The 56,144-nt window shown below is 67.7% G+C and carries 55 protein-coding genes and 4 pseudogenes (1 of these 59 running past the window's edge); 29 read left to right on the top strand and 30 right to left on the bottom strand.

What is annotated here, in order from left to right; translation table 11 throughout:
* Window positions 1-220: 220 nt before the first annotated feature.
* The 4 genes from ABZ893_RS32910 to ABZ893_RS32925 all read right to left on the bottom strand — a co-directional run bounded on the left by ABZ893_RS32910 (window position 221) and on the right by ABZ893_RS32925 (window position 4,919).
* Window positions 221-850, bottom strand: a complete 630-nt coding sequence (locus ABZ893_RS32910; RefSeq protein WP_361411399.1) for an HAD-IA family hydrolase — start codon at window positions 848-850, stop codon at window positions 221-223.
* 266 nt (window positions 851-1,116) lie between these two features.
* On the bottom strand, window positions 1,117-2,340 hold the full coding sequence (locus tag ABZ893_RS32915; protein WP_361411401.1) for an MAB_1171c family putative transporter: 1,224 nt from the start codon (window positions 2,338-2,340) through the stop codon (window positions 1,117-1,119).
* Between the two features lie 125 nt (window positions 2,341-2,465).
* Window positions 2,466-3,041, bottom strand: a complete 576-nt coding sequence (locus tag ABZ893_RS32920) for a hypothetical protein (protein ID WP_361411403.1) — start codon at window positions 3,039-3,041, stop codon at window positions 2,466-2,468.
* Between the two features lie 537 nt (window positions 3,042-3,578).
* Window positions 3,579-4,919, bottom strand: coding sequence for a tetratricopeptide repeat protein (locus tag ABZ893_RS32925; protein WP_361411405.1), 1,341 nt, complete (start codon window positions 4,917-4,919; stop codon window positions 3,579-3,581).
* Between the two features lie 211 nt (window positions 4,920-5,130).
* On the opposite strand from ABZ893_RS32925, the gene ABZ893_RS32930 reads away from it, so the two are divergent.
* From ABZ893_RS32930 to ABZ893_RS32950, 5 genes are all read left to right on the top strand, one after another.
* Window positions 5,131-5,571, top strand: a complete 441-nt coding sequence (locus tag ABZ893_RS32930; protein WP_361411560.1) for an ATP-binding protein — start codon at window positions 5,131-5,133, stop codon at window positions 5,569-5,571.
* 70 nt (window positions 5,572-5,641) lie between these two features.
* Entirely contained in the window at window positions 5,642-6,766 is a 1,125-nt protein-coding gene (locus tag ABZ893_RS32935) for a radical SAM protein (protein ID WP_361411407.1), read from the top strand.
* A complete protein-coding gene (locus ABZ893_RS32940) occupies window positions 6,763-6,966 on the top strand; it encodes a hypothetical protein (protein WP_361411409.1) in 204 nt (67 codons plus the stop codon). The genes ABZ893_RS32935 and ABZ893_RS32940 overlap by 4 nt, the downstream gene beginning before the upstream one ends.
* A 95-nt stretch (window positions 6,967-7,061) precedes the next feature.
* Window positions 7,062-7,943 (top strand): GNAT family N-acetyltransferase, encoded by an 882-nt coding sequence (locus tag ABZ893_RS32945; RefSeq protein ID WP_361411411.1) that lies wholly within the window; start codon window positions 7,062-7,064, stop codon window positions 7,941-7,943.
* 249 nt (window positions 7,944-8,192) lie between these two features.
* The gene (locus tag ABZ893_RS32950; RefSeq protein ID WP_361411413.1) at window positions 8,193-8,798 is read left to right on the top strand and encodes a hypothetical protein; all 606 of its coding nucleotides are present in this window, start codon (window positions 8,193-8,195) and stop codon (window positions 8,796-8,798) included.
* A gap of 31 nt (window positions 8,799-8,829) precedes the next feature.
* Here the strand turns inward: ABZ893_RS32950 and ABZ893_RS32955 are convergent, their stop codons facing one another.
* Both ABZ893_RS32955 and ABZ893_RS32960 read right to left on the bottom strand, forming a co-directional pair.
* Window positions 8,830-9,711, bottom strand: coding sequence for an IS5 family transposase (locus tag ABZ893_RS32955; RefSeq protein WP_361411562.1), 882 nt, complete (start codon window positions 9,709-9,711; stop codon window positions 8,830-8,832).
* Between the two features lie 53 nt (window positions 9,712-9,764).
* On the bottom strand, window positions 9,765-10,229 hold the full coding sequence (locus ABZ893_RS32960; protein WP_361411415.1) for a GNAT family N-acetyltransferase: 465 nt from the start codon (window positions 10,227-10,229) through the stop codon (window positions 9,765-9,767).
* Between the two features lie 300 nt (window positions 10,230-10,529).
* On the opposite strand from ABZ893_RS32960, the gene ABZ893_RS32965 reads away from it, so the two are divergent.
* Window positions 10,530-11,168: a LysE family translocator gene (locus ABZ893_RS32965; protein WP_361411417.1), complete on the top strand. Its 639-nt coding sequence runs from the start codon at window positions 10,530-10,532 to the stop codon at window positions 11,166-11,168.
* A 174-nt stretch (window positions 11,169-11,342) separates the two neighbouring features.
* On the opposite strand, the gene ABZ893_RS32970 is transcribed toward ABZ893_RS32965, so the two are convergent.
* The 16 genes and pseudogenes from ABZ893_RS32970 to ABZ893_RS33045 form a co-directional block, all read right to left on the bottom strand.
* The gene (locus tag ABZ893_RS32970; RefSeq protein ID WP_361411419.1) at window positions 11,343-12,170 is read right to left on the bottom strand and encodes a M55 family metallopeptidase; all 828 of its coding nucleotides are present in this window, start codon (window positions 12,168-12,170) and stop codon (window positions 11,343-11,345) included.
* Window positions 12,171-12,328: 158 nt separating this feature from the next.
* Window positions 12,329-12,694 (bottom strand): hypothetical protein, encoded by a 366-nt coding sequence (locus tag ABZ893_RS32975; protein ID WP_361411421.1) that lies wholly within the window; start codon window positions 12,692-12,694, stop codon window positions 12,329-12,331.
* Between the two features lie 556 nt (window positions 12,695-13,250).
* Entirely contained in the window at window positions 13,251-13,475 is a 225-nt protein-coding gene (locus ABZ893_RS32980; RefSeq protein ID WP_361411423.1) for a helix-turn-helix domain-containing protein, read from the bottom strand.
* A gap of 213 nt (window positions 13,476-13,688) precedes the next feature.
* Window positions 13,689-14,528: an endonuclease/exonuclease/phosphatase family protein gene (locus ABZ893_RS32985; protein ID WP_361411425.1), complete on the bottom strand. Its 840-nt coding sequence runs from the start codon at window positions 14,526-14,528 to the stop codon at window positions 13,689-13,691.
* Window positions 14,529-14,551: 23 nt separating this feature from the next.
* Window positions 14,552-14,653: pseudogene (locus ABZ893_RS32990) on the bottom strand (DUF5999 family protein); the annotation flags it as partial.
* A gap of 271 nt (window positions 14,654-14,924) precedes the next feature.
* The gene (locus tag ABZ893_RS32995; RefSeq protein WP_361411427.1) at window positions 14,925-16,139 is read right to left on the bottom strand and encodes a GntR family transcriptional regulator; all 1,215 of its coding nucleotides are present in this window, start codon (window positions 16,137-16,139) and stop codon (window positions 14,925-14,927) included.
* 194 nt (window positions 16,140-16,333) lie between these two features.
* Window positions 16,334-16,621: a hypothetical protein gene (locus ABZ893_RS33000; protein WP_361411429.1), complete on the bottom strand. Its 288-nt coding sequence runs from the start codon at window positions 16,619-16,621 to the stop codon at window positions 16,334-16,336.
* Between the two features lie 29 nt (window positions 16,622-16,650).
* Complete coding sequence (locus ABZ893_RS33005; RefSeq protein ID WP_361411431.1) at window positions 16,651-17,886, bottom strand: cytochrome P450; 1,236 nt, start codon at window positions 17,884-17,886, stop codon at window positions 16,651-16,653.
* A 13-nt stretch (window positions 17,887-17,899) separates the two neighbouring features.
* Window positions 17,900-19,072 carry a cytochrome P450 gene (locus ABZ893_RS33010; RefSeq protein WP_361411433.1) on the bottom strand — a complete coding sequence of 391 codons (1,173 nt, stop codon included), beginning with the start codon at window positions 19,070-19,072 and terminating at the stop codon, window positions 17,900-17,902.
* Window positions 19,069-19,656, bottom strand: coding sequence for an ATP/GTP-binding protein (locus ABZ893_RS33015; RefSeq protein ID WP_361411435.1), 588 nt, complete (start codon window positions 19,654-19,656; stop codon window positions 19,069-19,071). Before ABZ893_RS33015 ends, ABZ893_RS33010 begins: the two co-directional genes overlap by 4 nt.
* Window positions 19,637-19,990, bottom strand: coding sequence for a DUF742 domain-containing protein (locus tag ABZ893_RS33020; RefSeq protein WP_361411437.1), 354 nt, complete (start codon window positions 19,988-19,990; stop codon window positions 19,637-19,639). Before ABZ893_RS33020 ends, ABZ893_RS33015 begins: the two co-directional genes overlap by 20 nt.
* Window positions 19,987-20,397: a roadblock/LC7 domain-containing protein gene (locus tag ABZ893_RS33025; RefSeq protein WP_361411439.1), complete on the bottom strand. Its 411-nt coding sequence runs from the start codon at window positions 20,395-20,397 to the stop codon at window positions 19,987-19,989. The genes ABZ893_RS33020 and ABZ893_RS33025 overlap by 4 nt, the downstream gene beginning before the upstream one ends.
* On the bottom strand, window positions 20,394-21,845 hold the full coding sequence (locus ABZ893_RS33030) for an ATP-binding protein (RefSeq protein WP_361411441.1): 1,452 nt from the start codon (window positions 21,843-21,845) through the stop codon (window positions 20,394-20,396). Before ABZ893_RS33030 ends, ABZ893_RS33025 begins: the two co-directional genes overlap by 4 nt.
* Entirely contained in the window at window positions 21,842-22,018 is a 177-nt protein-coding gene (locus ABZ893_RS33035) for a hypothetical protein (RefSeq protein WP_361411568.1), read from the bottom strand. Before ABZ893_RS33035 ends, ABZ893_RS33030 begins: the two co-directional genes overlap by 4 nt.
* A gap of 229 nt (window positions 22,019-22,247) precedes the next feature.
* The gene (locus ABZ893_RS33040; protein WP_361411564.1) at window positions 22,248-22,661 is read right to left on the bottom strand and encodes a DUF6415 family natural product biosynthesis protein; all 414 of its coding nucleotides are present in this window, start codon (window positions 22,659-22,661) and stop codon (window positions 22,248-22,250) included.
* Between the two features lie 168 nt (window positions 22,662-22,829).
* The gene (locus ABZ893_RS33045; RefSeq protein ID WP_361411443.1) at window positions 22,830-23,288 is read right to left on the bottom strand and encodes an ATP-binding protein; all 459 of its coding nucleotides are present in this window, start codon (window positions 23,286-23,288) and stop codon (window positions 22,830-22,832) included.
* Between the two features lie 193 nt (window positions 23,289-23,481).
* Here ABZ893_RS33045 and ABZ893_RS33050 point away from each other — a divergent pair, with 193 nt between their 5' ends.
* Window positions 23,482-24,852, top strand: a complete 1,371-nt coding sequence (locus ABZ893_RS33050) for a helix-turn-helix transcriptional regulator (protein WP_361411445.1) — start codon at window positions 23,482-23,484, stop codon at window positions 24,850-24,852.
* On the top strand, window positions 24,849-25,733 hold the full coding sequence (locus ABZ893_RS33055) for an aminoglycoside phosphotransferase family protein (protein WP_361411447.1): 885 nt from the start codon (window positions 24,849-24,851) through the stop codon (window positions 25,731-25,733). Before ABZ893_RS33050 ends, ABZ893_RS33055 begins: the two co-directional genes overlap by 4 nt.
* Before the next feature lie 38 nt (window positions 25,734-25,771).
* Here the strand turns inward: ABZ893_RS33055 and ABZ893_RS33060 are convergent, their stop codons facing one another.
* Window positions 25,772-26,143 (bottom strand): hypothetical protein, encoded by a 372-nt coding sequence (locus ABZ893_RS33060; protein WP_361411449.1) that lies wholly within the window; start codon window positions 26,141-26,143, stop codon window positions 25,772-25,774.
* Between the two features lie 597 nt (window positions 26,144-26,740).
* Between ABZ893_RS33060 and ABZ893_RS33065 the strand changes: the two genes are divergently transcribed.
* The 6 genes and pseudogenes from ABZ893_RS33065 to ABZ893_RS33090 form a co-directional block, all read left to right on the top strand.
* Window positions 26,741-26,992 carry a hypothetical protein gene (locus ABZ893_RS33065; RefSeq protein ID WP_361411451.1) on the top strand — a complete coding sequence of 84 codons (252 nt, stop codon included), beginning with the start codon at window positions 26,741-26,743 and terminating at the stop codon, window positions 26,990-26,992.
* A 79-nt stretch (window positions 26,993-27,071) separates the two neighbouring features.
* Window positions 27,072-27,914, top strand: coding sequence for a helix-turn-helix transcriptional regulator (locus ABZ893_RS33070; protein WP_361411453.1), 843 nt, complete (start codon window positions 27,072-27,074; stop codon window positions 27,912-27,914).
* A gap of 62 nt (window positions 27,915-27,976) precedes the next feature.
* Window positions 27,977-28,534, top strand: coding sequence for a hypothetical protein (locus ABZ893_RS33075; RefSeq protein ID WP_361411455.1), 558 nt, complete (start codon window positions 27,977-27,979; stop codon window positions 28,532-28,534).
* Between the two features lie 122 nt (window positions 28,535-28,656).
* Window positions 28,657-29,763, top strand: a complete 1,107-nt coding sequence (locus ABZ893_RS33080) for a nitrilase-related carbon-nitrogen hydrolase (protein WP_361411457.1) — start codon at window positions 28,657-28,659, stop codon at window positions 29,761-29,763.
* Window positions 29,764-30,357: 594 nt separating this feature from the next.
* Window positions 30,358-31,911 carry a glycosyl hydrolase family 18 protein gene (locus ABZ893_RS33085; protein WP_361411459.1) on the top strand — a complete coding sequence of 518 codons (1,554 nt, stop codon included), beginning with the start codon at window positions 30,358-30,360 and terminating at the stop codon, window positions 31,909-31,911.
* 147 nt (window positions 31,912-32,058) lie between these two features.
* Window positions 32,059-32,280 (top strand): annotated as a pseudogene (locus ABZ893_RS33090) (transposase); the annotation flags it as partial.
* A 128-nt stretch (window positions 32,281-32,408) separates the two neighbouring features.
* On the opposite strand, the gene ABZ893_RS33095 reads toward ABZ893_RS33090, so the two are convergent.
* The 5 genes and pseudogenes from ABZ893_RS33095 to ABZ893_RS33115 form a co-directional block, all read right to left on the bottom strand.
* Window positions 32,409-33,263, bottom strand: a complete 855-nt coding sequence (locus ABZ893_RS33095; protein ID WP_361411461.1) for a SigB/SigF/SigG family RNA polymerase sigma factor — start codon at window positions 33,261-33,263, stop codon at window positions 32,409-32,411.
* Between the two features lie 409 nt (window positions 33,264-33,672).
* Window positions 33,673-33,816, bottom strand: a pseudogene (locus tag ABZ893_RS33100) (glutathione-dependent formaldehyde dehydrogenase); the annotation flags it as partial.
* A 168-nt stretch (window positions 33,817-33,984) separates the two neighbouring features.
* Window positions 33,985-34,455, bottom strand: coding sequence for a VOC family protein (locus ABZ893_RS33105; RefSeq protein ID WP_361411463.1), 471 nt, complete (start codon window positions 34,453-34,455; stop codon window positions 33,985-33,987).
* 424 nt (window positions 34,456-34,879) lie between these two features.
* Window positions 34,880-35,419 (bottom strand): hypothetical protein, encoded by a 540-nt coding sequence (locus ABZ893_RS33110; RefSeq protein ID WP_361411465.1) that lies wholly within the window; start codon window positions 35,417-35,419, stop codon window positions 34,880-34,882.
* 28 nt (window positions 35,420-35,447) lie between these two features.
* Window positions 35,448-36,161, bottom strand: coding sequence for an SDR family oxidoreductase (locus ABZ893_RS33115; RefSeq protein WP_361411467.1), 714 nt, complete (start codon window positions 36,159-36,161; stop codon window positions 35,448-35,450).
* A 195-nt stretch (window positions 36,162-36,356) separates the two neighbouring features.
* Here ABZ893_RS33115 and ABZ893_RS33120 point away from each other — a divergent pair, with 195 nt between their 5' ends.
* The 5 genes and pseudogenes from ABZ893_RS33120 (at window position 36,357) to ABZ893_RS33140 (ending at window position 39,341) form a co-directional block, all read left to right on the top strand.
* Window positions 36,357-36,869 (top strand): MOSC domain-containing protein, encoded by a 513-nt coding sequence (locus ABZ893_RS33120; RefSeq protein WP_361411469.1) that lies wholly within the window; start codon window positions 36,357-36,359, stop codon window positions 36,867-36,869.
* A complete protein-coding gene (locus ABZ893_RS33125; RefSeq protein WP_361411471.1) occupies window positions 36,866-37,006 on the top strand; it encodes a hypothetical protein in 141 nt (46 codons plus the stop codon). Before ABZ893_RS33120 ends, ABZ893_RS33125 begins: the two co-directional genes overlap by 4 nt.
* Window positions 37,007-37,210: 204 nt before the next feature.
* Window positions 37,211-37,906 carry a type 1 glutamine amidotransferase domain-containing protein gene (locus tag ABZ893_RS33130; RefSeq protein WP_361411473.1) on the top strand — a complete coding sequence of 232 codons (696 nt, stop codon included), beginning with the start codon at window positions 37,211-37,213 and terminating at the stop codon, window positions 37,904-37,906.
* Window positions 37,907-38,112: 206 nt separating this feature from the next.
* Window positions 38,113-38,923: pseudogene (locus ABZ893_RS33135) on the top strand (PAS domain-containing protein); the annotation flags it as partial.
* 232 nt (window positions 38,924-39,155) lie between these two features.
* A complete protein-coding gene (locus ABZ893_RS33140) occupies window positions 39,156-39,341 on the top strand; it encodes a helix-turn-helix domain-containing protein (RefSeq protein WP_361411475.1) in 186 nt (61 codons plus the stop codon).
* 219 nt (window positions 39,342-39,560) lie between these two features.
* On the opposite strand, the gene ABZ893_RS33145 is transcribed toward ABZ893_RS33140, so the two are convergent.
* Window positions 39,561-40,718, bottom strand: a complete 1,158-nt coding sequence (locus ABZ893_RS33145) for a tyrosine-type recombinase/integrase (RefSeq protein WP_361411477.1) — start codon at window positions 40,716-40,718, stop codon at window positions 39,561-39,563.
* 183 nt (window positions 40,719-40,901) lie between these two features.
* Between ABZ893_RS33145 and ABZ893_RS33150 the strand changes: the two genes are divergently transcribed.
* The 10 genes from ABZ893_RS33150 (at window position 40,902) to ABZ893_RS33195 (ending at window position 56,042) form a co-directional block, all read left to right on the top strand.
* Window positions 40,902-42,185: an MFS transporter gene (locus tag ABZ893_RS33150; protein WP_361411479.1), complete on the top strand. Its 1,284-nt coding sequence runs from the start codon at window positions 40,902-40,904 to the stop codon at window positions 42,183-42,185.
* 119 nt (window positions 42,186-42,304) lie between these two features.
* Complete coding sequence (locus ABZ893_RS33155) at window positions 42,305-42,961, top strand: transcriptional regulator (RefSeq protein ID WP_361411481.1); 657 nt, start codon at window positions 42,305-42,307, stop codon at window positions 42,959-42,961.
* A 26-nt stretch (window positions 42,962-42,987) separates the two neighbouring features.
* Window positions 42,988-43,665: a methyltransferase domain-containing protein gene (locus ABZ893_RS33160; RefSeq protein WP_361411483.1), complete on the top strand. Its 678-nt coding sequence runs from the start codon at window positions 42,988-42,990 to the stop codon at window positions 43,663-43,665.
* A gap of 418 nt (window positions 43,666-44,083) precedes the next feature.
* A complete protein-coding gene (locus ABZ893_RS33165; protein ID WP_361411485.1) occupies window positions 44,084-44,308 on the top strand; it encodes a type A2 lantipeptide in 225 nt (74 codons plus the stop codon).
* A gap of 137 nt (window positions 44,309-44,445) precedes the next feature.
* Complete coding sequence (locus ABZ893_RS33170; RefSeq protein WP_361411487.1) at window positions 44,446-45,252, top strand: HlyD family efflux transporter periplasmic adaptor subunit; 807 nt, start codon at window positions 44,446-44,448, stop codon at window positions 45,250-45,252.
* Window positions 45,249-47,492 (top strand): NHLP family bacteriocin export ABC transporter peptidase/permease/ATPase subunit, encoded by a 2,244-nt coding sequence (locus ABZ893_RS33175; protein ID WP_361411489.1) that lies wholly within the window; start codon window positions 45,249-45,251, stop codon window positions 47,490-47,492. The genes ABZ893_RS33170 and ABZ893_RS33175 overlap by 4 nt, the downstream gene beginning before the upstream one ends.
* Before the next feature lies 1 nt (window position 47,493).
* On the top strand, window positions 47,494-50,349 hold the full coding sequence (locus ABZ893_RS33180) for an NHLP bacteriocin export ABC transporter permease/ATPase subunit (RefSeq protein ID WP_361411491.1): 2,856 nt from the start codon (window positions 47,494-47,496) through the stop codon (window positions 50,347-50,349).
* Window positions 50,350-50,559: 210 nt separating this feature from the next.
* Window positions 50,560-53,289, top strand: a complete 2,730-nt coding sequence (locus ABZ893_RS33185; RefSeq protein ID WP_361411493.1) for a TIM-barrel domain-containing protein — start codon at window positions 50,560-50,562, stop codon at window positions 53,287-53,289.
* 94 nt (window positions 53,290-53,383) lie between these two features.
* Window positions 53,384-54,028 carry a hypothetical protein gene (locus ABZ893_RS33190; protein ID WP_361411495.1) on the top strand — a complete coding sequence of 215 codons (645 nt, stop codon included), beginning with the start codon at window positions 53,384-53,386 and terminating at the stop codon, window positions 54,026-54,028.
* 151 nt (window positions 54,029-54,179) lie between these two features.
* Window positions 54,180-56,042 carry a hypothetical protein gene (locus ABZ893_RS33195; RefSeq protein ID WP_361411497.1) on the top strand — a complete coding sequence of 621 codons (1,863 nt, stop codon included), beginning with the start codon at window positions 54,180-54,182 and terminating at the stop codon, window positions 56,040-56,042.
* Between the two features lie 14 nt (window positions 56,043-56,056).
* Here ABZ893_RS33195 and ABZ893_RS33200 read toward each other — a convergent pair whose 3' ends face one another.
* On the bottom strand, window positions 56,057-56,144 hold the end of the coding sequence (locus ABZ893_RS33200) for a MaoC family dehydratase N-terminal domain-containing protein (RefSeq protein ID WP_361411499.1). Its footprint extends 770 nt past the window's final position; the window shows 88 of its 858 coding nt (coding positions 771-858); its start codon lies beyond the right edge, outside the window — the gene reads right to left on this strand; it ends in the stop codon at window positions 56,057-56,059.

Below are 56,144 nucleotides of genomic sequence, written 5' to 3' on the forward strand. Positions count from 1 at the left end.
TAACCACCTCCCCCCCCCCCCCGCTCTCCCTACCTCTGCTTGCCGCGGGGCGGGGGCAAACCGCCGCGCCGGCTGTGCGGCGTCACCCGAGTCCGGGTGACGCCGCACTGCCGTCGCGTCGTTGGATTGAGCTTGCTGTGCCGAGGTAGGGGCCGACGAGGCTCCGACATCGTGACGTAGACCGGCCGGACCTCTGTATTCCCTGCACGCAGGCGCCGGGCTAAGACGTCGCGAGGTCCGCGCCGAGCAGCTCGGAGAGCGTGGCTACCGTCTGCTTCGGGTCCTCGTTGTGCACCCCCGCGAGACCGAGCTGCTCGGCCGCCCGGACATACGCTTCGGTGTCGTCGACGAAGACGCAATCATCGGCCGGCAGATCCATAAGCTTGAGTGTGATCTCGAAAAGCTCGGGGTCGGGCTTGCGCATCAGGTGCAGCTCGGAGATCACCACGACGTCGTACAGCCGTTCAAGGTCGTACCCGTCGTACAGGTCCCACGGGGCCAGGCCGACACTGTTCGACAGGATGCCGACCTTGATGCCGGCGCGACGCGCTGCGGCGGCTGCGTTGATCAGCAGCGGCTCGGGGCGAAGGTCGCCGAAGATCCGGCCCATGAGGTTGTCGGCCGGCACTCCCAGCATCTTGCCCGCAAACTCGTTCCACTCGTCCTGGGAGACCACCCCGCGCTCAAGGTCGCTGGTGATCCGGACGCCCTCCTCGTCCTTGTACAAGGCCGTGAGACAGGCTCCCTTGGGAAGCCCTTCGCGCTCCTCGAAGGCGAGTACTGCGGGCAGCAGCGGGGTGGTGAGAACGCCTCCGAAATCGAGAATGAGGCCGGTGCGGCGGTTGGACATGCAGGAACTCCATTGCTGAGATTTCGGACGCTCGCCCAGACTGGGCGACGTCACAGCCCCGGCTGCATAGGGCGACGGAAGTATGTGGCGTCGCTGGCCGGAGTGCACTGAACGGGGCGGGATCAAGACCTATCGACCCGCATAAACCACGGTACCAGCCAGGTTCATTAACAAGATGGTGCTAAATCTCACCCGGCAGATCGCCGTTCAAGTGAATATGCCATACGACTATGCGCCACGCACGCTCGGGAGTGGGGCCTGAACTGCTAGATATCCATTTCGGCTTCCACCCGAAGAAGCTCCCGCGCCTGTTCTGGAGTGATACGCGAGTAGGCCCTACTGACTCGCTCCAGCCACGCCGCTTCACTGGCCGTGTCCACGAATGGCTTCTCCCTTAGAGGGACAGCCGAATGAGGACCGACAGGTGTCGTATCCGTGAATTGGAGGGCAGCCTTGACCCAGTACGCTTCTGCGGCTGCGTCGGGGTCGGAGTGCGTCGCGGAAATATCCTCTGCAGCGAACATCAGGCAATGCGGAGCGTAATAGCGCAGCTTCTCGTAGGCGTCAGCAATATCCTGCGTCCACCGGTCCAGGCGAACATCGATGGGGACGCTTAGCTGCATAAGCTCTGAAAAGCGTCGTCGAGGTGGATACAGGCTCGTCCCAGGGAAAGCCTTCATCAGATCGAACCAGAGTGGATAGATCCTGTACAAAGTATCCCCGGCCTTCCAGCGCGCCACAGCCGCGCGAGTGGTGGGAATGCTTGCTCCTGCAGCAACAATCAGGAAAAGCAAGTCCATCCATATCGAGGTGGCGTCAACGAGGAACAGCACCCTGGAGGCGCCCACAGGGAAGGCGACCGCCACCCAAAGAATGGTGATACGTGCCACCGTGTGGATCAGCCCCATCCACATCGCAATCCCCATCAAGGCCAACCCGATGCGCATGCTCGTGCTCTCGGCCTGCCGGGCCGCCCGCGTCCACTGATACCCGCAGACCGTAGTAGTTACGAGCGGGGCGAAATAGAAAGCGGTCATATAGACCGCGGCTCCCCACTGTCCGGCGTGGTCGACGAGGAAATCCTCGCTCGGATTGCTACGGTCCACCACAGTGAAAAACAGGACCGTAAGTAGAGCGACTCCTATCGCTCCTGCCTTATAGGACGCGCGGGCGATCCAGCGGGAGACTGCCACGTGTCGGGGTACAACACCCCCCACCCCTGTCCCATAGCTGGCAGCGACATAAGTCAGAGCCGCGACGATCGCCGCAGTACTGGCAAAGTGCCTCAGCAAGGCACTCAGGTCCACCACGGGCACGTGATCCACCACACTCTTTACTGCTGGCGTATAAAGCCACAGAGCTACGGCGAATCCGGAATAGCCACCCCAGAGCGCCCTACGGTGAGAGTCGCCGTATCTAACTGCCGGAAGCCGCCATAAGGCGATGACGGTCATCACCGCCGCAGTGAGGTACTTAAAGTAATCGAACACGTAACCAGTGGAGTTCTGTGCGGGCTGCTCACCTCGCCGACTCGGAAGGTCGGCCGACTGCAGCCTTAGTTGCCAGTAGATGGAATGCGTGACTTGACAGGATTCGCGAGGCCAGAAAACCTGCCTCAGAAATCTCTGTTGATTCGCAGCGAGCGGCGGCGCCCTGGAGGAGCGACCGGATGGGAAAGCGAGTTCTCCAGAAGGCTGACCATGTCATCCCCCAGGAGCGACTGGCGGTACGCCGTCCGCTTTACCAGCGAGGCCGAAACCTCGACCTGCTTCTCCTCGCGCTTATTGAAGTTAACGCGCCCTTGAATCGAAACCCATGGGAAGCGCGCAAGGACCTTCTCGCGAACTTCTTCGGGGACATACTCGCCGATCTCGGCAGCAGTCAGAGACGTTCCATGATCAAGCCACTCATGCATGGCCTCATGGAGGATGACGTGGACCGTCTGATTACGAGTCGGACGGCGCTGATAGAGGATCATTGTGGCATCCTGCGTCTTCACCCGAAGGCCGCAGGCCGTCCCCAAACCCCCATCGAAATCCATGGGAATCAAGGTGATCCGGCGCCCTAGTGCGCCCTCCATATTCCGAATCAACGCCTCGACGCTAAACGGGGACGGGATCGGGAGGTCGGCGATCAGGATTTCGCACTCCCTGACGAGGGTGCGCAGCGGAGAACCTCTATGCCAACGCATCGTCGCCCCCTTGAAGTAATGCCGAGTTGTTCACTGTTAGCGCCATCCTGATTACTCATACGCGAGGCGCTAGCAGCCAGGAGATTGTGGTATAGCGGTACTTCGGTCGCCCGGCGCGCCCTTTCGCTCCACGGTACAAGGAGGAATGCGTGATCCAATAGGGAAGGCATGTTGTAAAGGTCACCAAGCGCAAGTTGCTTGGAATCTGGACGTCAAGATCAAATTGAGTTCGGGTGCATTAATTGGTACGCCCGTCCGTGTCTCCGTGCGGTCCGACAGCCAGCGCAGCCGACAACGGGGCCACGAACGCTCGCAGCCAGAGCAGGCGTCCACAGATCGTTGGCGGGCATATCGAGCGTGCTCGACGAGGCGCGCCGCTGGAGCCATTCGAGGGACACCACCCGGGTCCCTCCAGACGTGCGGGTGTGCACCAAGCCGTCGCCATCGAGGCGGGCCTGAAGGCCGTACACGCTGGCATCGGTCCAGCTCGTCGAGTCCGTGGCGTCCATGATGCCCGCCGGACCCGGCGCGTCCGAACTACGCGGCGGCTGGCGCCATAGGCCGTGCACGCTCGTACAGCTCCCGGGCATGGCTGTTGCGTAGGTAGGGGCGGATGGACGCCATCATGATCCGGAACCGGTCGTCACAGCGGCCAGACTGCATGTGGCCGTAGTCGTCCAGCACGCTGTGCCAGCGCTTACACGCCTCTTCCAGGCGGCCGATCTTGAGCATTCGTTCCGCCAACATACCGTTGTAGCGCACTCGGGTTCGCCGGTAGACAGGCTCCCGGAGCCGGTCAGCTTCCTCCAGAGACTCGACCGACCCGGCGACGTCACCGAGTTCGTAACGGACCTGTCCGACGTGGTAGGCAAGCGACGACGGATCGTAGGAGCCGAACGCCTGCGCCCGGGACTCCGCTCGCTCCATCGCGGACTCGGCTTCCTTGATCCACAGCAGCGCCCCCGAGCGGTCGCCGGTCTGGGCGGCGGCGTGTGCCTGCTGACCGGCGAGGAACGCCCGCATACGAGGCCCGGCCTTCGGGGACGCCGCAGCGGCGGAGTTGGCGAGTCTGACGGCCTGGTGGCCGTGCCCGAGGTCGACGGCGTGCACGCTCATGCCGCGCAGCGTCGTGCAATAGGTCAGGTGATCGCGTGCGGCGCCAGCGAGCTCCAGGGCCTTCACGTAGTAGCGCTGGGCGAGTCCGTCGGCCCGCTCGTCCATCGCCATGTAGCCGGTGAGGTACAGGTGATCGGATGCGGCCGAGAGCATCTGTTCGCGCACGTCGTCGGACGCGGTGGCCTTCAGGTACGGGGCGATGGTGTTGACGAGGAACGCGGCGGCCAGGGGGCGGGCCATCCGGCCGCCGAACTGGTCGTCAAGATCGCTTATGTGCTCGGTCATCGCGCGGACCGCGGCGACCTCACTAGGCCCGATTGAGGTGTGCGGGTCCTTGATGACGCGTTCGAACCTCTCGCCGGCGTCGGGCCATCCGGGGACGGCTAGGGCGGCAGAGTAGAGCCCAGCGGATAGAACGCCGCGGCGGGACGGGTCCATGTCGGCACTCCCCAGGTCGATCAGTCCGGACACGGTATCCGGCGCCTCCTGCGACACGTCAGGCGCCGGACCCATGCCCACGTCTTGCAGGGTGACCGGACGTTTGAGGCGGCGGGCGAACGCCTCGGCTACTGCCGTGCGTGCGGCCTTCCGCGGCATGGTCCCGTCACGTTTCCAGTGGGTCACCGCCGAAGAGTCGTAGCGGAACTGGTGGCCCAGCTCGCGCCCAACCCTGCCGACGCTCCGCGCTAAGTCCTCGTTGCTCCACCCAGCCTCTTCCAGCAGTGCTGCAAGACGCTCGTTGGGTTCCCTGACCTGTGCCATCCCTGTGTTACCCCCGAGTATTCAGCACGTTCAGTGTGTGACTCAGTGTTGCCCGTTCCGCCGCGGACCGTAAGGGAGTTCCCTGATTCACGGCCGCCGAAGACGTCGACGGGTCGGCCGGTTGACGGCTGTACCGGTCCACCTCCCACCCCCGAGAAGGACCGGCACAGCACTCCTCCCCGCCCCCTGACCAAGGCGTGAGCCCGTGACGATGACACCGATCAGACCGCACACGACAGGACACCCCGGCTACTCAATGGGCCTGGCGTGCTGGCCCTCAAGCGTCCCCCTCGCGAGGGCGTCCGCACTCCTCACCCTGCGGTGCTGGGGCCTGCCCAAGGCCACGGCCGACGACGTGGCCCTGATCGCCACCGAACTGGTCACCAACGCCGTACGCCACGCCACGCCGGCCACCGGGGACCCGGAAGCGCCGGCCCGGTGCCGCCTGACGGTCGAGCGTCCGACCCCGGACACGGTCCGGGTGACGGTCTCCGACTCCAGCCCCCGGCGCCCGGTCCTGGCCGAGGCGGGCGAGGACGACGAGGCCGGCCGCGGCCTGCTCCTCATCCAGGCCCTCTCCGCCGACTGGGGCACGAGCGACCACACCGCCGGGAAATCCGTGTGGGCGCTCGTGAAGGTCCCGGCGCTGTGAGCGGCACGCACACCCGCCCATGGCCCCTCGACAAACTCCACCGGCCGGAACACCCCAACAGGAGGTCCTTATGCACGACTTGATCGCAAGCCCGTTCCTGGAACAGCATCTGCTTGTACGTCCCGGGACCCGAGGCGGCCTGCTCCTGCCCGAGCCCCGCTACGAGGAACTGCGCCACCTGGACCGGGCCGCGCCCGTCCCGTCGTGGCTCGCCGACTCGACGCGCGAGCAGTGGCCGGACCTGGACCTGGCCGGCCGTCAGGCCGCGGAAGTCCTCCTGGTCCGCGAGCCCTCCGCCTGGGGCTACTCGCGGGCAAGTTGGGAGATCAACCTCGGCTGCAACCTCGCCTGCAAGCAGTGCTACCTAGGCCTCAAGGTCAACTCCGGGATGCCGCTCGGCGACAAGCTGAACTGCCTCAAGATCATGGCTGAGGCCGGCGTCCTGTGGCTCCAGATCACGGGTGGCGAACCCACCATCGACAGGGACTTCATGAAGTCCTACGCCGCCGCGTTCGACCTCGGAATGATGCTCACGATCTCCACCAACGGCACCCTGCTGTGGCGCGAGAACCTACTGAACCTCTTCCGCGAGCGCCCCCCGTACCGCGTCACCGTGTCCATGTACGGTGCCTCGAAGGCGAGCTACGACGAGCTGACGCAACGCGACGGCGCCTGGGATCTCTTCGTCCAAGGCATGAACGCCGCCCGCCGGGCCCGCCTGCCGCTGCGGATGAGCATCATCGTCACCGAGGACAACGCCCACGAGGAACAGGCGATGATCGCCCTGTGCGAGTCGTGGGACGTCGAGTACAACGTCTTCACGAACATGACCCCGACGATCTACGGGGGCGGCGAAGTCCTCACCGCGCAGTCCAAAGAACACCTGCGTATGCGCAAGCAGTTCACGGGCTGCAACGCCGGACACACCTTCTTCCACACCGACCCCCACGGGCTGGTGTCCATCTGCAAGATCGGCCGCGACGACCAGATCAGCCTCCCCAACGAGGGAATCCAGGGCCTCGCCCGGCTCGGAGCGATCGCGGACCGCCTCATGCTTCGCACCGGAGGCTGCTCAGGCTGCCAGCTCTCCGGCGCTTGCACCGTATGCAGGCCCCTGGCCAAGCACTACCAGGAGGCGAAGGCTCCGCTGGCGAGCTACTGCCAGCACGGACAGAAAGCGAAGGTGAACGCATGACCGCAGTGGCCGTAGAGATCACGCCCAGGCGTCCGCTCCCCGACGACGGGCCCACCCGCGCCGACGGACCCGCGTACTTCACCCGGCCTACCGAGCCCGCTGCCCCGCCCGTCACCACCATCACCACCGTCGCGGACCTTGACGAGGTCATGGACTCCGTCAAGTGCTCCTGCAACGCCGGTGACGACAACCCCCACTGACCCGATCCGCACCTGATCCGGTCATGAACAAGCAGGCCCCGGCGCGTTCCGCGCCGGGGCCTGCGCCGTATGCGGCTGGCGAGTAGCGTGCGGCCATGCGCTTTCACTGGGGCTGGATCGAGCCCGTGATGCCCGTGCCGTACGTACCGACTCTCGGCCCCCTCCACCCCAAGGCGCCGCTGCCCGCGCTCTTCGACGCCGTGGCCGACATCGCCGGTACGGGCCAATTCCTCTCACACGACAAAGACCAGCGCTGGTCGGACCGCAAGGCCGAGCAGATGCTCACCGACGACGTCCAGCACGACGAGCGGCAGACCCTCGTCCCCACCCTGACCGACCGCGGCGGCGGAACGGTCAAGGTCTACGTCTACGGTTCGCAGCCCGGCAGTCTCACCGCCGGCGCGGACCTCGCCCGCAAGCTCGCCGCCACCCACAGCGCGGCCACGGCCCGCATCGTGTGGTTCCTCGCCCCCGAAAACCCAGACGAGTACGCGACCGACGCCGGTACACGGGTCCAGCTGAAGGACTTCATCACCACGAGAGCGGAAGACCGAATGCACCCCGACGTACAGCCCTACGACCAGCAGCCGCCCACCGTGCAGGCGTCCTTCGCCGACTTCGCCGAAACTCTGAAGACCGATGGCTTCGCCTTCCTCCACGACCAGATGCAGGCCGAGAAGGTGGGGCCCGTCCTCACCATCACCCATGACGGCCAACTGGCCGGAGCCATCGGCCCCATGGAAACCATGACCGACCCCGCCGGCCAGACACAGCTCCTCCCGCAATACTTCGGCGTCCTCCCGGAGCACCGCGGCCACGGCCACGGTCGCGCCCTGTGGCGTGCGGCTATGTCCTGGGGCCGCGACCACGGCGCCGCCTACCAGCTTCTCCAGACCGAAGTCGGCGGGGCCTCCGACCGACTGTGCCAGGCGGAAGGACTCACGTCCCTCGGATACGTGTGCACACGCGCCGTCTGAGGATCTCTGACCAACCCGTAGGCCGCTCGAACCGCCAACCTGCCGAGGAGGGTCAGTGACGACGCGACCCGACGCCCACAAGTCCCATGACCGACGACGCGATGCCTCCTCCCGTGCCGCCCACCGAACTGCTCGCTGGGGCTAGGGCCTGTCCGGCGGATCATGGCGTGGGTGAGGTTCCCCACCTTGTCTCTGGAGCCAGTCCAACAGGCCGGCGACGTGATCCACGGGACGCCGTAGGGTGATCGTGTGGACGTATCTGAGGTGTTGGGGGAGCAGGATGCGCTGCGAGCCGAAGCGGAGGGCGTGTTTCGAGAGCTCCGGCTGGACAAGTTGCTGGCCGATGTCGGCACTCCGACCATCGTCGGGAGTGCGGCGCTGGGCCTGATGGTTCGTCGGGATCTGGATCTGGACGTGGTGTGCGAGCGTCTGGACGATGCTGCCGTGGCGGCCGTCGCCGCGGTCGGTGCTCGGCTCGCGACTCACCCACACGTCCGTCTTGTGACCTTTCGCAATGACTGCGGGGCGTGGAACCGGGAGCCGGACGCCTACCCTGACGGCCTGTACCTTGGTGTGGAGTGTGTATCGTCCGGGGCCGCTTGGAACCTCGACGTCTGGTTTCTCGACGAGCCCGAGCGTCAGCCCTCGACCGCCCACCTGACTACCCTGCGCCCGCGTCTGACGGACGAGAGCCGCGCGGTCATTATCGAAATCAAGCGGGCTTGGGCCGACCGTCCCGAGTACGGCACGACTGTCAGGAGCTTCGACGTCTACCGCGCGGTCCTCGATGACGGCATCCGCGATTCCGCACGGTTTGAGACCTGGGTCGGGCAACGGAAGAAGCCGCAGCCCTGAGTACTACGCCGTGCAGGCTTCGAGCGGCGGATCACATGCGGAGCCAGAGCCGGACCGCGGCAACGGTGACAGTGCCGTGAAAGATGAAGGCGCGTTTCTCGAATCTCGTGGCCACGGCCCGGAAGTTCTTCAGTGTGTTGATCGTCCGCTCTACTTCGTTGCGGCGCTTGTAGATCGTTTTGTCGAAGCCGGTGGGTCGACCACCGTGGCTGCCGCGCCTTTTGCAATGGGCCCGTTGGTCCTTCGGTTCGGGGATGGTGTGTTTGATCTGGCGTCTGCGCAGGTAGCGGCGGTTGCGTCGGGAGCTGTACGCCTTATCGCCGCCGAGATGGTCCGGCCGGGTCCTGGGGTGCCCGCCACCGCGGCGGCCGACGCGAATGCCTTCCATGACCGCGATGAACTGCGGGGCATCGCCCCACTGGCCTGGTGTGATCAGCAGGGACAGCGGGCAGCGACCGCCCTCCCCAGCGAGGTGGATCTTGCAGGTCAGTCCGCCCCGGGAGCGTCCGAGTCCCTCGTCGGGGCGGTGCTGCCGGGGCGTGCTTCTTTTTCCCGGCACCCGCGGAGGTTGCTTCCGCGCTCCGGCAGAGTGCTGGTGGGCCCGGCAGGACGTCGAGTCCACGCTCACCATCGACCAGTCGATGCGACCTTCAGCATCGGCGTCGGCCAGGACAGCTGCAAAGATCTTGTCCCACGTACCGTCCGCCGACCAGCGTCTGTGCCGCTCGTACGCGGTCTTCCACGGGCCGAAACGCGCAGGTAGATCCCTCCAAGGCACTCCCGTGCGCTGCCGGAAGAGGATCCCGTTGATCACCCTGCGGTGGCTCGCCCAACTACCTCCACGCTGACCGGACTTCGGCAGATGCGGTTTCAGCCGTGTCCACTCGTAGTTCGTCAGATCTCCCCGCCCCATGTCCATGCCAACGAATCGGGAGCGGAGTGGTCACATGATCCGCCGGACAGGCTCTAGGTGAGGTTCTCGTCGAGCACCAACATGATGTGCTCATACTCGCCGTACCAGACCGTCTCGGCACGCCGGAAGCCGTGTTTCTCTAGCAGTCGCACCGAACCGGCATTCCCGATGTAGGGATCGGCGTGCAGGGGGCGGGCTTTCTCCCACTCCAGGAAGAGCGTCAGTGCCCGCGTGCCGAGTCCTCGGCCCCAGTACTGCCTGCCGAGCCAGTACCCGATGAAGCGCCGCCCCTCGTCCCACCAAGCCATCACGTTGCCCGCGAGTTCCCCGTCGACGGTGACGGCCTGCACGAAGACGGTGGGATCCCCAAGAACCTTCGTCGCCCAGTGGGCCATGAAGGCCTCCCGTTCCCGGGGCGAGAACTTCGACCGCTGCACGGCCTCAGGATCGTGCTCCTGTGCGAAGAACTCCTCCAAGTCGGCAGGCCCAACGTCTCTCAAGCGCACCTGATCACTCATGCCGACGGAGTCTGTCACCAGCCACTGACACTTCCGCGAGGTCGACGGCTCGGTCCGCCGTTCAAGCAGCCGTGCCCCATCCGTGCCCGATAGACCGGGAACTCACGGGAATTCGCGGTCACCAGTAGGCAGCTCGCAAGACGAAGGCCCCCGACCGATGTTGCTGGTCAGGGGCCTTCAACGTGCGCGGTGGGTGTCGGAGATTGGGTCGATCGGCCGTATGGGCGGGCCGCCGTGCCACCCTGCGGCTGGACGCCGGGGCCCTGGTGGCCGAAACGGCTGCCGAGTACAGTCTCACGGGTGATATCAGCGGATCAGCTTCTCGCCTTTGCGTTGGCATCTGCCGTTCTCATCGTTATTCCGGGGCCTGGCGTGCTTTTCGTGGTGGGGCGGGCCCTGGCGCACGGCCGCCGTACGGCGCTGGCGACGGTCTTCGGGCACGCTGCGGGCAACTTCGTAGTCGCGGCCTGCGTGGCCCTCGGGCTTGGCATGCTGTTGGAGCGGTCGGCGGCGGTATTCCTGGCGCTCAAGGCAGTCGGCGCCGCCTACCTGATCTGGCTAGGTATCCATGCGATCCGGCAACGCCGGGTGCTGGCAGACGCTTTCGACGTCGCGGCAGCTCCCCGCAGCGCGCGACGGGCACTTCGCGAGGGGTTCGTCGTCGGCGTCACCAACCCGAAGGCGCTCATCCTCTTCGGAGCCGTGCTGCCGCAGTTCGTCGACCGGGCCAGCGGTCACGCGCCTGCACAGATGCTCTTGCTCAGCGTGGTGCCCGTCGGGATCGGCCTGGCCTCCGACAGTGTGTGGGGCGTGGCCGCGTGCGGCGTACGGACGTGGTTCGCCCGCTCTCCCCGCCGGTACGAACTCGTGGGCGGTGCCGGCGGGCTGGCGATGATCGGGGTGGGCGTGACCGTCGCCATGACGGGACGCAGCGACTGACCGGGCAAGGCGTCTTGGCATCCAACTCGCAGCCATGCTTCAGCCATCAGTCGGTCGAGTGACTGGCTATCTTCCCTCAGCCATGCGAAACTCGCAGCCCTCCATGGATTCACAAATGCACAATTGGCTCTCGATCTGGCTGCCGGGATGGCTCCCGTTCATTTTGTACAGCGGTCAGCAGTACGGTGGCTGATTGGTCGTGGAAGCTGCCACCCGCATCCACACTCCAAACTGACGGTAGAGACTGGGCAGAGCGCCCTGCGCCTGAACGGTTCGGAAGCCCGCCGCAGTGACCCCGGGAATTCCCTGAAGCACGGAGGCGACCGAAGCCGATTGCCATCGGACGGTGAGGGTAGCCGGTTCCGAAGCCGTCGAAGGGACCCTCGGCTCAACACAACCTGAGGCAACGGCCTTTTCGATTGCCGTACGTGCCTCGTCCGCAGGGCGCAGTTCGGCCGCGAAACGGTCTCGGGCGTACTTCACGGCCACGGTGATGACCGAGGCGTCCCACTCCATCATTTCTTCGCAGGCGCGGTCGTCGCCGGTGAGGACCGCCACGGGAACACCGAGAGCTACTGCGGTTGCTTGAGCCAGGCCGATCTCCCCCACCGGCCGGTCGTTCAGCCGCATGTCCTCGATTTCATGTCCCATGAAACTATGGCTCAGCACACCGAGCGTGCCGGCTCGGGAGTGGTACCCGACGCAGATCACGGCGTCGTGGTCAGCAGCGAGACCGTCCAGCATGCCCATGTTCTTGGGTTGGCCGCGGATGAGGCGGGCCGCCGGGTGCAGGGCCTCGGGCAGAAGGTTGCGCATGGGGCCGTGTGCGTCGTTCACGGTGATGTGGGTGGCGCCTGCTGCGACCGCTCCTCGGATAGCCGCGTTGACGTCCTCGGCCATCATTTGACGTCCGCGCTCGTAGTCCCGGCCGCCGGGCTGGACATCGTCGGCGTCAACGAGCCCCGTAATGCCTTCCATGTCCACACTGATGTAGATCCGCATTGGGCCAAGTCCTCCAAAACTGTGATCACATGGACGATGTCAGCCACACCATCAACGGTTCCCCTATCTGCAGGACTTTCTGACTCGCCTCCGGGGCAACTTCCCGAGCCATCCAGTAGATAACTTTGATCGAACTCCTAAAGCGGGTGTCACCAAGGTCAGCGGGGAATCTTCTGCCCAGCTTCGGTGAGGACGAGCGTGAGGCGACCCAACCACTCGCCGTCGTCTGGATACTTCCAGTTGTCAGCATCTGCCAGCAAGGCAGGGAGTTCACGTCGCGGGATGGAAGGACCAGGCTGGAGCCCGGGATTTCCATCGGGGGCGGTCCAGGGAACGAGCCGAGAGACTTCAATCCAGCCCCTGTCGATGAGCGGCACGAGGACTGCGGCAAGCTCGGTGGGCCCGGCGGAGACCAACGGTTCGTCCAGGTCTCCCCGGACGCCGGGCGGGATATCGATCTCCGTCGCATTGATCATGAATGCGCGCTCTGCTGAAGACAGCTCGTCCGTATCGGGATACCTCACCAGGAGATCATCGCAGAGCGACAGAAGCCGTTCACCCTCTGTGTCGAATACGTGTCGAGGGCATCGAACATTCGCCCTCAGCGTTCGGGGAACGCCAGGTCAGAGCAGGTACGCGCAGAATTTCACCAGGCGCCTTCTAAGCGCTTGGCCGCTTCAGAACCTGCCACAGCCGTGCCACATCGTGCGGTCAATCACGGTCAACGACGGCTCGCCACAGTCGAGATGCGCCGTTCACCTGGGAAGCGGCTACAGCCGGAGCGACCTGGGGTACTCCGCTGCCGACCACGACCGCCCTTACAAAGCGGCGGCGTTCGGTAGGCGGCTAGGGCCTGTCCGGCGGATCTTGTCGCGGACGCGGGGTCTGGCACGCCGACCTGATCCGCCGGACAAGCCCTAGCCGCCAGGCTGGACGAAGTGGACGATGACGACTTCGGGGCCGCGGCCGGCACGATCGCCTCATTTCAAGGACTCCAGACGTCATAACGTGATGGGGCGGTGTTATCGGAGGCTCGTCAGACGACCAGGGCCCAGGGGCTCAAGGCCGCTCTAGAGCCCATCAGAGCGGGGTCGGCCCGCTCTCAGGACGGCGCCGCGAGGCGGCCGTGTTGCCGCCCCGAGACCGGAACACCACACCGGCCGCGGCCAGGCGCGTGTGTACGTAACCGTAAGAACGTCCAGACTCCTCAACGAGAACGCGGATCGACGCGCCGGCGTTGTACCGCTTCTTCAGCTCCTCGCCGATGAGGTTCTGCTGCTCGTCCTTGACTCGCTTACCGGGCATGGGCCAGGAAAAAGCGTCGGGTTCGGACAAGGGCCTTCCTCTTTTCTTGAGTTGATGACAGTGCTGGAGCTCGCGTGGTTCGGGGCCGAGAGTGTTCACCGAGGCGGCTTCCTCACGGCGACCGGTGATAGCGGTGGGAGACCTGGGCTTACCCGGCGCCCCGACTTCACGCCTGAAGCTTCGAGAGGGGACGATGCGGGCTGATCACCATCGTCATGCGCGTGGGCCCACTTCCATATCGAGCACCACCGGCAAGTGGTCCGAGGCTGACCTCGCCGCATCATGGGTGCGGTAGGAGATCACCTTCAGGCCGGAGACCAGGCCGTAGTCGAGAGACCACGGGACGGGTTCGTTCGGGTAGAAGTAGCCGACGATCGCGGCCCTCTTCTCGCCGGTCAGTAGTTCCGGGTCCTTCCAGCCGGATTTGATCAGCACCTGAACGGCACGCCGATCCGCGTCGCCGAACTCCCCGTTGGGCAGAACGATCCGGTACCGCGACTGGAGGTTCTTCGGAATGAGCGACCAGTCCTCCGACTCCCGGTCCGGCATGTTCAGGTCACCCAGAAGTACCGCCCGCGGTGGAACGCCGGGGAACTCGCCGCCGTAGTCGGTCAACCAGCGGGCTTCCCTCAGTCGCGTGTCGCCGTCGACGTAGCTGAGATGCGTGCCGAAGGCCAGGAAGTCATGCGGGCTGTCGTCGCCGGCTGCGACAGGCCGCAGCCGTGCCCGGATCAGGGCGTGGTGGAACACCCCGCGGCCCAGGGTCCGCCGGCCGAGCAGTTGAAGACGGGACGGCCGGTACAGCAGGGTGGTGAAGTTTCGCCCATCGCCTACGTGTGAGGGCGCCATTCTTACGGGCGCCATGCCCAGCAGATGCGCCGTCTGCCACAGGCGCCGCTCGTCTTCCTCGTCCCACCAACTGCACTCAGGAAGACACGCGATGTCAGGGGCCAGGTCGGCCAGGGTCTCAGTCTGTACGCGAAGGCGGCTCTCATCCGCACCGCCGTCCACGCCGCCGCAGTACAGATTCCAGGTCACAGCACGCAGCTTCATGTTGAACCACCGGTCCGCACAGTGCAGTTCACACGCCAGCCCTGTTCCGGGTGGTGCGCTACAGGGTGTGCAGCCTCCCGGTCGGCTGCGTTGGCTGACGGGCAGGTGGGTTGGTGCTTGCACATTCTTTGTCCTTGTCGGGTGGGCCTCCCTCGTCTGCCAGTTGTTGGGGGCAACTCGGCGTGATGAAAGGGGAGTTCTGATGTGCGGGAAGGCTGAGGGAAAGGGCGAAAGGGGCGGCTGTTGCAGGCAGGCAGCGGCGCGGTTACCCAGTGGTCTGCAGTCCGCGTCCCTTACAGTCGCGGCAGAGGATGACGACGCCCTTCCCCCGCTGCATCGTCCTGATCTTTTTCAGCCCCTTGCAGGTGGGGCAGGTTTTGACGGTCTGTCCCCGGCTCATGCCTTTCCCCTCCATACGAAGTCGGGGACCAGTTCGAGGATCTCGACGACGGCGGCACCCAGGCACGCAGCCCGCCAGACTCGACGGTCGAAGTCCTTCGGCAGCTCGGCAAGCGCCGTGATGGCCGCCGTTCGCAGCAGCGTCCGGACGCGCTGATCATCCGGATACTGCTGGTCGGCGAGTGGGATCAGGTATGCGGTTGTCGCTGCCAGGGAGCGGAAGGTGTGCGTCAGCGCCTCGGGGTGGGGCGTGAAGCGTTTGTGCCACCAGTTGCGGGCCTGCTGACGCATTGCGCTGATGTTGTCAGGAGACAGGTCGGCGTCGGGCAGTGCCACTGCGTCCAGCCGCGCGAGAAGCGTGCTCAGATCGGGTGGCTCGGCTGCCTCGAAGGGCAGCTCTGCGCAGACGCGCGTGGGCGTCCCGGTGTAGGCGATGACCGTCTTCTCCTCGTGCAGCACGCGCATGGCCTGAGTGAGGACGGTGGTGGGCGTGACGAGGAGCCGGGCGAGATCGCGCCGTGTGGGGATGATTGTCCGCGGGGGGTAGACGCCGTTCTGGATCAGAAGTCGTATCCAGTCCGTCGTCTGGCTGACCTGGTCGAGCTGCTCCGTCTCGCCGGCTACTCTCACGCGGTTTTGCTGGGGAATGGTGATCAGGCCCTCGCCCTCAAGGTCGGTGAGGGCGCGCTGTACCCGGACGAGGAGGGCGGGCTCGCACCCTAGCTCGGTGTTGAGGCGCCCGGCCGAGAGGTAACTGCCCGGTGGGTAGGTGCCGGTGGTGATGGAAGCACGGATGCGGTTTGCGATGTCCTGCACGTTCGGCCCTGGCCGCCATGCCTCCTGTAGGGCGGTCAGCAGCTCCTGCGCGGCCATGGACAGGCTCAGTACGTCGGCGTCGGGCCGGCGCATGTCGGCGATGATCTTGGCCCAGCGGGCGTCGTCCGTGGGTGAGCCGCTGGCTTGCCGGTGCCGTTCTTCAGCCGCAGGCAGTCGAGGTTCGATGAATTCCCTGATCGCCTCGCGGTCGGCCCGCACGTTGAGGTCCATCTTGAAGTTGCGGGTCAGATGGGCGAGTTCCTTGCTCTCGCCTCGGAGTTCTGCGCGGGCGTACTCGGCACGCTCTATGTCCTCGGTGGGCGCGGAGGCGCTCGCAGGGGATTCGTCTGTGGTGCTCAGCAGTGCCGGCGTGATGGTGAGCGGGGCGTGGGTCACTGGCTTGCTCCGTTGCGCATTGTGGGGGCCTGCTCGGCCGGGAGCAGGTGCCAGCTGTGTGCCAAGACCACCAGCTCGGTGGTGTCCTGTGCTCCGGTGTCGGCGAGGAGCTGGTCGAGCGCGGTGCTCAGGTCTGCCGGGTCCAGACCGGCGGCACGCGCGACGGCGCGGGGCAGGCTGTTTACGGCAACGGCCTAGAGGAGGAGGAGGTCCTGCTCGGCGCTGAGATCCGGAGCGGGCCGCTGTGGTGCCGGTGCGGCGATTTCGCCGGCGGCGAGGAGGTGGTGCGCGACGACGGCGAGGGGACAGCGGGCGGGGCAGTTCATCTTCCAGCGCACGGTGCGCAGGGTGGCGTAGATGGTGGTCGGCTTGAGCCCGGCGACGTTTGCGATCTCGCGAGCGTTCAGGCTCTCCACCACGTGCTGGGCGAGGCGTTGTTCGGACGGGGTGAGGTGCTGTGTCGTGGCCGTGGGGGCGGTCATAGCTGAGTTCAGTTCCTCGTCGACGGTGGTCAGTTGGTCGTCGTCGGGCGCAGGCGTACAGGGACGCTGTCGTGTCCGTTGCTGATCAGGCTCGGCAGCCTCCGCAGCTCCTCGCGTCCGGTGGCGAGTTGGGCGTCGGGGAAGCGCTCGAAGAACAGGTGCAGGGCAGTGGCGACTTCGAGGCGGGCCAGAGGGGCGCCGAGGCAGAAGTGGACGCCGTGCCCGAAGGCGAGGTGTTCCTTGGTGGTGCGGGTGGCGTCGAACCGGTCGGCGTCCTGGTGGTGCAGGTCGGGGTGCCGGTTGGCGGCGGCGTAGGAGGCGAGGATGGCGTCGCCGGAGCGGATGGTCTGCCCGCCGGGGAGCGTGAAGTCGGTGAGGGCGTAGCGCAGCGGAAGGTGCTTGACCGCGGGTTCGTACCGCAGGGTCTCCTCGACGATGTCCTGCCAGGTGCACCGCCCGTCCCGCACGTGGGCGAGCTGGGCCGGGTCAGACAGCAGGGTGGTGAGGGCCTGGTCGATGACGTTGACGGTGGTCTCGTAGCCGGCGCTGATCATCAGCAGGAGCGTGTCGCGCAGCTCGGCGTCGCTGAGCGTGGAGCCGTCGCCCTCGTCGTCGCGGGTGGCGATCAGCAGCGAGGTCATGTCATCGCCGGGCGCGGTGCGCTTGGTCTCGATGAGGTCGTCCAGCAGACCGTAGAGGCAGGCGGTGTTGGCGGCCTGTTCCTCGGCGGTGAGGTGGGTGGCAAACACGTTGTCGACCACGGTGCGGAACTCGACACGCTGGTCGGCCGGGACGCCCATGAGCTGGCCGATGACGGCGATCGGCAGGGGGTAGGCGAGGTGCTCGCGCAGGTCGACGACCGTGTCGGCGGGGAGCGTGTCGAGGTCGTCGAGGATGCTGGTGACGAAGCGTTCGATGTCTGCCTGGAGCGCGGCGGTGCGGCGGGCGGAGAGGGCGGGGGCGACCATGCGGCGCAGGCGGGTGTGGTCGGCGCCGTACGCGGTGAACATGTTCTCCACGGCAACCCATAGGGCCAGGGGCCAGGTGGGGACGGTCTCGGCGAAGGCCGGCCAGTGGGCGCGGCCGTCCTTGGAGACGTCCTTGCTGGTGAGCAGTTGTTTGAGGAGGGCCGGGTCGGAGACGGACCAGGCGTGCACGCCGAGGATGTCCACGCGCGTGGCGGGGCCGCGCTCGCGCAGGGCCTGGTGTTCGGCGTCCGGGTCGCTGCCGGTGGGGTCGAGGACGAGTATCTGGTGTTCGGACACGTCAGGGCCTCTTTCAGACAAGCGGGAAGATGACGGGCAGGTTGGTCAGCGAGCGGTGGAAGGGGCCGGGGCGCCAGATGAGGTCTTCGCGGCGCACGGAGAGATCCATTTCGGGCAGGGCGTCGAGGACGTGGCGGATGGCGGCCTCGGCGATGAGGTACGCGTGCGAGCTGGCCGGGCAGCCGTGCGGGCCAGCGCCCCAGGCCAGGTGGGCGCGGTTGCCCAGCGACTGGGTCCCCAGATCGGGGTCGTTGTTGCAGGCTGCGTAGCTGATGACCACCGGTTGGTCGGCCGGGAGCAGGTAGCCGCCGACGTCGGCCGGCCGGGGCGGGTAGCTCATGGAGAAGTTCGCGAGCGGAGGGTCCCGGTACAGGACCGTGTCCAGGGCCTCGCGGACGGATGCCTCGCCAGCGTGCAGGTTTCCGGAGAAGTCGGCGTTCGCGAGCATCTCCAGGAGTGTGTTGGCGATCAGGTTGGTCAGCGGCTCGATTCCGGCTCCGTAGAGCGTGATGAGCTGGTGGCTCATCTCGGCGTCGTCGAGCCCGGCGCCGTGGGCGATCAGTCTGCTGGTCACGTCGTCGCCGGGACGTGCGCGGCGAAGGGTGACGAGGTCGGCGGCGGCCTGGGCAAGGATCTGGTTGCCGATGGAGGCGTTGATCCCGTCGAAGATCTTGGACATGCCGTCCGCGATCCGGTTGCCGACTTCGTCGGGACAGCCGAGCAGATGACTGAGCGTCTGGAAGGCAATGGGCCAGGCGTACTGAGACAGCAGGTCGGCCTTCCCAGTGGCCTGGAAAGCATCGATCGTCTGAGCGGCGACGGCCTCGACGTGGTCACGCAGCGCGTGCTGGTCGACTGCCTGGAGTGCAGCGACGTTCGCGGCCCGGTAGCGGGCGTGCTCGGCACCGGCAGAACGCAGGGCGTTGGGCCGGTACTCCATCATCGGCCGGATGGGGCAGGTGTCCGGGACGGTGCTCTGCCACCGGCGCGGATCTGCGGGGAAACGCTGCGGGTCACTGAGAATACGGCGGGCCGGCTCATAGCTGACGACCAGCGTCGCGGGCACACCCGGGGCCAGATCCACCGGGACCAGCGGCCCGAACTGCGCGCGCATACGCCGGTAGGAGGCGTGCGGGTCCTGGGCGAAGTCCGGCTCGTACAGAGGGACACGGGTCAGGGTGCTCACGGTCGCTGCTCCAGACGGACGAGGTATTCGACGAGCTCGATCAGGGCGTGCTTGCAGGACGTTTGCTCGCGGGCATCGCACACGGTCAGCGGCGTGTGTCCCTCCAGGGCGAGCGCCTGGTGGATCTCGCCGAGCGGGTGACGGGGCGCGCCGTCGAATTCGTTGACCGCGACCGCGTACGGGACGAGGTTCTCTTCGAGGAGAGTGAGGACCTCGTGGGAGGCGTCCAGTTTGCGGGGGTCGACGAGGACCAGGGCGCCGAGAGCGCCGGCGATCAGCTCCTCCCACAGGAACCGGAACCGGGCCTGGCCGGGGGTGCCGAACAGGTACAGCACCAGGTCGCTGCCCAGGTGTTTGCGGCCGAAGTCGATGCCGACGGTGGTGGTGCACTTCTCCGGGGCGTGGGTGAGGTCGTCGACCTGGGCGCTCGCCCCGGTGATGGTCTCCTCCATGTGGACCGGCTCCACTTCGGAGACGCTGCCGACGAAGGTGGTCTTACCGACGCCGAAGGCGCCGGCGATCACGATCTTCGCGGTGTCCGTCACCGTCGGCGCGACGAACCGGTCAAATGGCGTGGAGGCCACGGAGGACCCTTTCGAGGAGTGAGGTTTCTGGGTTGGAGGCGTCGTCGCGCTGTGCGAGGGTCATCAGTCCCTGCTCGATGAGGTCGGCGACGAGGATGCGGGTGGCCGAGGGCGGGAGGGCGAGCTGGGAGGCGATCTCGCCGACGCTCAGTCCTCCGCCGTGCGCGTCGGTGAACAGGGCGAGCACGCGACGCGCGTCGGCGTTGAGGCCGGGGAGGGTGCCGGTCGCGGCGAAGACCACGCTCTCCAGGCGCACGTCCTGGCTGGGGCGGGTACGTCCGCCCGTGCGGACGTAGGGCCTGACCAGGTCGGGATCCGGCCGCGGCCTGCTCATGCCGGCGCCGAGCCCGAGCTGCTGGTCACCCTGGTCTTGACCCCCAGGTGGTCGCCGACGCTCGTGGCCAGTCGGAGAGCGGCCTCGCCGATCACACCGATGTCGGAGTGGGGGCTGCTGGTGCGGACCGCCAGCAGGGTGTTCTTGCCGGCCGGGATGAGCAGGGAGATGTGGCCGACCGACTCCATCAGGACCTGGCGCACGCCCTCGCCGTCCGTCTCGTGGTCGTAGGCCCGTGACGCCGCCCACAGCGTGGAGGTGATGGCGGCGATCTTCTCCGCCCTTTCGCGCGAAAGGCGGGGCGTGTAGTCCGGGCTCATGCCGTCGGACGCGACGAGTACGGCGTACTCCACGCCGTCGGTCGCCTCCAACTGCTGCAGGAGCCAGCCGATGTGTGTCTCGCTCATACCTCGTGTCCTTGCTCGTCGTCGGTCGTGGGAAGGGCGGTGATCTGCTCGGTGGCGCGCGCGGCTCGGCTGCCGCGGGCCCAGTCGGCGATCACGCTGGGGCGTCCCGGCTGTGCGTTGGCCGGGCGGGCGGGGGGAACAGAGGCAGGACCAACGCGTCGGCGGCGCACCGTCAGCCCGCTGGCCGTCGTGTGGGGAACTGCTCGCTCACCGGCAGGTACCTCGGCCGGCAGAGGCACCGATGGGGAAGCGAGGCGCGCGGGGGCCAGCGCGAGACGGCCCTCCGCGGCGGGCTCGGGCATGATCTGCGGGACATCGCGCATCGGCTGCACAGGTGCGGGCGCGGTCTCGTTGACGGTGGTGAGGAGATCTGTAGGAAGGGTGAGGAGTGCGCGGGTGCCCAGCAGTGCGTTGGGCGCCTGCACGTCGACGCGGAATCCGTAGGCGCGCGCGAGGGCGGCGGCGACCCGGTGACCGGTCTTGGGGAGGGCGCCGAGCTGCGTGATGTCGGTGGTGCGCGAGCCGGCGAGGATGTCCCGCGCGTCATCGAGCTGCTCGGGTGTCATCTGCAGGCCGCTGTCGTCCACGATGACGGTGACCCCGTTGTGGCCTTGCTCGAAGGAGACGTGGACGCGGGAGTTCGGCGGGGAGAAGCGCAACGCGTTGTCCAGCAGGAGCGCCAGCGTGTGCACCACGGGCCCGACCACGCGGGTCTTCACCGCGACGGGCAGCTCCTGTGCCTCCACACGGCGGTGGTCCTCGACGTAGCCCATCGCGGCCCGCACCACATCGGTCAACGTCGCCGTGGGCCAATGCCGGGTCAGCTTTCCGCCGGCTAGGACCGTCCAGCCCTGAGCTACCAACAGGGTCTGCTGGACGGTCCGGTCGATTTTGGTCAGCGTCTCGAAGACGTCGTCGTCCTGATGCCGACGGACCCCCTTGCTGACTGTGTGACTGGTCCTTGCGGCCATCCCCACCAGCGCCGACGACACACTGCGCACCGCGGCCTCCGTCGCGCGCACCGCGTTAGCCCGCACGCGTTCGAGTTCCTGCTGCGCGTCCAAGTGCGAACGCCGCAGCTCTTCCGTCGCTTGCGTCTTGACCTGCTCGATCTCCTGGTGCGCCGCGTTCCGGATGTCACCGATCACGGTTTGGACGAGGACGGCTGTGGCCTTCGCCGCGTGATCCAGCCACTCACCGACGTCGGTGCCAGCCAGTTCCGGCGAGAGGGCAGGCGATGTGATCCAGCCGCTCTTCTTGTAGATCTGCGGCAACGTCTCGTGGACCAGTTGGTGCAGGGCGTGCTCGATGGACTGCCGCTCACGCGCCAGGCGATCCGCCTGCTGCCGTGCCGCCGTCCAGCGGCGGTGGTTGGTCCAAGCCGCCACCGCGGCGGCGACAGCCGCGAGGGCGAGCAGAACGATCGTGATGGTGACGAAGGTACTCATCGGGCACCCGCCGCAAGGACGTCCGCCTCGGCCTCGGGCGCACTCGCGCCGAGCTCTTGCAGCAGGAGCGCGGAGCCGACGATCCCGATGTGGCTGTACGCCTGGGGGAAGTTGCCCAACTGCCGCCCGCCGACGGGGTCGTACTGCTCGATGCACGGAAGACGTCGTTTCATCCTGTGGATCTCCATAAAGCCCCGTAGGTCCGGGGTGGTATCGGGGCCGCCGCAGCGGCCGGGAACGGTGAGGAAGAGGCACGTGTTGGTCACCGGTGTGAGGGAGGGATGCTCCGGGGAGGCGGGCACTCCTCGTCGGGCGAGGCCGGATCGGCCCCACGCTCGCAGCGAAGCACCAGCCAGACCATCGCCCCGAGAACCAGCCCGATGACGACCGCTCCGGTCAGCGTCATGTCCGCGGCACCGAAGCCGCCACGACCACGCAGGTGAGGGCGATGGTGCAAACCAGCCCGCGCCATACGTTGATCTGCGGCTGCCACCACGGCCGCCGGGGCGGCGGACGCATCGGCTCGTGACCACCGCACTCCACATGCGTGATCAGCTCCCAGGTGGCCTCGGCCAGCCGGTTCAGGTACGCCCGGCTGGGCGCGTCGTCCTCGGGGATGTCCTCCGAGCTCAGACGCTGCGCGCGCAAAAGGACGGGAACGCCGGGGGCCGTCTGGCGTTCAAGCCGGGCGACGTGGCCACGCAGATGCCTGACGAGGTCGTTCACATCGGCGGTGCTCTCGGGTAGCGACGAGTCCTCGCCCAGCACGAGCGTCACCGTCTCCGATGCGGCTACCACGTGATCGCGCTTCGGCATCGACTCCACGGCGGCGGAGGGTCGTTGACCGCTTCCGTGCCCGCGCCGGATGCCGCCTCTCCGAAGGAGCAGCGAAGGACGCACGGCACAAGTCCTGTTCGTGGCACGTGGGGAATGCATCTTGTCGAGTCCTTTACGAAGGAGTGGCCTGGCCGGGAGCGGACTGAGTTACGGCGTTGCGAAGGTGATCCACACGTCCTTGCCTCGGTCGTTGCTGGAGCAGCCGAACCCGTCTCCGATCTGGCGGAGGAGAGGGATTCCGCGCCCGCCTTCATCGTCGTCACTGGCCTCGATGAGGTGTGGGTGCCGTTTCAAGGGGTCACTGACGGAAAGGAAGAGACCACCGGGAGTGCGGGACAGCACGAGCCGTACGTGCACCGTCGATTGGTCAACCTGCCGCGCATGTTGGAAGGCGTTGGTAAGGAGTTCAGACGTCGCCAGGCCGACCTGCCATTCACAGGCGGACAGGCCCCACAGAGCGAGGTGAGCGATGACGATCCCGCGCACGGGGGTCACGGCGGAGGCGGCCAACTGGAGGTCTATCTCCAGCACACCAGGTCGACTGTAGGACGCCGCACAGGTGCCAGCAGCCATGGTCTGTGGAGTGTCCAGAAGCTCTGAAGTCACGGATCCACCTCGTCTGACGAAAACTCAACAACGGTTTCCTGCTGCGGTGTGTACTGGTGTTGAACCAGACAGAAACCATTGAGTCAGTTGCGAAAGACGTTGTGGAGAACCTGGTTCCGAGAGACGAAGTTGTCGGATTCCGAAGGACAGAGGGGCCCTCATGCCTCGGTCGCAGAAGCAGTCCACGCCTGGCATGTCACCGCAGAAGTGGTTCGGTGGCGAGCTGCGCCGCCTCCGCAAAGCGAGTGGGATGTCCGCCAAGGTGCTGGGCAGGTTGGTGCAGGTCAGCGAAGACGTCATCTATGCCGTGGAGACGGGCAAGTACCCAAGCTGCCGCTTCGACTTGGCCAAGGATCTAGATGGGGTCTTCGAGACGGCCGGCCTACTCGAGAGGGCCTGGCCGATGGCCTTCCGAACCGCCGATTCCGATAAAAAGGCTCCGAGTTCCGAGAAATCGGTTCCTCCGACGGCGGAGGCGACCGTTCAGGTACACGAGGGCCGCATCCTGGGCAGAGGTAGTACGACAACTCCAAGCGAAAGCCTCGACCCTGTGGACCGTCGCGCTCTGCTCCTCGGAGGGCTCGCCGCCCTCGCGCCTGTAGACCTCGTAAGCCTCGTCACTCCGACCGCTCAGCCCGAGATTCCCCAGGAGATCCGGCCTAGGGAGATCGCCCTTCTTGAACAGGCGGCCGACCACATACATGCCATGGATAACGCGCATGGCGGGGGTGGGCTCGTCGCTGAGATCGCCAACAGATCCCTCTCCTGGGCGGTGTGCCTGCTGCCCGTGAAGTGCCCTGAAATGCTACGGCCGCAATTGCTGTCCGCAGTAGCCCGGCTGGGCCTGGTCGTAGGAGCGAGCCAGTTCGACGCCTACGCCCATGCCGATGCCCGGGTCTCCTTCCGACTCGCGGCGGAATGTGCAGAGGAGGGCAAGAACTGGCATCTGCGGGCCAAGACGTACAGCTTCATGGCCCGCCAGGCGATCTGGACGGGAGATCCGGACCCCGGCCTTACCGACGCTGAGAAGGGGCTGGTGCGGTCGGACCGGATCACACCGACCGAGCGCGCGATGCTGCATACGGCACGTGCCCGAGCCTTCGGGAAGATGGGTGACATCAGCAACACACTGATGGCTGTCGGTGACGCCGACTCCGCGTTCGAGCAGTCGAATCCAGCCGAAGATCCGTCGTGGATGGCGTACTACGACCACGCGCAACATCACGGCGATACCGCACATGCCCTGTACGACCTGGCCATCCGCGCGGGCCAGGACCCCGGTCGGGCCGCAGAGCGCTTCAAGATCGCTGTCGACGGACACGGCAAGGCATTCGCACGATCGCGTGCCATCTCCCGGACGAAGTGGGCGTCACTGAACATGGCGAAAGGGGACCCGCATCAGGCAATCGTCCTCGGACATCTCGCTCTCGACGAGGTTGGGAAGCTGACCTCCCGCCGCGCGGCTGACGACCTTCGGGAGCTGTCTCAGTACGCGGCCCGTCACCGTGCTATCCCAGGGGCAGCGGACCTGCGAGAGCGCATCGACGCTACGGTGCCCTCGTGACCAAGACAGCGCACGCCAGCCGCGCCGTCCTCGAAGACGCGTGTGCCACAGCGGGCCTCGACGCCACGGGGGCAGAGCCCATACGTCTGGCTGAGAACGCAATCTGGCGCCTTCCCGGCGGGAAGGTCGCCCGGATTGCACAGCCTGGGCAACGCACAACCGCCGAGCGCGAAGTCAGGGTGGCCCGCTGGCTCGAACGCAGTCACGTCCCTGTGGTCCGTGCGCTCGACGTACAGCAGCCCATCACTGCGGCCGGCGGCCACCCCGTCACCTTCTGGCAGGAGCTACCACCGCACACGAAGGGCACCATCGCCGACGTCGTCAAGCTCCTCAAGCACCTACACGCGTTGCCGAAGCCTGAGCTTGATCTGGGCTACCTGGACCCCTTCGTCCGCGTCGCCGATCGCATCGGCGCAGCTCACACCGTGAACGACGATGACCGGCAGTGGCTGCGGGACCGTCTCGAAGACCTCAAGAATCGATGGGCATCGAGGCCCCGAGGTCTGCCGGAGTGTGTGGTTCACGGCGACGCATGGGTGGGCAACGTCGTAGCCACCGAGGACGGGCCGGTCATGTTGGACCTTGAGCGTGCCTCGTTTGGTCCGCCCGAGTGGGACCTTGTCTCGACCGCGGTGAAGCTCACGACGACTGGCGCGGTGTCCGCCGCAGAATACGCCGAGTTTTGCGAGACCTACGGCACCGATGTGACCGAGTGGGAGGGATACGAACTCCTCGCGGGAGCACGGGAGCTGCGGATGACAACCTACGCAGCGCTACACGCAGTCGGCCGCCAGGAATGGCGCGCGGAAGCGCAGCACCGTGTCGACTGTCTGAGAGGACGGGCCGGGGCGCCACCCTGGAAGTGGAAGGGGATCATGTAGTTCGGTCGGTGCTGCCCTGCAGAGGTGTAGCGGTCCGGTCAGTCAGCCAGACACAGAATGCGCCACAACTCGGCGAGGTTGAACCGCGCGAACAGGAGTGCGTGGTCGAAGTGGTCACGCAACGGCCGGCCCGCCACGGCTCGGAACTCGATCAGCGCGGGTGCCAGATCGGGGGTGCCGATCACAAGGTCGATACGCTGCGGTGGCCCCTGGTCGGTCCGGCTCCCGGACGAGCGGGAACGCCGAGCTTGCTGCTTCTTCGCCCCTCCCCCGCCGGCCGTCTCGTCCTGGCCATCGCCCTTGTCCACAGGCTCCACCGGCTTGTCCGCAGACGCCGGCTCGACGTCGTCCAGCGGCCGGCTCCTCTCGCCGAGCAGCCTGCAACTCCCGTTCAGCAGCAGCCTGTTCACGGCGTTCGACCTCCGACAGGGCGGCCTGCTCGGCCTCTCGTTGCGTGGTCACGAACTCCACGAGGGCCTTGGGGTTCTCGAAGCCGAGTGTGGCCAACAGCCGTTTGACGGCAGCCCGTTCGCCCTGGGCCTTCTCCCGGGTGAGCATCTCGCCCAGCCGCGACCGTGACCTGCTGGACCTGGCCGTCGTCGTCCGAGGCGTCGTCGAGGTGGTCGTTCGTCTCGTGTTCGGAAGAGGCACCGAGGATCGGGTAGATGGGCCGCCCGTCACGGCGGTGACCGACGGGGCGGCAGGGGCCGGACCATACATCCCCTCCAGAGCGCGCCCCCGCGCTGCCGATCAGTGTAGACCTGGTCACGGACTGGGCCGTGGCCATTACCTGGACCCGCTGGCGACCTGAGGCGGCTCGACGAGGTTTCCGCGAGCGGGAAGCACAAACGCTCCACGCGCGGCCAACATCACGCTCTGCGATTTGATACATAATCCACCTGATTAAAGTTGATCATGAAGCAATTTTGCGCAATTTACTTCCCCTCACGCTCCGCTGTCGATCAAGCTCAACGGGTCAACGCATCCCCGCGGTCAACGGAGGACTAGTGGCCCTGCATCTGCTGTGCAAGGACCCGGACAGCCCGAACAACGGGTCGCCCACCTTGTATTACGACGACGAGACACGCAGCTACCTGCTCCAGGGTTGGCGCGTAACGGATCCCGCCGTCAGGCTGGCAGACATCTCGATCCCCGAGCACGAGACGATCGTGGAGTTCCCCCTACGGCTCCTGCGGCTGTTCCCCTCCATGGAGGCCGCCCCCCAGCTCGGAACGCCGAGCGCGACAGACAAACGTTAGGGATTTGGCCGATGCGCTGGTTGCGCCGCTGATGCAGCCGGTTGGTTCGCGATAGATGCGTCACGGCACACTGTGCGCCATGCCCCAACCCGAAAGCGTTCAGCGTGCGCGCCGCGACCTCGGCCTCAAGCTCCGTGCCCTCCGGCTGGCTCGGGGCCTCAAAGGCAAGGACTTGGCCGCTCTATGCGACTGGCACCCGACCAAGGTCAGTCGCATCGAGCGCGGACGCATCACCGCGAGCGTGGCAGACATCGAAGCCTGGACCCAAGCCTGCGGCCGGCCTGAAGAGGCCGCCGAGCTGGTGCTCGCACTCGAGAACATCGCCATCATGCACCTGGAATGGCGAGACATGGAGGCCAAGGGCCTGGCCAAGGCGCAAGAGCGCGTCCTGCCTTTGTGGGAGGAGTCGAGGCGGTACAAGGCGTACTCGATCAGCTACGTCCCCGGCCCATTCCAAACGGAGGACTACACCCGCGCCGTCCTCAGCGGCATTCGTACGCGTCGCGGACTCGACGACAAGGACTTCGACAACGCCGTAGCAATTCGCGCAGCAAAACAGAAGTACCTCCACAGCGCCCAGTTCCGCATCGTCCTCGAAGAAGACGTTCTCTACACCAGATACGCGGAACGCTCCGTGATGCGCAGCCAACTCGACCGACTCATCCAGGTAGCCGACTACTCCAACATCAGCCTCGGAATCATCCCCCGCGACGCCGACCGAGGTCCCGCCCACAAGGCTCACGACTTCTGGATATTCGACGACAAAACCGTCCAGACGGAAACGGTCTCCGCCTTCCTCACGCTCAATAACCAGCATGAGGTCAAGCGATACCAGGACGACTTCCAGCACCTGAGCGAACTCGCCAACAAGCACGGCTCAGCAGTGCCCCTGCTGGAAAAAGCGGCTACCGCCTACAGCTGACCGCTCCGCCTCCCACGAGGGGAGCGGGGCAGCCGCCTCCTTCAAGGAAACGGAGCCCCTCTGTGAGAGACCCGCGCGCCCAAGGCTCGGCGCGATGGAACTACCCGGACACCCGCACATACACCCCGTCAACCTTCGACAACGGCCGCTTCCGCCGGGCTCCCCAGCCCACCATCATCATCCTCGTGGCCCTCACCGCCGCCGCGATCGGCCTCTTCCTCCTCTCAAAAGATTCCGACGTCAAGGCCAGCACCCCTCCCAAGCCAAAGGACGTCACTTCGGCCGTTCACGAAGAAGTTCAGAAGATGTTCATCGCCGACCTGAGACACAGCAGCCGAGTCATTCGATCCGACGTCATCCCCACCAGCGCCCACGAGCGAATCGACTATCCGCAAGACGCCCTGGCATTGCGCTGCTACGGCAACGGATCTCTCAACGTCAGGACAATCCTGAAGAACGGCACGACGAAGAAGCACACAGCCATCACCTGCGGCGGAACCGACGTCACCGTCATCGCCAACGAGGCCGACACCGAAGCAATAATCATCACCCCGAAGGGACCCGACACCTGGGCTTCCTGGGCACTAACCCGCCCACCATCCACAGCAACCGACCTGTAGATCACAAAAAGCCCGCACAACTAAGATCGGCGCCCTCTCGGGTAATTCATTACCCACCCCACAGAAGGTGTCCGACCCACCCTCCACGATGGCAATCCATCGCCACGAGGAGGCACCGCTCCATGACCAACCCCTACACCGCTGTCGGGCTCATCCCAGAGATCACCGAGATCCAGGATCGCGACGACATCGCCTACGCCCACACCTGCGCCATCACGCTGCCCGGCGCCGAGACCCAGGAACTCGGCCGCTGGGCCCGCGAGTTCAACATTCACGTCATGGCACAGGCCAGAGCCCTCCACCCGGCCTTCCCCGACCGGTACTTCAACGTCGGCTTCGTCATCGACCCAACCGGCAAGATCGTCCTGCGGCACTACAAGCTCACGCCGCTCCCGCCCATGGAACACAGCCTCAGCCCACACGACGTCCTCACCAAGTGGACCCACCTGTATGGGAGCGGCCCCGAGGCGTTCTGGCCGGTCACAGACACCGCCATCGGACGCCTCGGCACCATGATGGCCAACGAGGCGTCGTACCCCGAAAACGCCCGCGGCCTCGCCCTCGCCGGCTGCGAAATCGCCTACCGCACCAGCTACCCCCTGCCCGGCGTCGCCTCCGACGCCTTCGACATCCAGAACCGGTCCCGCGCCCTCGACAACCTCATGTACGTCCTCGCCCCCAACCCCGCCTCCTACACCGGCGCCGACGGACAACGCGTCGACTTCTTCGGCGGCCACTCCACCATCACCGACCACACCGGCCGCACCATCGGCCACCTCGACCACGGCGGCGTCCCCACCTTCGTCACCGCCACCATCGACCTGCCCGCCCTACGCCGACAGCGCACCACCGCCGCCTGGACGAACTGGCCCAAGGACCTGCGCACCGAGCTGTACCGCACCCTCTACGACCAGCCCATCTACCCGGCCAACCTCTACACCGACCGACCGCCGTACGACCACGCCGAATACCGCAAGCACGTCACCGAACCCCAGATCGAGCTGATGGGGTCTGTCTCCCTACCCGGCTCGGCCGCTGCTTCTCCGGGTTCCACGCGAGCACCATCACGCTGTCCCCGAGCAGCACCGCTGCCCGCTCCGCCTGCTGGATCCGGAACGTCAGCACCTCCTTGTCCGCCCACATACGCAGCCGCTGCTGCGCCGCGGCGGCCTCTACGGCGCCCGGGGTCGGCGTCGCCTCGTCGGCGTGCTCCGCACCCTCGACCGTGACCTTCTGCTCCGAACCGAGCAGGTAACCGAGCGCGATGTCGACCAAGTTCGCCGCGTCGCCCAGCTCACGGCGCCCCAGCGCGCCCTCGTCACCGCCGACGGCCGCGAGCTGTCCGGCCTGGTTGTTGGCGTACGACGCCAGCACCTTGTACGCGGCCAGCCGCCGCAACTCTTGCGGCGGCACCCACGTCCTGGCCAGTTCCGGAAACGCACGACTGCCGGGGCGGCCCGCCTCGGCCATCACCGGCTTGTAGTTCAACCACGACCACGCATCGATGACCAGTTGGCGCAGACCCACATCTACTCCAGGAAGATCGGCCCCGCGCCGTCACGTCAGCCTAGCCAGATATACGCATAGATAGTCCCCCTCCGTGTTGAGCTGAAGGTGCCGCCGGCCGCCAGACCTACACCGCGTCGTCGGCGCTCAGCATCGACTACCGGTCAGGTGAGACCGCCGCCTATATCGCGGTTCACGTAGTGGACTGCCGCTTTCCGTTTACCTGCCTGCGAGAGCCCGCCGGTGATCTAAAATTTTCGGCCGAACACCGAGAGCACACAGTTGCTCACACACAGCATTCACGGAAGGTAATCGCAGTGCGTGACTTGGTGAACACACCCGATCCCGGCATGGACGTCGACGGCTCGATCAGAGGCGAGGGCGCGGCAGAGAAGACCTACGCGGTGAACCAGTTCGATCCGGCTCGCGAGACCTCCAAGCTCTCGTACACGCCGCGACGATCCGCGAAGACGGTCTTCAACACCTACCAGCGCGGCACCTCCCCCCTGACTTTGTCCGGCTATGTGGAAGCCGACAGTGCCTACGACTCCCGCTACCACACCGTGATCACCGACGACTACCGTCAGGGCGGGCCCGGAGCAGACGTCGCGCAGATCCCCGGGGACGCGTTCGATGAACTCGTCGTCGGAACACTCGGCATCATCGGCGAGCAGGGCCGCAAAGGTTGCATCATCAACCAGGCAGCCCTCCTGTTCAAGATCGCATCGAGCGAGGCCGACCTGCCCAACCAGCGCGGGAGGGTCACCTTCACCGACGCCTGGGGGGACGTCCTGGCCCACCTGGGCTTCGGTTTCAGCGGCGATTTCTCCGACGACGTCGCCGGCAACTTCACGGCCGCCAAGGCAAAGGGCCTACTCGGCGCAATGACGCGCCTGAAGAAGGACCACCCGAACCTCAAGGTCGGACTCAACGTCGGCGGCTGGGAGTTCAGCGAGGCGTTCCACCACATCGCCAAAGAACCCACGGCCCGCACAAAGTTCGCCGACTCCATCGCCCAGATCTTCCGCGCCTTCCCGATGTTCAGCACCGTCCACCTCGACTGGCAGTTCCCTGACAGCCCCGGTGCCCCGGGCAATGCCTACGGTCCGCAGGACGTGACCAACTACGCGGAGCTGATCCGCGTAACCAAGAGCACGCTCGACCCGCTCGTCGCCGACGGCGTCACCATCGCCGTCTCCGCCCCCGGCACAGCCGAGGAGATCAGGGCAATGAACATCCCAGCCCTCATCAACGCCGGCGCCACCCGCATCAACCTCCTCGCCTACGACTACTTCGGCACCCCCTGGTCCCCCAGCCTCGGCCACCACTCCCCGCTGCGCCACACACCCCAGGCCAGCCACCAGCACAGCGTCGACGCCGCAGTGACCTACCTGGTCCAGGAAGCCAAGGTCGACCCCGGCCTCATCCACCTCGCCTACACCACCCACAGCCGAAACGCCCACCACGCAGAACTCACCCAGACCTCACCCCTCAAGGGCCCGTACGCGCACCAAGGGGAGACAGTCGGCACGTTCGAATCCGGCACGACAACCCTCGCCGACGCCGTACGCAACTACCTCGATCTCGAGGCAGGAGCAGGCCGCAACGGCTTCACCCTCCACACAGACACCGACGCCGACGCCGACTACCTCTACAACCCCGACAGCGGCATCTTCATGTCCCTCGACACCCCCCGCAGTGTGAAGGCCAAAGCCGAGTACGCCCGCACCAACAAACTCGGCGGCATGTACGCCGTGCGGGCCGACGCCGACACCGGGCTCCTCGCCAACGCCGCTCGCGAGGGCCTCGGCCACACGATCACTGACACCGTCGTAGACATGAAACCGCTGTACGTGACCGGCAGCCACTGATCACGTCCACGCAGGAGCCGGGTGGCCTCGACCAGAACCAATGTTCCAGTCGAGGCCACCCGAAACTGATGACAAACCACCGTCCCCACATCGTCGGGTTGGCTCTGTACATGAGCGACGGCTCTGGCCCAGTGGCGCGCCCCGCGTGTGGTCAGTGTCGACGAGTGCGCCACCCGCAAGGGCAGTCACTACGGAACTGTCCTCGTCGACATCGAAACGCGCCGCCTTATCGACCTGCTGCTGAACCGGGAGGCATCCAGCCTCGCGGCTTGGCTCGCCGAAAGGCCAGGCATTGAGGTCATCTGCCGGGGGCGGGCACCATTCTTCGCCGAAGCGCCGCCACTGGCTGTCCAGGTCGCGGACCGGTGGCACTTGTGGCACAACCTGAGCGAACTACCGAACGGGCCAGTGCCCAGCACCGCAACTGCCTTCGCCCCCTTGTCCCGGCTGCCCATGGAACCGAGTCGGAGCCCGCCCCGGAAGAGGAACTGCCGGGCTCAGGCTCCCTGGTCACCCGCGTCCCGCTCTCCGTCGCGGGTGGCTTCTTCGCGTACGCGCCGGCAACTGGTCTGGATGAGGCGGGAGACGTGCATCTGCGAGATCCCGAAGTGCTCGGCGATCCTGCTCTGTGTCATGTCCTCGAAGAATCGCAGGTAGAGGATGGTGCGTTCGCGTTCGGGGAGGTGTGCCAGACCGGTTTTGGCGGCTTCCCGGTCGGTGATCACGTCGTAGGCCTCGTCGGGTGCGCCGAGGGCGTCGGCGAGGCTGAAGGCGTCGCCGTCGGCGGGCAGGAGCCCGGCGTCCAGGGACAGGGCGCTGAAGCCGTTGATGGCGGTGAGGCCGTCGCGGACCTCGTCCTCGGTCAGGTGGGCGTGGGCGGCGACGGCGGCCACGCTGGGTTCCGCACCCGCTCCGGGCTGCTGGGCGAGGTGGCGGCGGGCGAGCCGGACCTTGTTGCGCAGGTCCTGCACGCGCCGGGGGACGTGGACGTCCCACATGTGGTCGCGGAAGTGGCGGCGCAGCTCGCCCCGGATGGTGGGGACGGCGTACGGCTCGAACGGGCCGCGCTGCGGATCGTAGTTGTTGACCGCCCTGAGCAGTCCCATGGCGGCGACCTGGCGCAGGTCGTCGATGCTTTCGCCCTTGTCGTGGAAGCGGCCGGCGATGCGATGCGCCACGGGCAGCCACGCCTCGACGACCTCTTCGCACAGCAGATCCCGCTCGGGCCCTTCGCTCAGGCCCGCGAGGTGGGTGAAGGCGGCAGCGGTGTCCGGACTGTCGTCGTGCCGGGGACGGGTGGGCGTGCCGGAGGCCGTACGCGTGTGAGGCGCACGTGTGTGGTGGGTGCGCATGAAACTCGCTCCTCAACGGTCTGCGTGGGGCCATCCGCGAGAAGCGAGAAAAGCGATGCGCCCGGACGGTCAGCGCCCCGGGAGCGGTACGCCGCTCGCGGTGGATGCCTCTGGTCCGAAGCACCGTTGTTGCGCGCCTGTCCTGCCATTGTCGCTCCAACAGCAGCCGGCCTCGAATCGGCGGCGCGCCTTGCATGAACGCCGCCTCGAGATCTGCCGGCCCACCACTTCGGCTGCTACTCATGCCGCCTCGTACCGTGCCCTGGCGACAGCCGTCCGCGGTGTGGCAGAGCGCGAGGCGGCTCACCGCAATCAAAACCCTCGGCGCACCCCACACCTCGAGCGGCGTGGGAGGGTTGAGGACCTCCCCTCAAGGCACACCATGCCTAACGGGCCGCGGGCTCGGCTTTCAGCCCCTGGGCTTCAGAAAAGTTTTGATCATTCCGTCTTCCTTGGCCTGGAACATCTCGTAGGCCTTGGACGCGTCCTCCAGCGGCATCGCGTGAGCCTTGAAGGTGTCGACGCCGAGGGGGTCCTCGTCCGTGAGTGTCATCCCACTGACGACCGGATCGAAGTAGACATGACCCTCTGCATGCATAGCATTACCTTGCGACAGCCTGTTCTCTGAAATTCCGATCTTCTTGTCGGCCCGGATCGGGCTTCCATCTCCCGCGATTCCCGGGCAGGTGGGACTCGCCGAGTGTGGCCGGGACCCTGGCATTCACTCCGAATCGCCAGCGCGCGTACTTGACGGCCAGTGAGCGGGCGACCAGTCTCCCTCGGGGTCGGTAGTCTGCCCTACTTCGATCAGGTGGCCGTCGGGATCGCGGATGTAGCAGCGGATCTCGTACTCGTGTTGTTTAGGCGGTGTCAGGAACTGGGCGCCCCGGGCGCTCCACTCTGCGTACAAGGCATGGACGTCCTTGACCCGGATATTGAGGAAACTGCTGACCCGGTCGGGATCGCGTGGCGTGTCCAGGGTGACCGACGGCTTGTCGTCGGTCGGGCCTCCGCCGACATTGATGATGATCCAGCTGTTGGCCAGGGCGACATAGGTCAGCCCTCCGGGGCCGGAGTAGGCCACCCGGCCGCCGAGCACTTCGGTGTAGAAGCGTCGAGAGCGCGCTACATCGTCCGAGACGATGAAGTGGGCCAGCACAATTCCTTCTGGCGGTGGAGGGAGCTCGGCCATCTGGTACCTCCGCACGTCGGTCTCATGGCCCGTTGACGACGAGGCCTGCAGGCGGCGGCGCCATGAGCGGGATTCAGCGTTGCTCCAGCATTCCCTCGAAGAAGCCAATAATTCACGGCATCACCCTCCTGGCAGATTCGCGGGCTGTCGCCGCAAGTCACCGAACGCCGGCACTGGCCGGGGCCGCTCGGCCAGGATCGCGTTGTGCGGCGCTTTCAGAAGGCGGGTAACGGCTGGCGGACCTCGCGCACCCGTCGTGGCTGCGGGCGGCTGGTCCCTCGCGGACGAGGAGGGTCGGTCCGGCGGCAAGGTTGTACCGGGCGAGTGGTATTCGGGCACCGAGGTCCGGTCCGGTCCAGTCCGGGCCGTATCGGTAAGTCATCTCGGCGGTGACGATCGGCACGCCGTCACCGCGGATCGCGGACTACAGTTGCCGCGAGAACACGGAAGCCCTGCTCAGCAACCAGAAAGCGCTGCTCGTGCCGACGCCGTAGGCGAGGTGGGCGGTCAGATCATCACCCAGCGTCTTGGCATCGTAGGTCCAGATGGGTTTGTAGAGTCCCGCGATCGGAAGTGCCACGTATCCGCTGAGCCACACGACCCCGCCGTACGGGAGCCCGTAGAGGACGCGGGGCTTACGCAGCGAGGCGCTGACAATGCCGTAGAAGGCCGCGTTGCCTACTCCGTAGGACCAGTGCATGAACGTGCTGACGGGGAACGCCGCACTGTCCGGCAGCTCGCGCCGGGTGAAGGCCTCGGCAAGGCGCTTGGCGACCTGGCCGGGATCCGGCGCCTCCTGCCAGCTCCGGACCGGGGCGAACTCCCAGTGCAGGGCGTTGTGTTCGCCGCCGGCTCGTCGCTGGCGCAGGAACCGCACGGTGTCCATGCAGACGGTGCCGATCACTCCCGCCACCAGACCGGCACCGATGGCGCCGAGCGGAGTCATCTGCTTGCGCGTGCGCATAGGTCGATCGCTCCCGATCCCGGTTCTTTCAGAAGCCGGCGCTCTGGCCGCCGTCGACGTGCAGGATCTCGCCGGTGACGAACGAGGCCTGTTCGAGGTACATGACCGCCTCGACGACGTCCTCGATCTCGCCCACCCGCCCGAGCGGGTGCAGCGCGGCGAGCGTGCCGCCCGGGTCGTCCGGGTGCAGCGGAGTGCGGATGACGCCGAGTGAGACGGCGTTGGCGCGGATCCGGCGCGCCGCGTATTCGATGGCCAGTTCCTTCGTCGCCGCGGCCAGGCCGCCTTTGGTCAGCGAGGTGAGCGCCGCCGGTATGCGTGCGTTGGCGCGGTCGACCAGCGACGTCGACACGCACAGGACGTGCCCGCCATCGCCGCCGGCGAGCATCGCGGGGATGGCGCTGCGCGTGACGTCGAAGAAGCCGCGCAGGTTGACGCCAGTCACCAGGTCGTAGTCGGCGTCGGTGTAGTCGGTGAACGGTTTCTCCATGTAGACGCCGGCATTGTTCACCAGCGTGTCGATCCGGCCGAAGCGATCCAGCGCCTGCTCGACGATCTGTGCACCGGTACCGGGCCGGCTCAGGTCGCCGGGCACGGCGAGCACGTCCGCATCGTGCGACGAGAGAATGGACCGCGCGGTCGCGACGACGGCGTACCCACGCCCGCGGTACGCGTCAGCGAGGGCCGCACCGATACCTTGTGACGCACCGGTGACGATTGCCACCTTCTTCTCCGAGCTCATCGGCATGTCCAAGCTGAGGTGCTCACGCTGGAAGTCTCCGGCTCACGGCGGGCCACGCACGACGACTGCGCCCACCGGCTCCCACCCTACGTCCGGCCGAGCCCCGGCACCGCGTGGAGCTCATCGGGTACGGCCGGCGGCCGACCGTACGACGCTGGAGGCACCGCCCTGCCGAGCGTGGGAGGAGCACAGGTCATGGCCGCTCTGATCGCCGTGAACGTCGGCACGCCGAGGGGCGTCTCCTGGCACGGCAGGACCACCCGCAGCGGCATCTGGAAGCACCCCGTCGCCGGGCCCGTGATGGCGCGCCGGCTCGACCTGGACGGCGACGGCCAAGGTGACCTCGCCGGGCACGGCGGCAAGCAGCGTGCCGTGCTGGTCCACCAGTTGAGCTCCTACCGCCATTGGCAGGACTACCTGGAACGGGACGACTTCACGTACGGCCAGTTCGGCGAGAACCTCACCGTGGACGGACTCGTCGACGACGAGGTGTGCATCGGTGACCGCCACCAGATCGGCGGTGCGGTCGTCGAAGTCACCCAACCCCGGTTGACGTGCTACCGCGTGGGGTTGCGGCTCGGCGAGCCACAGATGGCCGCTCCACTGCTGTCCCATCGGCGCTCGGGCCCCTCCATGCAGGTGCTGACCGAAGGGCGGGTGCGGGCCGGGGACAAGATCGTGAAGTCTCCTCGGGTCTGGAGGAGATGACCGTCGCGGAGATCGACGCGCTGCTCTACCTGCGGCCACGTCGAGTACGCCCCGGGACCCCCGCTGGAGGAAGCGCGCTCATCTGCTGTTCGACGCCCCCGGCCGCGGCCCCGGCCGACGTGGTCCTGGACGTGTGACCGGATGCGTCTGTGGCCGAGGGCACCACCGCCGACGGCGCGAGACGAGTCCGAGTCCGCCGACGGAGCCCCGGTTGCGTGCGGTCGGCGCAGCTGCCTAGCGTGGTTGTGTGGGAAGGGAGAGATTGCCGGCGGGGCGAGTCGGTTGCGTGGGGCATCCCGCCGAAACCACTCCTGGCATGCGCCCGAAAGGGGACTTCTGCCATGGCAAAGGTGCTCTTCATCGTCAGCGGAGCCACCTACTGGGTGCTGAAGGACGGCACGCGGCACGCGACCGGCTACTGGGCCGAGGAATTCGCGAACCCGTACAAGATCCTCACGGACGCCGGTCACGAGGTCGTCGTCGCGACGCCGAACGGTGTGACTCCGACCGTCGACATGATGAGCCTGCGTCCCGAGATGGTCGGCGGAAACGACAGCGCCCTGGAGCTGGAGGCCGTCATCCGTTCCGCGGAGGTGATGCGTCGACCGCTGCAGCTGTCAGACGTGCGCCTGGAGGACTACGACGCGGTCTACCTGCCGGGCGGTCACGGTCCGATGGCGGACCTGGCGTGGGACGCCGACGTGGGGCGGCTGCTGACCCAGCAGTTGGCCTCGGGCAACCCGCTGTTCATCGTCTGTCACGGTCCCGCCGCGATGCTGGCCACCAGGATCCACGGTGAATCGCCGTTCAAGGGCCACAACATCACCTGCTTCACCGACGAGGAGGAGGATGGCGTCGGACTGGCCGCCAGGGCGCCATGGCTGCTGGAGACCGACGTGAAGGCGAAGGTCGGGGTCAAGTTCAGTGGTGGTCCGGTCTGGGAGCCCTACATGGTCGAGGACCGAAACCTGGTGACCGGACAGAACCCGGCCTCGGCCGCGGTCCTCGGGAACCGGATGCTGGAGATCCTCAAGTGACCCAACATTCCACAGTCACACGATCTGGCGGCACCGAAACGGACATCACGTCACGTACCGCCCTCTCACGGTGATGGCTGCCACGGTCAGGCCGGCCGAGCAGGGACGCGGCATGCGGTCCTCCCCTCTCTCGCCAGCGGGCAGGGCCGGAGAGGGGACCGTAGTTTGAGGAGTGGGGCTGTTGGGACGGGAAAGGAGTGGTGGCGATGGTCTCGCGGGTTGATCATGCGGCGCTGTTCGCCGCTACGCCGAGCCCCTACCTGGTGCTCAGCCGGATCTCATAATCATCGACGTGAACCGGGCGTACCTGGAGACCACCGGGCTCACCCGGGAGGACTTGGTGGGCCGACACGCCTTCACCGTGTTCCCGGACAACCCCGCTGACCCGGAAGCCGACGGAGTCCACAACCTTGATGCTTCCCTGCACCGGGTCCTGGCCAGCCGCAAGCCCGACACGATGGCCCTGCAGAGGTACGACATCCGCGTCATGGACGTCCCAGGAGGGTTCGACGAACGTTGGTGGTCGCCGGTGAACACCCCGGTTCCCGGACCTGACGGGCAGGTGGCCTACATCATCCACGGGATCGTGGATGTCACCGCCTTTGTCAAGGCCCACCGGGCCGCCCACCCCGCTGACGCCCCGGTAGGCGAGCACCTGGAGACCGCAGAGACTCTGGAAGCCGAGCTGTATGCACGGCGAGCGAGCTGCAACAGCTACACGAGGAACTGCGGCAGGCCCACACCCGTGAACGCGAGGTCGCCGTCGCACTGCAGGACGCCATGCTCCATGTCCCCGACCTGGCCCACCACCGCGATGTCGCGGTGCGCTACCTGCCCGCCACCGAATCCCTCAACGTGTGCGGCGACTGGTACGACGTCGTCGACATCCCACCCGACCGGCTGGCCATCGCCGTCGGCGACGTCATCGGCCACGGACTTCGGGCCGCGGCCGTGATGGGAGTGCTCCGCAGCGCCCTGTCCGCCGCCATCCGCGCCCTGGAGCGCCCCGCCCAGGCGCCCGAGCACGCGCCTGCGCAAACTGCTGTCAGTTGATCAAACGCGCGAGGGTGTGCGATGCGCTGCACCCGTGACCTGATCGGACAAGACGCACAGCTGCTCACTTAAGGCCGCCTTGGTACGGCGAAGTCATGAATCGAAGGGCCTCAAACTCCAGTACCAGACCGATCACGGCACAACCAAATCGCGTGTCGGGCTCACACTGATCTCTCCCGCCCGACCTGGAGGTCCGATGCCCACGCAGTTCATGGATGCCAAGCAGACCGCCGAGTACCTCAACATGTCCATCACGTGGGTCTATCGGGACGCTCCTCGACTGGGGCTGACTGCCTACAAGTTCGGTACCGGACGGAACGCAAAGCTGCAGTTCAAGGTCTCCGACGTGGACGCATGGGTCCGTCAGCAACGTCTCATCTGATGCGGCTGCAGCTCCTGAACGCCATACCTCGAAGCGGCTGCCGTTCCACGCCTCACGAGCCCTCACACTGAGTGGGCTCGGTCTCTGTTGACCGCCGGGTTACGTAAGCAACCGCACCGACTGATGGCTGGGACCGACGGAGCAGCGCGGAGCCCGGTTCCTACGTGCCGGCCTCGACTACATCGATGGTCGCGCCGCAAGAACCAGGCCGCACCCCCTTCAGGCAGCGAGGTCGTGAAGGCCTTGGTCGAGGAGCCTCGCCGCTCGCCCGATCGAAGCCGGCATGAGGTGCCGGTAGATCCGGAACGTGACCTCGATGTTCTTGTGGCCCATCCACTCGGCGACATCCGTGATGGGTATGTTGTGCGCCAGGCAGTTCGCCGCGAAGAAGTGCCGGTACCCGTAGATCGTCATACCTTCGGGGATGTCCACGTCCTTGCCGGCCAGCTTCCGGTACCAGATGGTGTTGATCGTGCTGTGGTTCATGTGCTTGGCTCGGGTCCCTTGGAGGACATAGCCGTCCTCCGTGGTTCCGTGCTTCTCGACGAAGCGCTCGATCGCTCCACGGATGCTCCGAGGCAGCGGAACTTCACGGAACTCCCCCGGCTTCCTGTGCTTGAGCTTCTCGATCTTCCTCGTTCGGTAATGGACCTGCTCCGTGACGCGGTAGACGTCGTCAGCCACGATGTTGTTCACGTTCAGGGCCAGTGCCTCTCCGTTGCGTAGGCCGCAGCCGGCCATCATGTCCACGAACATCGAGAAGCGGTCGTGGTCGGCAGCAACCTTGATCCCGACGATCTGTTCCTTGGTGGGCACAACGGCCCGCTCTGCCTCGTACCGTGGCGCATCGACGTCCCGCAGAGGATGTCCGTCGATCGCGCCCTTGCGGTGTGCATCGAGCAGCAGTGTCTTGAGGAGGACGTAGACCTTGAACTGGGTCGGGTCGGGCGTCCCTAGGCGGTCCATCATCATGAGGAAGCTCTCGACCACCATCGGGCTGAACGTTTCCAGGCGTCGCGATCCGAGTTCCGGGATCAGGTGGTTGCGGGCGAGGTGCTCGTACTCGTAGGCCGTGCCGTACGAGAGTCGCCGCTGTCGGCCCATGTAGTCACCGACGAAATCCTCGAACCGCATCTGCCCGTAGTGGCGTATGAGTTCGGCCTGGGACGCCGGCGTGTTGGCCTTCCGCGCATACAGCTCGACCAGCCGCTCCTTGGCGGCGTCCTGCGTGCGGAAGCCGGACTCTTCGCGCTGCTTCCCGCTCGCGTCGCGGTACCGGATGGAGTAGGGGTGCGGGCATCGTGTGGGCTGGCTGCAGCTGCACGGCTTGGCGAAGGTTCCCATGCCACGGGCGAGCTGCTTGGGGATGGAAGGCAATGTACTGACCTCGGGCTCTTGCTGACCTTTTGCTGACTCAGCGCCCGTGATTTTGCTTCTGATCTCCGGCCGCACCAAACGGCAGCGTCGACCGGCAGCGACGAGTCGGCGTGGCTGACGGCAGGCCATCAACTCCGTCAGAGTGCGCGTGAGCAGGGCATTTCCTGGGAACAGGTCAGGACCATGACACAAACCCTGAACACCTCCACCCATCCCGCTCACCCTCTACGCCAGCTCTTAGCCGCCTCCGTCGGTAACGCCGTCGAGTGGTACGACTGGTACGCCTATACATTCCTGGCCACCTACATAGCCGACCAGGTGTTTCCCAAGAGTGCGGGCAGTTCTCTCGTGCCGTTGTTGTCGACGTTCGCCGTGTTCGCTGTCGGGTTCTTCATGCGGCCGGTCGGCGGGCTGTTGATGGGGGCCGTTGCCGACCGGCACGGTCGGCGGGCCGCGTTGACCGTGACCATTCTGCTGATGGGCGGCAGCAGTTTGTTGGTCGGGCTGACGCCTACGTACGCTGCCGCCGGTGTGCTCGCTCCCGTGGTCCTCGTCGTGGCGCGGCTGCTTCAAGGACTGTCCGTCGGGGGCGAGTTCGCGGCGTCCACGACCTTCCTCGTGGAGTCGGCGGGGCCCGGCAGGCGCGGGCTGTTCTCGTCCTTCCAGTACGTGTCCACGTCCGCCGGGCAGCTCGCGGCGTCCGGGGTCGCCGCGGTCCTGGTGAGCACGCTGGCCACCGGGCAGATGGACGGCTGGGGGTGGCGCGTGCCGTTCGTGTTCGGGGCGGTGCTGAGCCTCGTCGGGTTCTGGATCCGGCGCGGCGCGTCCGAGACCCGCAGCGCGGAGCAGCGCGCGGCCGAGCGGCCGGGCCTCTTCGACGCGCTGCGTCATCACCCGCGCGAGTCGCTCCTGATCTGCGGCATCACGGCGGGCGGCACCATCGCGTACTACACGTGGACGTCCTATCTGCCCACGTACGCGGAGCTGAACACCGGCATCGACAAGGCGGACGCGCTCGTCGCCGGGACCATCGCGCTGGCGTTCTTCGCGCTGCTCCAGCCGCTCGGCGGGATGCTGTCGGACCGGTTCGGGCGCAAGCCGCTGCTGCTGTTCTTCGGTCTGGGCTTCGCGCTGCTGAGCGTGCCGCTGCTGCAGTCCCTCGGCGGGTCGTTCTGGTCGCTGCTGCTCGTGCAGTGCGCGGGCATGGTGCTGCTCACCGGGTTCACGTCGATCTCGGCTGCGGTCAACGCCGAGGTGTTCCCGGCGCGGGTGCGCGCGGCGGGCATCGGCTTCCCGTACTCGCTGACGGTGGCGCTGTTCGGCGGGACGGCGCCGTACGTGGGCACGCTGTTCAAGGAGCTCGGGCACGCGGGCCTCTTCCCCTGGTACGTCGCCGTGCTCTGCCTGGTGTCGTCGGTGGTGTATCTGCGGCTGCCGGAGAGCGCGCACAAGGAGTTGGATCGCTGACACGGGGCGCCCAAGCGCATGGGGCGAGTGGCCGCTGACGTGGCGCGTCGCGCGTGATCCGCGCGACCGCGTGAGAGTCTGCGGCCACGGCCACCCCTGCGTCAGAAAGAGGCTCGACCATGGCGTACCCCGCACGGGACCTTCTGGAGCGGGCGGCCGTCTCCGTGACGCCCGGCCCCGACGCCAACCGTCTCGTCCCCCTCATCGCGTCGGGCGCGGCCAGCACGTCGTCGGTGGCGGCGATCGCCCTCGCCCAGCGCCATGTAATCCCGGCGGACGAGCGCTCCTTCCGCCACCTCGCGGGACGGGCGGCGGCGGAGGAACCGGAGTGCGTCCCGTTCTTCACGTCGCTCGCCGAGGGGGAAGGTCTCGCGTACGAGCACCTCGGCCCGCTCCTGGCCGCGTGCGGCGTAGGCCCCGAGGAGGCGGCCGCGTACGAGCCTCTGCCCGGCTGCCAGGCCTACCCCTCCTACGTGGCCTGGCTCGCGCTCAACGCCGCCCCCGGCGACACGGTGGTCGCCCTGACCGCCAACTTCGCTGCGTGGGGCGGCTATTGCGCCACCCTGGCGGAGAGCCTGCACACGCACTACGGCTTCCCGGACGAGGCCTGCGCCTTCTTCGACCTCTTCGCCACCCCGTCACCCACCCTCGAGAAACAGGCCCTGGCAGGAGTGCAGGCGGCAGCCGACGCGGGCTGCCTCACGGATACGCCCCTCCACCATGCCCGCCTGCTCCAGACCTACGAGCAGATGTTCTGGGACACGCTGACGCCGTAAGGGCGCCCTGGCTAGGGTCCCCGCCCATGACCGACCACACCCACAGCCATACCGCACACCGCCACCTGGACGCCACCCGCGCGTCCTACGACATCGTCGCCGACGACTACAACGCGCTCCTCAGCTCCGAACTCGACCGCAAGCCCTTCGACCGGGCCATGCTCGCCGCGTTCGCCGAGCGGGTCCTGGCCGACGGCGGCGGCCGGGTCGCCGACCTCGGCTGCGGCCCCGGCCGTGTCACGGCGCACCTCTCCTCGCTCGGGCTCGACGCGTTCGGGGTCGACCTGTCGCCCGGCATGGTCGACGTCGCCCGCCGCACCCATCCCACGCTCCGCTTCCACGTGGGGTCGATGACCGCGCTCGCCCTCGCGGACGGCGAGCTCGCCGGCGCCCTCGCCTGGTACTCGATCGTGCACACCCCGCCGGAGGAACTGCCGGTCCTCTTCGCCGAGTTCCACCGGGTCCTCGCCCCGGGCGGTCATCTGCTGCTCGCCTTCAAGGCCGGTGACGACACCGTGCGCCTTGAGCACGCCTACGGGCATGACCTCTCGCTCGACGTGTACCGGTTCCCGCCCGGCCGGGTCGCCGGGCTGCTCGCGCGGGCCGGACTCATGGAGGTGGCACGGCTCGAGCGCGCCGCCGACGAAGCCGAGAAGACCCCGCAGGCGTTCCTTCTCGTGTGCAAGACATCGCGCAAGACGTAGCGCAAGACCTCACGCAAGACACGACGTCGCCCAACACCCTCCGTCGGCACTCGCGCACGCACCGGTACCCCCGCACCCCCCTCCAGTAAACCTGCACATCGAATGCGCAGTCCGGTCACCGGTTCCGGTAAAGGTGAACAATCCTCAATTTCCACCCCCGTCAAAAATGCGGAGTGTCCATTTTTTGCAGGAGCTAAGGAAGGCATTAAGAAATGCTGACCCGAGTATTTTGTGAAGGTGCTGCCCCGACCCCGTGAACGCGCCTGCACCCGGCGGTAATTACGTGCCCGCACAGCCCCTGACCGGGGACCTTCCGATTGGATGTGCGAGGCGTGGGCGTGCTTTGATCCACCGCACTGCGGGAGTCACGCAAGTGAATCGCGCAATCTGGAATACCAAATGAGAAGGGCACGCAGTTATGAACTTCACCCCCGTTGAGACCGCCGAGATCTCCGACGCCGACCTCGACAACGTCTCGGGTGGCCTCGTCGGCGGCCTCGCCGCCAACGTGACCGGCGCTGCCGACTCGATCGCCCCGGTCTCCGGCGTCGTCGCCGGCCTCACCGGCACGGCCGCGGGCCTGACCGGCATCAACCCGGGCGCCGTCACCGGCCTCGCCACCGGCCTGACCGCCGGTCTCTGAGCCACAGCTCCGCTCGGGCCCCGGAACCTCCCCCCGGTTCCGGGGCCCTTGGGCACTCCTGACACCCGGGTACAGAGCGTCCACGTACAAGAGCACCCAGGTACAGAGCGCCCAGGTACAGACAAGGGAAGTACGTCGTGCAGTTCCGTCAACAGGCCCTGTCCAAGCTGCAGTCGCCCGAGGAACTCGACCTTCCCGTGCGGCTCGCCCGGCCGCAGGGCCTCCTCGCCCTCGCCGTGACCCTCATCGTGATGGCGGCCGGATCCGTGTGGGCGGTGACCGGTTCGCTGTCCTCGACACTCCGCGTCCCCGGCGTACTCACCCACGCGCAGGGCAGTTACGTCCTCCAGAGCCCCGTCACCGGTCAGGTCACCGGTGTACTCGCCAAGGAGGGGCAGCAGCTCGCGGCGAACGCCCCACTCCTCAAAGTCCGTACTGCACAGGGCGACAGCTACGTACGGACCGTGGACGCGGGCCGCGTCACCACACTCGTCGCCCGGACCGGCTCCGTCGTCACGACCGGATCCGACGTCGCGACCGTAGAGAAGACCTCCGACGCGAAGGCCCCCCTCCTCGCCATGCTGTACGTCCCCGCGGACAAGGCCGGCACGGTGCCGGTCGGCGCGGACGTCGACCTCAGCGTCCAGTCGGCGCCGTCCCAGCAGTACGGCGTACTGCGCGGCAAGGTGCAGGCGGTCGGGCGCGGCGCGCAGACCCGCGAGCGGGTCACCGCCTTCCTCGGCGACAAGGAACTGGCCGGGCAGTTCACCCAGGGCGGCCCGACGGTCGCGGTCCTCGTGAAGCTCGTCGCGTCCCCCTCCACCAAGTCGGGTTACGCGTGGTCCTCCGCCGGCGGCCCCCCGTACGCGCTCGACTCGATGACCCCCGCCTCCGGCGCCGTGCACCTCGCCGAGCAGCGCCCGATCGATTGGCTGCTCCCGTGAGCCCCTCCCCCGCAGTCCAGCAGCAGCTGCCCCCGGCCGGTCACGGCCGCCGTCGCGCGCGCCCCGCGCCGAAGCCGCCGAAGCGCCGGCACCGCAAGGTACGCACGCCCACCGTCCTCCAGATGGAGGCCGTCGAGTGCGGCGCCGCGTCCCTGGCGATGGTCCTCGCGCACCACGGCCGGCACATCCCACTCGAAGAGCTGCGCATCGCGTGCGGTGTCTCGCGTGACGGTTCGCGGGCGAGCAACATCCTCAAGGCGGCCCGCAGTTACGGCATGACCGCGCGCGGAATGCAGATGGAACCGGCCGCGCTCGCGGAGGTCGAGGCGCCCGCGATCCTCTTCTGGGAGTTCAACCACTACGTCGTCTACGACGGCGTGGGCCGCCGCTTCGGGCGGCGCGGCGTCCACATCAACGACCCCGACAAGGGCCGCAGGTTCGTACCGACCGAGGACTTCGACACCAGCTTCACGGGTGTGGTCCTCGTCCTGGAGCCGGGCGAGAACTTCCGCCCCGGCGGGCGCAGGCCCGGCGTCCTGCGGGCACTGCCCGCGCGGCTGCGCGGCACGACGGGCACGATGCTCGCGGCGCTCCTCGCGAGCCTCCTGCTGGTGGCGGTCGGCTCGGCGCTGCCCGCGCTCAGCCGCACGTACATCGACATGTTCCTGATCGGTGACCAGACCTCGCTGCTCGGCGCGCTGTTCGCGTCGATGACGGCGATGGTGGCGCTCACCGCCGTACTGACGTGGCTTCAGCAGGCGAACCTGCTGCGCGGGCGCGTCATCGCGTCGACGCTCAGCAGCGCCCGCTTCTTCGGACATCTGCTGCGCCTTCCGGTGACGTTCTTCGCGCAGCGCAGCCCGGCCGACCTCGTACAGCGGCTCCAGTCGAACGACGCGGTGTCCGAGACGCTCGCGCGGGACCTGACGGCGGCGGGCGTCGACGGCATCGTGGTGCTGCTGTACGCGGCGCTGCTGTGGACGTACGACCCTCAGCTCACGCTCGTCGGGGTGGGTATCGCGCTCGGGAACGTCGTTGCGATGCGGATCGTCGTACGGCTGCGGGCGACACGTACGCAAAAGCTGCGCGCCGACACGGCGCGGCTCACCAACACGTCGTACACCGGTCTTCAGCTCATCGAGACGATGAAGGCGACGGGTGGGGAGAACGGGTACTTCCGGCGGTGGGCGGGGCAGCACGCGACCACTCTCGAGGAGCAGCAGCGGCTCGGGGTGCCGAGTGCGTGGCTGGGCATCGTGGCGCCGACGCTCGCGACGCTCAACAGCGCCCTGATCCTGTGGATCGGCGGTCTGCGCGCGGTCGAGGGTCATCTGTCGGTGGGTCTGCTCGTGGCCTTCCAGGCGCTGGTCACCCGCTTCACCGCGCCGGTCACGCGGCTCAACGGTGTCGCGGGCCGCATCCAGGACTTCGCGGCCGACGTGGCGCGCCTGAAGGACGTGGAGAGCTTCCCGGCGGACGCCTTGTACGCGCGGCCGGACGCGGCGGCGAGCACGCGCCGCCTCAAGGGGCACGTCACGCTCGACGACATCACGTTCGGCTACAGCCCGCTGGACAAGCCCCTGCTCACCGGCTTCTCGCTCGCGGTGGGGCCGGGTCAGCAGGTGGCGCTCGTCGGCGGTTCGGGCAGCGGCAAGTCGACGGTATCGCGCCTGATCTCCGGCCTTTACAGCCCGTGGGAGGGCACGATCCGGATCGACGGGCAGCGCCTGGAGGACATTCCGCGCGGCGCGCTGTCCGCGTCGGTGTCGTTCGTCGACCAGGACGTGTTCCTCTTCGAGGGCACGGTCCGGGACAACGTCGCCCTGTGGGACCCGTCGATCCCGGACGAGGCCGTCGTCGACGCGCTCAAGGACGCGGCGCTCTACGACGTCGTGGCGCGCCGGCCGGGCGGTATCCGGGGCCGGGTCGAGCAGGACGGACGGAACTTCTCCGGTGGTCAGCGGCAGCGTCTGGAGATCGCGCGGGCCCTGGTGCGCCGGCCGAGCGTGCTCGTGCTCGACGAGGTGACGAGCGCGCTCGACGCCGAGACGGAGCAGATCATCATCGACAACCTGCGGCGCCGGGGCTGCGCCTGCGTCGTCATCGCGCACCGCCTCAGCACGGTCCGCGACAGCGACGAGATCGTGGTCCTGGACCACGGCCAGGTCGTGGAGCGCGGCCGGCACGAGGAGCTGGTCGCCGCCGGGGGCCCGTACGCCGAGCTGGTCAGGGAGCACTGAGGTGACGTACACGCATCAGGAGCACCCGGCCGGCGACCAGGTGACCGCCGCGTTCGGTTCGCTCGGGGTCGGGGTCGACTGCGCGGGGATGCGCAGCCTGAACCTGGAGGGGCCGCAGGTCCTGTGGCTGGTCGTGCAGGGGGCGCTCGACCTGTTCGCGGTGGACGCGGCGGCGCAGGGCAACTGGCACTTCCTGGGACGGCTCGAAGCGGGCACGCTGCTGCTCGGCCCGGTCGAGGGTCCCCAACACACCCTCGTGGGGCGGCCGTTGCAGGGCTGTCTGCTGCGCCGCATCGGGCTGCGCGAACTCCAGCGCCCGGACTACGGCGACGCCGCGTGGTCGTACGACCAGCAGTACCTCAGCCACTACGACACCCAGGACGCGGCGCTCAGTCTGCTGGAGCACGCGTTCGCGCTCGGTGTCGGGCGCAGCCAGCGCGTCCTGTTCGAAGCACCCCTCGACGGCCGGACGACCGGTGACGACGCGGTGGGCGACGACGACATCCTGTGGCTGCCGGTCCTGCCGGGCAGCGTGCAGTACGGGGCGTCGTACAGCGCGGACACCGTGGGCGAGCTGCTGGTCGACGGGTCCATGTGGCAGCGCATGGTCAACCAGCAGTTCCGGCTCCTGGCGGCGCTCGACCGGTGGATCGAGCGGCTTGAGAGCGCGCACGAGACGCGGGCGGCGGCCGGCATCAAGGCGGGCGAGACCGTGCGCGAGGAGGCCGACCGGACGCTGCTCGCGTCCATCGGGCGCCAGAGCAAAGGGAGTTCGCGGCGCGGGTCGGGCGCGGGTGGCGACGACGCTACGTACGCCGCGTGCAAGCTGGTGGCCGAGGCTTCCGGGATCACGCTCGCGGCACCCGAGCGGGGCGGTGCGGTCAGTGACCGCGTCGACCCCGTCGAGCAGGTCGCCGTCGCCTCCCGGATCCGCACCCGCCCGGTCCGGCTCGACGGCCGCTGGTGGCGCGAGAACACGGGCCCCCTGGTGGGCCACCGCGTGTCGTCCGGTGCGCCGGTCGCGCTGCTGTGGCGGCGCGGCGGGTACGAGGCCGTACACCCGTCGAGCGGACGAGGCACCCGGGTCGACGAGGGCAACGCGGAGGAGTTCGAGGCTCGCGCGACCATGTTCTACCGGCCGCTGCCGGACCGGCCGCTGAGCCCGCTGCGGCTGCTCCGGTTCAGCGCGCGCGGCACCCAGGGCGACGCGCGCAACCTGCTGCTCGCCGGGCTGGTGACCGTGGCGATCGGGGCACTCGTGCCGATCGCGACGGGGCGGGTGCTCGGGGAGTACGTACCGAACGCCGAGACGGACCTCATCGTGCAGGTGGCCGTCGCCGTGATGATGACGAGCATCGTGTCGGCCGCGTTCATGCTGCTGCAGAACCTGACGATCCTGCGCATGGAGGGCCGGATCGAGAGTTCGCTCCAACCAGCCGTGTGGGACCGGCTGTTGAGGCTGCCGACGCGGTTCTTCGCGTCACGTTCGACGGGTGAACTGGCGAGCGCGGCGATGGGGATCAGCTCGATCCGGCGCGTCCTGTCGGGCGTGGGCCCGGTGGTCGTACAGGCGGGCACCATCGGCCTGATGAACATCGTCCTGCTGCTCTGTTACAGCGTTCCACTGGCCCTGACCGCGCTCGCGATGCTCGTGGTGATCGCGGGAGTGTTCCTCGGCCTCGGGCTGTGGGAGCTGCGCTGGCAGCGCCGTCTCGTGGTGCTCGGCAACAAGCTCAACAACCAGGCGTTCCAGACGCTGCGCGGCCTGCCGAAGCTGCGGGTCGCGGGGGCGGAGAGCTTCGCCTACGCGTCGTGGGCCGGGGAGTTCGCGCGCAGCCGTGAGCTCCAGCGGCGCGCGGGCCGCATCAAGAACCTGACGACGGTCCTCAACTCGGTCTATCTGCCGCTGTGTTCTCTCGTGATGTTCATGCTGCTGGCGGGCCCGGCGCGGGGGACGCTCTCCGCCGGAGACTTCCTCACGTTCAGCACGGCGGTGACGATGCTGCTGTCGTCGGTCACCCAGCTCACGGGCGCGCTGATCTCGGCGGCGGCCGTGCTGCCGATGTTCGAGCAGATCAAGCCAGTCCTCGACGAGGCGCCCGAGGTACGGGCCGCCAGCACGCAGCCGGGTGTCCTGTCGGGCGAGATCGAGGCGCGCGGCGTGTCGTTCCGCTACACGGACGACGGACCGCTCGTCCTGGACGACGTGTCCCTCTCCATCAAGCCGGGCGAGTTCGTCGCGGTGGTCGGCCCGAGCGGCTGCGGCAAGTCGACACTGCTCCGCCTCCTCATCGGCTTCGACAAGCCGGTCGCGGGCGGGGTGCTGTACGACGGTCAGGACCTCGGCGCGCTCGACCAGGCCGCCGTGCGGCGCCAGTGCGGGGTCGTCCTCCAGAACGCGCAGCCGCTGACCGGTTCGATCCTGGACTGCATCTGCGGCGCCGAGGTGTTCACGCAGGAGGAGGCGTGGGAGGCGGCGGCAATGGCGGGGCTCGCCGAGGACATCAAGCGGATGCCGATGGGGCTGCACACGATGATCGCGGGCGGCGGGGCCATCTCCGGTGGCCAGCGCCAGCGTCTGATGATCGCCCAGGCGCTGATCCGGCGGCCGCGCATCCTGTTCTTCGACGAGGCCACGAGCGCGCTCGACAACGAGACGCAGCGCACGGTCATCGACAGCACGCGCGCGCTGAACGCGACCCGGGTCGTCATCGCGCACCGCCTTTCGACGGTGATGGACGCGGACCGGGTGATCGTGATGGCGGAGGGCCGCGTGGTCCAGCAGGGGCCTCCGGCCGAGCTGCTGGCCGATACGGGTGGGCGGCTGCATGAGTTGGTGCGGCGGCAGATGGCTTGACGTGTTCTGGCGGGGTGGCGTGACGCGTTTACGCCGGACGGCATGACGCCGCGCCCGGGCCCCGCCCGCACTCCCCACCGTTGACATGCTCGCGCCCCAAGGAGGATGTTGATGCGTGCGACTGCGTGAAGCTGCTCGCAGCATCAACCTTTCAAGCACGAGTAAACATACGTCCGTTTGATTCGAGCGGAGATGGGATCTGTGCGAAGAATGCATCTAGGACCTCTAGGACCTCTAGGACCTCTTGGGTCCCTTGGGCCGCAGCGAAGACTGGGCCTCACACGGACCCGCCGCGCGCGGTGGGCCGCGGGCGCCTCGGCCGGGGTCGCCACCGCCCTCGCCGCCGCGCTCCTGGCCGCCCCCGCCCAGCAGGCGAGCGCCGCCACCCCCGGCAGCGGCGTCCTGGACGACGGCAACCGGAGCGTGACCTGGCAGAGCCCCGTATATCCGGCGGGAACGGTCGGCAGCCCCGGCAGCTGTCCGACCCAGGCGAACGACCCCGACAACAAGGTCTGCGACCGCTTCGACCTCAAGGTGTCGGTCCCGGACGGGTATTGGGACGACAACCCCGAGGGCGGCGTGCCCGTGTCGATCGAGTGGGCCAAGCAGCCCACCGACGACTTCGACATGTACATCTACGACGACGCGGGCAAGCAGGTCGCCGCCAGCGCGGGCACCGCCGACCCCGAGGCGACGGTGATCCCGAAGGCCAACGGCACGTATCACGTCGTGGTCGTCCCGTACGACGTGCACGACAACTCGTTCGTCGGCAAGGCGTATCTGCCCGAGACGACCGACGCGGGCGACCTGACATCGTTCGAGGGCGGGGACGGCAGCTACACGATCGGCGCGGGCGCCCTCAAGGCGAAGGTCGACTTCCTGAAGGGCGGTCAACTGCGCCTGCAGGCCGACCCGTCGGGCAAGTTCAGTGACCCGGCCGGCTCGCAGATCGTGCGCGAGCAGCCCGCCCAGGACAAGAACACGTCGACGTTCGACGCGGGCGCGTACTACGGGATCCGCTCCCCCGGCGCCGTGCTCCGCGTCTACAAGAAGCCGCTGCGCTTCGGCCTCTACAAGGCCGACGACAAGACGCGGATCTGGCAGGAGGACAAGCCCCTGCGCTGGTCCACCGGCGGGATGCGGCAGAGCCTGGAACGCGGCAAGGACGAGCAGTTCTTCGGCGGCGGCGAGCAGAACGGCAGCTTCTCGCACCGTGACAAGACTGTCTTCGTCGCCAACAACACCAACTGGAACGAGGGCGGCTACAACAACTCGCAGCCGTTCTACCTCTCTTCGGCGGGCTACGGCGTCTACCGGAACACGTTCGCCCCTGGCGTCTACGACTTCGGCCCCTCGGTCCACACCGGCCAGCAGGAGCGCCGCCTCGACGCGTACTACTTCCTCGGTGACGCGAAGAAGGTGATCGGCGGCTACACGTCGCTGGTCGGCAAGCCGTTCATGCCACCGGTGTACGGCCTCGAACCGGGCGACGCGGACTGCTATCTGCACAACGCCAACCAGGGCGAGCGCCACACCCTCGACTCCCTGAAGGTCGCGGACGGCTACGTCGACAACCAGATGCCGCTCGGCTGGATGCTCGTCAACGACGGTTACGGCTGCGGCTACGAGAACCTCGCCGAGACCGCCAAGGGCCTCCAGGAGCGCGGCACCGAGATGGGCCTGTGGACCCAGAACGGCATCGACAAGCTCGCCGAGCAGGTCAAGGCCGGGCAGCGCGTCGCGAAGCTCGACGTCGCGTGGGTCGGCAACGGCTACGGCATGTCCCTGGACGCGTGCGACCGCGCCAAGGCCGGCATCGAGGACAACAGCGACGCGCGCGGCTTCGTCTGGATGCCGGTGTCGTGGGCGGGCGCCCAGCGCTGCTCCGTCCTGTGGTCCGGCGACCAGAAGCTGTCCTGGGACTTCATCCGCTGGCAGATCCCGACGTACGCGGGCGCCACGATGTCGGGCATCGCGTACAACACGGGTGACGTCGGCAGCATCTACAGCCACGACGCCAAGATGTACGCGCGTGACCTGCAGGCCAAGACGTTCCTGCCGGCCATCATGACGATGGACGGCTGGGCGCGAGACCTCACCACGAAGCAGAAGATCAACCAGCAGCCGTGGGTGGACGGCGAGCCCTACACGTCCATCAACCGCAAGTACCTCCAGCTGCGCGAACGACTGCTCCCGTACCTCTACACACTGTCCGCCGAGGCGGCGAAGACCGGCGTCGGCGGGGTGCGCCCGCTGTACCTGGAGTACCCGGACGACCCGGGGACGCTGGGCGCGAGCGCCAAGTACGAGTACCTGGCCGGCGACGACTTCCTGGTCGCCCCCGTCTACCAGGACTCGGACACGCGCGACGGGATCTACCTGCCCAAGGGCACGTGGACGGACTACTGGACGGGCAAGACGTACCAGGGTCCGACGACGGTCGACGGCTACCACGCGCCGCTCGACACGCTCCCGCTGTTCGTGAAGTCCGGCGCGGTCGTGCCGATGTGGCCGAAGGGGACGACGTCGTACAAGTCCCGCGACCGCCACGAGCTGGACTGGGACGTGTACCCGCAGGGCCACTCGTCCTACACCCTGTACGAGGACGACGGCGTGACCCGCGAATTCGCCAAGGGCGCGTCGGCGACGCAGCGCGTCACGGTCGACCAGGACGAGCGCGTGACGGAGGTCAACGTCGGGGAGAGCAAGGGCAGTTACGCGGGCAAGCCGGACTCCCGCGCGTACCGCTTCACGGTCCACGGCGATCACGCTCCGCGCCAGGTCACGGCGGGCGGCCCCCCGCTCACCCACGTCGCCTCGCCCGACGCCCTCGCGGCGACGGACTCGGGCTGGTACTACGACGCGGACACGGGGGTGACGACGATCAAGACCGCACGCCAGCCGCTGGACAAGGAGTTCAAGGTGACGCTGCGGAGGTGAGTCGCTGACGCACCAGGGGGGGCGGGCCCGTTTCGGCGGGCCCGCCCTTCGGCGTTCCGGCCGACTGTCTGTGGCGCCTCCTACGCTTCCGGGCATGGGGATCACCACGGCCTGGGCCATCAGCTCGCACGACGACCAGCTCATCGAGAAGCTGGGCCCGCGCATACGTCCGCTCGTCGAGGCGGAGCGCGACTGCCCCGACGCCCGGCGCCGCTGGCGGCACTGGCACCGTAATCCCCTGCCGGACTACCGGACCTGGTGGGACCCGTACGGCCGGAGCAGCGCCGAGGAGGCCGAGAATCTGGACTGCTTCCGCGAGTTGACCGCCTGCGGCGAGCACGTCCAGAAGCTGTACGACGGCTTGTCGCCCGACGACGACTTCCATCTCGTCCGGGACGTCTGGGAGGAGACGGCTGACACGGACGTGATGTTCATGTCGGTCCAGAGCAAGGATTACGCGATCGCGTCCCTCTTCCACGCCATCGGCCCGCGGCGCGCCGCCCTCCTGCCCGGCTGGTGCGGCAACTTCCTGCTCACGTCCGCGCAGGTACGGGAGGCGCTGCCGCGCGTCGAGCGGGCGCTGACGTTCACCGCCGAGGAGGAGGCTGTCGCACGGGACCAGAACTGGGTCGGCTACGACCCGGACGAGGAGAGCGTGCTCGAAGGGCCGCTGCGTGTGTGGCGGCAAGCCGTCGGGGCGGGGCTGGGGCTGTGTGGGGTGGCTGTCACCATCTGGTGACCGCTTCCATCTCTCGGAATGGGGCGCCGGGGGCCCGATGATAGGTTCGAGCGCGTGATATCGACGGGGGCAGCGAGCCGTACAGCACCGTGCCGGGGCACCTTGGCGGGTGGGCGCGGGTGCCTCGCATCTTCACGTAAGGGCTCGGGCAATGACGCAGCGTGACTGGCAGAACGACGTCCTTCGGGACCTGCTCAGGCAGACCCAGGCACAGCTGGGCGGGGAGGGCGCCGAGGCGGTGGCGCAGGGTGCCGTGACGCCTGCGGAAACCGTCGACTCCACGGTGCTCGCGCCCGACCCCGACCGCGCGCCGCTGCCGCGCCGGCGCCCCAACACGGCCCCGTCACCGGACGCGGGCCCGGGCCCGTCGCCCTCCCCGCCCCTCGAAGCCGACGAGGACCCGGAGCCCACGCCGGCCCCGCGCCGGACCCCGTCACTGGCCTCACGCCTGGCGGAGGGCCGAGCGGCGCGGGCGGCTGCGCCGACGACGACGGATGTCGCGGACGCGGATACAGATACGGATTCGGGTATCAGCGGGGGCGCGAGTATGGATGTTTCCGGCATCGATGAGCCGACGCTGCTCACGAAGACGCCGACTGTCCGGATGGCGCCGCCGTCGGTCCGGACACCGGCCGTAGAGACCGATGCGGACGTGGCGGACGCCGCGCCCACACCGGATCCCGTCGCCGCATGGGCCCAGGACCCCGTGCCCGCCCCCGAGTCGGCCGCCGCCCCGGAGCCGGGTGCCACTCTCCCGCCGGAGCCGACCGTCACCCTGGCTCTGGACGTCACGAACGCGCCCGCGCCGGCCGTCACTCCGGCGCCGGAGGCGTCCGCCCTCACGCCCACCCAGGACGCCCCCGCCCCCGTATCCACCCCGGCTCCCACCCCTCCCCCGTACACCCCTCCCGTCGACGCGCCGCCGCCCCCGCACCAACCCCCCGCCCCCACCCTCACCGGGCTCCCCGCGCCGTACCTGCCCGCCGCCCCCGGCGCGACCCCGCCCGCCGGGCTGCCCGCGCCCTACGCCCCCGCACCCGCGCCGGCCCCCGCTCCCGTCCCCGCGCGGATGCGCAACGCCCCCCTCCCCGCCTTCACCCCCGAGTCCGTGCCCACCGTCGATCCACGGCTCGCCGGGTCGGTCGGGCGAGCCCAGCACGGGGACACCATGGCCCGGCGGACCGGGCGTTCACTGCGGCGGCTCGCCGCGTCCGTCAATCTCGACGGCTCCGACGAGACGCGTCTCGCCCGCGAGATCCAGCAGCCCGTGGCCAACGGCCGCGTCGTCGCCGTGACGTCGATCCGTGGAGGCGTCGGCAAGACCACCGTCGCCGCACTCCTCGCCCGCACGCTCAACCACTACCGGCACGACCCCGTGCTCGCCCTGGAGGCCGACGCCGCGCTCGGCACCCTGCCCGTGCGGCTCGGCGCCGAGTCCGTGCGCTGGTCGTGCCCGGACCTCGCGCAGATCCTCACCCCGAAGATGCAGATCACCGACGTCACCGGCTACCTCGTGCCGGTCACCGACGGAGGCTGGCTGCTGCCCGCGAGCCAGGGCCGGGTGGGCGCGCCCCTCGACATCCGCACCTACCGGACCGTCTCGCTCGCGCTGCGGCGCTACTTCGCCATGACGGTCGTGGACTGCGAGACGCTGCCCGGCGAAGTCGCCCGTACGGCCATGGACACCGCGCACGCGCGCGTGGTCGTCGCCCCCATGACCGTGGAGGGCGTCGGCGGCACGCGCGTCGTGCTCGACTGGCTCGCCCAGCTCCCGAAGGCGGCGCTGGCCAGCACCGTCGTGGTCCTCACGTCGAGCGCACCCGACATGACGCTGGACCTGAAGGCGGCGACGGCGCACATGCGCGAGACGGGCGTCGCGGTGGTGCACCTGCCGTACGACCGTCATCTCGCGGCCGGCGGCCCGATCCGGTCGGAACTCCTGGCGGAGGCGACGGGCCGCGCGGCGACCCTTCTCGGCGCCGAAGCCGTACAGCGGGCGGCCCGCCAGCCGTAAAAGGCAGGGGGCGCCTACTTGAAGGTGAACTCCGCAGTCGCATGGCGCTCGTCCCGGCGGGTCGCGATACGCAGCACGGCCGAGCCCCCGTCGTCCGCCACG

This window comes from Streptomyces sp. NPDC046821 (genome assembly GCF_040645335.1).
GTDB lineage: Bacteria > Actinomycetota > Actinomycetes > Streptomycetales > Streptomycetaceae > Streptomyces.

Excerpts from the sequence above, each read along its gene's own strand:
- ABZ893_RS32910 (WP_361411399.1), bottom strand. The coding sequence starts at position 850 with ATGTCCAACCGCCGCACCGGCCTCATTCTCGATTTCGGAGGCGTTCTC.
- ABZ893_RS32920 (WP_361411403.1), bottom strand. The coding sequence starts at position 3,041 with ATGCGTTGGCATAGAGGTTCTCCGCTGCGCACCCTCGTCAGGGAGTGC.
- ABZ893_RS32925 (WP_361411405.1), bottom strand. The coding sequence starts at position 4,919 with ATGGCACAGGTCAGGGAACCCAACGAGCGTCTTGCAGCACTGCTGGAA.
- ABZ893_RS32930 (WP_361411560.1), top strand. The coding sequence starts at position 5,131 with ATGACACCGATCAGACCGCACACGACAGGACACCCCGGCTACTCAATG.
- ABZ893_RS32935 (WP_361411407.1), top strand. The coding sequence starts at position 5,642 with ATGCACGACTTGATCGCAAGCCCGTTCCTGGAACAGCATCTGCTTGTA.
- ABZ893_RS32940 (WP_361411409.1), top strand. The coding sequence starts at position 6,763 with ATGACCGCAGTGGCCGTAGAGATCACGCCCAGGCGTCCGCTCCCCGAC.
- ABZ893_RS32945 (WP_361411411.1), top strand. The coding sequence starts at position 7,062 with ATGCGCTTTCACTGGGGCTGGATCGAGCCCGTGATGCCCGTGCCGTAC.
- ABZ893_RS32955 (WP_361411562.1), bottom strand. The coding sequence starts at position 9,711 with ATGGGGCGGGGAGATCTGACGAACTACGAGTGGACACGGCTGAAACCG.
- ABZ893_RS32960 (WP_361411415.1), bottom strand. The coding sequence starts at position 10,229 with ATGAGTGATCAGGTGCGCTTGAGAGACGTTGGGCCTGCCGACTTGGAG.
- ABZ893_RS32970 (WP_361411419.1), bottom strand. The coding sequence starts at position 12,170 with ATGCGGATCTACATCAGTGTGGACATGGAAGGCATTACGGGGCTCGTT.
- ABZ893_RS32980 (WP_361411423.1), bottom strand. The coding sequence starts at position 13,475 with ATGCCCGGTAAGCGAGTCAAGGACGAGCAGCAGAACCTCATCGGCGAG.
- ABZ893_RS32985 (WP_361411425.1), bottom strand. The coding sequence starts at position 14,528 with ATGAAGCTGCGTGCTGTGACCTGGAATCTGTACTGCGGCGGCGTGGAC.
- ABZ893_RS33000 (WP_361411429.1), bottom strand. The coding sequence starts at position 16,621 with ATGACCGCCCCCACGGCCACGACACAGCACCTCACCCCGTCCGAACAA.
- ABZ893_RS33020 (WP_361411437.1), bottom strand. The coding sequence starts at position 19,990 with ATGAGCAGGCCGCGGCCGGATCCCGACCTGGTCAGGCCCTACGTCCGC.
- ABZ893_RS33025 (WP_361411439.1), bottom strand. The coding sequence starts at position 20,397 with ATGAGCGAGACACACATCGGCTGGCTCCTGCAGCAGTTGGAGGCGACC.
- ABZ893_RS33030 (WP_361411441.1), bottom strand. The coding sequence starts at position 21,845 with ATGAGTACCTTCGTCACCATCACGATCGTTCTGCTCGCCCTCGCGGCT.
- ABZ893_RS33035 (WP_361411568.1), bottom strand. The coding sequence starts at position 22,018 with ATGAAACGACGTCTTCCGTGCATCGAGCAGTACGACCCCGTCGGCGGG.
- ABZ893_RS33040 (WP_361411564.1), bottom strand. The coding sequence starts at position 22,661 with ATGCCGAAGCGCGATCACGTGGTAGCCGCATCGGAGACGGTGACGCTC.
- ABZ893_RS33050 (WP_361411445.1), top strand. The coding sequence starts at position 23,482 with ATGTCACCGCAGAAGTGGTTCGGTGGCGAGCTGCGCCGCCTCCGCAAA.
- ABZ893_RS33070 (WP_361411453.1), top strand. The coding sequence starts at position 27,072 with ATGCCCCAACCCGAAAGCGTTCAGCGTGCGCGCCGCGACCTCGGCCTC.
- ABZ893_RS33080 (WP_361411457.1), top strand. The coding sequence starts at position 28,657 with ATGACCAACCCCTACACCGCTGTCGGGCTCATCCCAGAGATCACCGAG.
- ABZ893_RS33095 (WP_361411461.1), bottom strand. The coding sequence starts at position 33,263 with ATGCGCACCCACCACACACGTGCGCCTCACACGCGTACGGCCTCCGGC.
- ABZ893_RS33105 (WP_361411463.1), bottom strand. The coding sequence starts at position 34,455 with ATGGCCGAGCTCCCTCCACCGCCAGAAGGAATTGTGCTGGCCCACTTC.
- ABZ893_RS33110 (WP_361411465.1), bottom strand. The coding sequence starts at position 35,419 with ATGCGCACGCGCAAGCAGATGACTCCGCTCGGCGCCATCGGTGCCGGT.
- ABZ893_RS33115 (WP_361411467.1), bottom strand. The coding sequence starts at position 36,161 with ATGAGCTCGGAGAAGAAGGTGGCAATCGTCACCGGTGCGTCACAAGGT.
- ABZ893_RS33120 (WP_361411469.1), top strand. The coding sequence starts at position 36,357 with ATGGCCGCTCTGATCGCCGTGAACGTCGGCACGCCGAGGGGCGTCTCC.
- ABZ893_RS33125 (WP_361411471.1), top strand. The coding sequence starts at position 36,866 with ATGACCGTCGCGGAGATCGACGCGCTGCTCTACCTGCGGCCACGTCGA.
- ABZ893_RS33130 (WP_361411473.1), top strand. The coding sequence starts at position 37,211 with ATGGCAAAGGTGCTCTTCATCGTCAGCGGAGCCACCTACTGGGTGCTG.
- ABZ893_RS33140 (WP_361411475.1), top strand. The coding sequence starts at position 39,156 with ATGCCCACGCAGTTCATGGATGCCAAGCAGACCGCCGAGTACCTCAAC.
- ABZ893_RS33150 (WP_361411479.1), top strand. The coding sequence starts at position 40,902 with ATGACACAAACCCTGAACACCTCCACCCATCCCGCTCACCCTCTACGC.
- ABZ893_RS33155 (WP_361411481.1), top strand. The coding sequence starts at position 42,305 with ATGGCGTACCCCGCACGGGACCTTCTGGAGCGGGCGGCCGTCTCCGTG.
- ABZ893_RS33160 (WP_361411483.1), top strand. The coding sequence starts at position 42,988 with ATGACCGACCACACCCACAGCCATACCGCACACCGCCACCTGGACGCC.
- ABZ893_RS33165 (WP_361411485.1), top strand. The coding sequence starts at position 44,084 with ATGAACTTCACCCCCGTTGAGACCGCCGAGATCTCCGACGCCGACCTC.
- ABZ893_RS33185 (WP_361411493.1), top strand. The coding sequence starts at position 50,560 with ATGCATCTAGGACCTCTAGGACCTCTAGGACCTCTTGGGTCCCTTGGG.
- ABZ893_RS33190 (WP_361411495.1), top strand. The coding sequence starts at position 53,384 with ATGGGGATCACCACGGCCTGGGCCATCAGCTCGCACGACGACCAGCTC.
- ABZ893_RS33195 (WP_361411497.1), top strand. The coding sequence starts at position 54,180 with ATGACGCAGCGTGACTGGCAGAACGACGTCCTTCGGGACCTGCTCAGG.